Origin of the sequence: Pseudomonas corrugata (assembly GCF_050920615.1) — a bacterium.
GTDB lineage: Bacteria > Pseudomonadota > Gammaproteobacteria > Pseudomonadales > Pseudomonadaceae > Aquipseudomonas > Aquipseudomonas corrugata.
Map to the genome: position 1 here is coordinate 2,693,625 of NZ_CP130434.1, position 57,671 is coordinate 2,751,295.

The 57,671-nt window shown below is 58.1% G+C and carries 48 protein-coding genes, 1 tRNA gene and 5 pseudogenes (2 of these 54 cut by a window edge); 25 read left to right on the forward strand and 29 right to left on the reverse strand.

The window, feature by feature from the left end; all coding sequences use genetic code 11:
• The 3 genes from QZH45_RS12400 to QZH45_RS12410 all read right to left on the reverse strand — a co-directional run.
• A protein-coding gene (locus tag QZH45_RS12400) for an extracellular solute-binding protein (RefSeq protein WP_024781222.1) crosses the window boundary here: on the reverse strand, positions 1-1,862 show its 5' portion. 7 nt of this gene lie to the left of the window's left edge; only the first 1,862 of its 1,869 coding nucleotides appear in the window; its start codon is at positions 1,860-1,862; the stop codon falls past the left edge of the window.
• 133 nt (positions 1,863-1,995) lie between these two features.
• Positions 1,996-2,277, reverse strand: coding sequence for a peptidylprolyl isomerase (locus QZH45_RS12405; protein ID WP_016774509.1), 282 nt, complete (start codon positions 2,275-2,277; stop codon positions 1,996-1,998).
• Between the two features lie 95 nt (positions 2,278-2,372).
• Positions 2,373-3,251: an esterase/lipase family protein gene (locus QZH45_RS12410; RefSeq protein ID WP_055135948.1), complete on the reverse strand. Its 879-nt coding sequence runs from the start codon at positions 3,249-3,251 to the stop codon at positions 2,373-2,375.
• Between the two features lie 325 nt (positions 3,252-3,576).
• On the opposite strand from QZH45_RS12410, the gene QZH45_RS12415 reads away from it, so the two are divergent.
• Complete coding sequence (locus QZH45_RS12415) at positions 3,577-4,680, forward strand: hypothetical protein (protein ID WP_237140475.1); 1,104 nt, start codon at positions 3,577-3,579, stop codon at positions 4,678-4,680.
• On the opposite strand, the gene QZH45_RS12420 is transcribed toward QZH45_RS12415, so the two are convergent.
• Both QZH45_RS12420 and QZH45_RS12425 read right to left on the reverse strand, forming a co-directional pair.
• Positions 4,659-5,729, reverse strand: a complete 1,071-nt coding sequence (locus tag QZH45_RS12420) for a 3-deoxy-7-phosphoheptulonate synthase (RefSeq protein WP_069018527.1) — start codon at positions 5,727-5,729, stop codon at positions 4,659-4,661. The two genes, QZH45_RS12415 and QZH45_RS12420, sit on opposite strands and share 22 nt — an antisense overlap.
• Positions 5,730-6,055: 326 nt before the next feature.
• Positions 6,056-6,184 carry a hypothetical protein gene (locus QZH45_RS12425; protein WP_279631466.1) on the reverse strand — a complete coding sequence of 43 codons (129 nt, stop codon included), beginning with the start codon at positions 6,182-6,184 and terminating at the stop codon, positions 6,056-6,058.
• A gap of 149 nt (positions 6,185-6,333) precedes the next feature.
• Between QZH45_RS12425 and QZH45_RS12430 the strand changes: the two genes are divergently transcribed.
• The 5 genes from QZH45_RS12430 to QZH45_RS12450 all read left to right on the forward strand — a co-directional run bounded on the left by QZH45_RS12430 (position 6,334) and on the right by QZH45_RS12450 (position 10,096).
• On the forward strand, positions 6,334-6,768 hold the full coding sequence (locus QZH45_RS12430; protein WP_055136144.1) for a GNAT family N-acetyltransferase: 435 nt from the start codon (positions 6,334-6,336) through the stop codon (positions 6,766-6,768).
• 128 nt (positions 6,769-6,896) lie between these two features.
• Positions 6,897-7,538, forward strand: a complete 642-nt coding sequence (gacA, locus tag QZH45_RS12435) for a response regulator transcription factor GacA (RefSeq protein WP_024781217.1) — start codon at positions 6,897-6,899, stop codon at positions 7,536-7,538.
• Between the two features lie 2 nt (positions 7,539-7,540).
• Positions 7,541-9,364: an excinuclease ABC subunit UvrC gene (gene uvrC, locus QZH45_RS12440; protein WP_055136145.1), complete on the forward strand. Its 1,824-nt coding sequence runs from the start codon at positions 7,541-7,543 to the stop codon at positions 9,362-9,364.
• Positions 9,365-9,396: 32 nt separating this feature from the next.
• On the forward strand, positions 9,397-9,957 hold the full coding sequence (gene pgsA / locus QZH45_RS12445) for a CDP-diacylglycerol--glycerol-3-phosphate 3-phosphatidyltransferase (RefSeq protein ID WP_024781215.1): 561 nt from the start codon (positions 9,397-9,399) through the stop codon (positions 9,955-9,957).
• Between the two features lie 63 nt (positions 9,958-10,020).
• Positions 10,021-10,096, forward strand: a tRNA-Gly gene (locus tag QZH45_RS12450).
• Between the two features lie 45 nt (positions 10,097-10,141).
• On the opposite strand, the gene QZH45_RS12455 is transcribed toward QZH45_RS12450, so the two are convergent.
• Positions 10,142-11,347 (reverse strand): ISL3 family transposase, encoded by a 1,206-nt coding sequence (locus QZH45_RS12455; protein ID WP_069018529.1) that lies wholly within the window; start codon positions 11,345-11,347, stop codon positions 10,142-10,144.
• 267 nt (positions 11,348-11,614) lie between these two features.
• Between QZH45_RS12455 and QZH45_RS12460 the strand changes: the two are divergent.
• The 4 genes and pseudogenes from QZH45_RS12460 (at position 11,615) to QZH45_RS12475 (ending at position 19,494) form a co-directional block, all read left to right on the forward strand.
• Positions 11,615-12,882, forward strand: a pseudogene (locus QZH45_RS12460) (IS3 family transposase).
• A gap of 362 nt (positions 12,883-13,244) precedes the next feature.
• Entirely contained in the window at positions 13,245-14,234 is a 990-nt protein-coding gene (locus QZH45_RS12465; RefSeq protein WP_053193846.1) for a lipase family protein, read from the forward strand.
• A 203-nt stretch (positions 14,235-14,437) separates the two neighbouring features.
• On the forward strand, positions 14,438-16,252 hold the full coding sequence (locus QZH45_RS12470; protein WP_055136014.1) for a pentapeptide repeat-containing protein: 1,815 nt from the start codon (positions 14,438-14,440) through the stop codon (positions 16,250-16,252).
• Positions 16,253-16,317: 65 nt separating this feature from the next.
• Positions 16,318-19,494: a hypothetical protein gene (locus QZH45_RS12475; RefSeq protein ID WP_055136013.1), complete on the forward strand. Its 3,177-nt coding sequence runs from the start codon at positions 16,318-16,320 to the stop codon at positions 19,492-19,494.
• A 208-nt stretch (positions 19,495-19,702) separates the two neighbouring features.
• Here QZH45_RS12475 and rtcR read toward each other — a convergent pair whose 3' ends face one another.
• Positions 19,703-21,328: an RNA repair transcriptional activator RtcR gene (gene rtcR / locus QZH45_RS12480; protein WP_053193840.1), complete on the reverse strand. Its 1,626-nt coding sequence runs from the start codon at positions 21,326-21,328 to the stop codon at positions 19,703-19,705.
• A 207-nt stretch (positions 21,329-21,535) separates the two neighbouring features.
• Here rtcR and QZH45_RS12485 point away from each other — a divergent pair, with 207 nt between their 5' ends.
• Together QZH45_RS12485 and QZH45_RS12490 are read left to right on the forward strand one after the other, a co-directional pair.
• A complete protein-coding gene (locus QZH45_RS12485) occupies positions 21,536-22,762 on the forward strand; it encodes an RtcB family protein (RefSeq protein ID WP_024776538.1) in 1,227 nt (408 codons plus the stop codon).
• 4 nt (positions 22,763-22,766) lie between these two features.
• Positions 22,767-23,066 (forward strand): annotated as a pseudogene (locus QZH45_RS12490) (RNA 3'-terminal phosphate cyclase); the annotation flags it as partial.
• Here QZH45_RS12490 and QZH45_RS12495 read toward each other — a convergent pair.
• From QZH45_RS12495 to QZH45_RS12505, 3 genes and pseudogenes are all read right to left on the reverse strand, one after another.
• Positions 23,065-23,331: pseudogene (locus QZH45_RS12495) on the reverse strand (CoA transferase); the annotation flags it as partial. The pseudogenes QZH45_RS12490 and QZH45_RS12495 sit on opposite strands and share 2 nt — an antisense overlap.
• A gap of 110 nt (positions 23,332-23,441) precedes the next feature.
• Positions 23,442-23,939: pseudogene (locus tag QZH45_RS12500) on the reverse strand (LysR substrate-binding domain-containing protein); the annotation flags it as partial.
• On the reverse strand, positions 23,921-24,184 hold the full coding sequence (locus tag QZH45_RS12505) for an ester cyclase (protein ID WP_335719787.1): 264 nt from the start codon (positions 24,182-24,184) through the stop codon (positions 23,921-23,923). The pseudogene QZH45_RS12500 and the gene QZH45_RS12505, both read right to left, overlap by 19 nt.
• A 359-nt stretch (positions 24,185-24,543) precedes the next feature.
• On the opposite strand from QZH45_RS12505, the gene QZH45_RS12510 reads away from it, so the two are divergent.
• From QZH45_RS12510 to QZH45_RS12520, 3 genes are read left to right on the forward strand one after another with little or no spacing between them, the layout of a single operon-like run.
• Positions 24,544-25,083 (forward strand): kinase inhibitor, encoded by a 540-nt coding sequence (locus QZH45_RS12510; RefSeq protein WP_069018530.1) that lies wholly within the window; start codon positions 24,544-24,546, stop codon positions 25,081-25,083.
• 5 nt (positions 25,084-25,088) lie between these two features.
• Positions 25,089-25,907 carry a helix-turn-helix transcriptional regulator gene (locus QZH45_RS12515; RefSeq protein ID WP_024776542.1) on the forward strand — a complete coding sequence of 273 codons (819 nt, stop codon included), beginning with the start codon at positions 25,089-25,091 and terminating at the stop codon, positions 25,905-25,907.
• Between the two features lie 8 nt (positions 25,908-25,915).
• Positions 25,916-26,548: a VOC family protein gene (locus QZH45_RS12520; protein WP_024776543.1), complete on the forward strand. Its 633-nt coding sequence runs from the start codon at positions 25,916-25,918 to the stop codon at positions 26,546-26,548.
• 303 nt (positions 26,549-26,851) lie between these two features.
• Here the strand turns inward: QZH45_RS12520 and QZH45_RS12525 are convergent, their stop codons facing one another.
• A complete protein-coding gene (locus tag QZH45_RS12525; protein WP_053193833.1) occupies positions 26,852-27,232 on the reverse strand; it encodes a nuclear transport factor 2 family protein in 381 nt (126 codons plus the stop codon).
• Between the two features lie 202 nt (positions 27,233-27,434).
• Here QZH45_RS12525 and QZH45_RS12530 point away from each other — a divergent pair, with 202 nt between their 5' ends.
• Positions 27,435-28,376: a LysR substrate-binding domain-containing protein gene (locus QZH45_RS12530; RefSeq protein WP_024776545.1), complete on the forward strand. Its 942-nt coding sequence runs from the start codon at positions 27,435-27,437 to the stop codon at positions 28,374-28,376.
• Between the two features lie 62 nt (positions 28,377-28,438).
• Here the strand turns inward: QZH45_RS12530 and QZH45_RS12535 are convergent, their stop codons facing one another.
• The 6 genes from QZH45_RS12535 to choW all read right to left on the reverse strand — a co-directional run bounded on the left by QZH45_RS12535 (position 28,439) and on the right by choW (position 35,008).
• Positions 28,439-29,353 carry a LysR substrate-binding domain-containing protein gene (locus tag QZH45_RS12535; protein WP_024776546.1) on the reverse strand — a complete coding sequence of 305 codons (915 nt, stop codon included), beginning with the start codon at positions 29,351-29,353 and terminating at the stop codon, positions 28,439-28,441.
• Positions 29,354-29,440: 87 nt separating this feature from the next.
• Entirely contained in the window at positions 29,441-30,577 is a 1,137-nt protein-coding gene (locus QZH45_RS12540; protein ID WP_055136015.1) for a hybrid-cluster NAD(P)-dependent oxidoreductase, read from the reverse strand.
• 9 nt (positions 30,578-30,586) lie between these two features.
• Positions 30,587-31,843, reverse strand: coding sequence for an aromatic ring-hydroxylating oxygenase subunit alpha (locus QZH45_RS12545; RefSeq protein ID WP_055136012.1), 1,257 nt, complete (start codon positions 31,841-31,843; stop codon positions 30,587-30,589).
• A 128-nt stretch (positions 31,844-31,971) separates the two neighbouring features.
• Positions 31,972-32,910: a LysR substrate-binding domain-containing protein gene (locus QZH45_RS12550; RefSeq protein WP_024776549.1), complete on the reverse strand. Its 939-nt coding sequence runs from the start codon at positions 32,908-32,910 to the stop codon at positions 31,972-31,974.
• Between the two features lie 29 nt (positions 32,911-32,939).
• Positions 32,940-34,163, reverse strand: a complete 1,224-nt coding sequence (gene choV, locus QZH45_RS12555; protein ID WP_053193827.1) for a choline ABC transporter ATP-binding protein — start codon at positions 34,161-34,163, stop codon at positions 32,940-32,942.
• Positions 34,160-35,008, reverse strand: coding sequence for a choline ABC transporter permease subunit (gene choW, locus QZH45_RS12560; RefSeq protein WP_024778817.1), 849 nt, complete (start codon positions 35,006-35,008; stop codon positions 34,160-34,162). Before choW ends, choV begins: the two co-directional genes overlap by 4 nt.
• Positions 35,009-35,462: 454 nt before the next feature.
• Between choW and QZH45_RS12565 the strand changes: the two genes are divergently transcribed.
• Together QZH45_RS12565 and QZH45_RS12570 are read left to right on the forward strand one after the other, a co-directional pair.
• Entirely contained in the window at positions 35,463-36,164 is a 702-nt protein-coding gene (locus QZH45_RS12565) for a TetR/AcrR family transcriptional regulator (RefSeq protein WP_024778816.1), read from the forward strand.
• Positions 36,161-36,946 (forward strand): pyrroline-5-carboxylate reductase family protein, encoded by a 786-nt coding sequence (locus tag QZH45_RS12570; protein ID WP_024778815.1) that lies wholly within the window; start codon positions 36,161-36,163, stop codon positions 36,944-36,946. The genes QZH45_RS12565 and QZH45_RS12570 overlap by 4 nt, the downstream gene beginning before the upstream one ends.
• Before the next feature lie 44 nt (positions 36,947-36,990).
• On the opposite strand, the gene QZH45_RS12575 is transcribed toward QZH45_RS12570, so the two are convergent.
• From QZH45_RS12575 to QZH45_RS12585, 3 genes are read right to left on the reverse strand one after another with little or no spacing between them, the layout of a single operon-like run.
• Complete coding sequence (locus tag QZH45_RS12575) at positions 36,991-37,374, reverse strand: VOC family protein (RefSeq protein ID WP_055135263.1); 384 nt, start codon at positions 37,372-37,374, stop codon at positions 36,991-36,993.
• Between the two features lie 43 nt (positions 37,375-37,417).
• Positions 37,418-38,542, reverse strand: a complete 1,125-nt coding sequence (locus tag QZH45_RS12580) for an S-(hydroxymethyl)glutathione dehydrogenase/class III alcohol dehydrogenase (RefSeq protein WP_033034517.1) — start codon at positions 38,540-38,542, stop codon at positions 37,418-37,420.
• Positions 38,543-38,599: 57 nt separating this feature from the next.
• Positions 38,600-40,636 (reverse strand): NADH:flavin oxidoreductase, encoded by a 2,037-nt coding sequence (locus QZH45_RS12585; protein ID WP_055135264.1) that lies wholly within the window; start codon positions 40,634-40,636, stop codon positions 38,600-38,602.
• A 212-nt stretch (positions 40,637-40,848) separates the two neighbouring features.
• On the opposite strand from QZH45_RS12585, the gene QZH45_RS12590 reads away from it, so the two are divergent.
• The 7 genes from QZH45_RS12590 (at position 40,849) to QZH45_RS12620 (ending at position 46,948) form a co-directional block, all read left to right on the forward strand.
• Complete coding sequence (locus QZH45_RS12590; protein ID WP_024778811.1) at positions 40,849-41,598, forward strand: electron transfer flavoprotein subunit beta/FixA family protein; 750 nt, start codon at positions 40,849-40,851, stop codon at positions 41,596-41,598.
• Entirely contained in the window at positions 41,598-42,533 is a 936-nt protein-coding gene (locus tag QZH45_RS12595; RefSeq protein ID WP_055135262.1) for an electron transfer flavoprotein subunit alpha/FixB family protein, read from the forward strand. Before QZH45_RS12590 ends, QZH45_RS12595 begins: the two co-directional genes overlap by 1 nt.
• Positions 42,534-42,735: 202 nt before the next feature.
• Entirely contained in the window at positions 42,736-43,635 is a 900-nt protein-coding gene (locus QZH45_RS12600) for a glycine betaine ABC transporter substrate-binding protein (RefSeq protein WP_053193814.1), read from the forward strand.
• 88 nt (positions 43,636-43,723) lie between these two features.
• On the forward strand, positions 43,724-44,722 hold the full coding sequence (locus QZH45_RS12605; RefSeq protein WP_024778808.1) for an Ldh family oxidoreductase: 999 nt from the start codon (positions 43,724-43,726) through the stop codon (positions 44,720-44,722).
• 40 nt (positions 44,723-44,762) lie between these two features.
• Entirely contained in the window at positions 44,763-45,383 is a 621-nt protein-coding gene (locus QZH45_RS12610; protein ID WP_024778807.1) for a transcriptional regulator, read from the forward strand.
• A gap of 47 nt (positions 45,384-45,430) precedes the next feature.
• Positions 45,431-45,673 (forward strand): ribbon-helix-helix protein, CopG family, encoded by a 243-nt coding sequence (locus QZH45_RS12615; RefSeq protein WP_024778806.1) that lies wholly within the window; start codon positions 45,431-45,433, stop codon positions 45,671-45,673.
• A gap of 279 nt (positions 45,674-45,952) precedes the next feature.
• The gene (locus tag QZH45_RS12620; protein WP_053193808.1) at positions 45,953-46,948 is read left to right on the forward strand and encodes an isopenicillin N synthase family dioxygenase; all 996 of its coding nucleotides are present in this window, start codon (positions 45,953-45,955) and stop codon (positions 46,946-46,948) included.
• A 96-nt stretch (positions 46,949-47,044) separates the two neighbouring features.
• On the opposite strand, the pseudogene QZH45_RS12625 reads toward QZH45_RS12620, so the two are convergent.
• The 9 genes and pseudogenes from QZH45_RS12625 to proV all read right to left on the reverse strand — a co-directional run.
• Positions 47,045-48,013: pseudogene (locus QZH45_RS12625) on the reverse strand (GlxA family transcriptional regulator); the annotation flags it as partial.
• 38 nt (positions 48,014-48,051) lie between these two features.
• Positions 48,052-49,008: a GlxA family transcriptional regulator gene (locus tag QZH45_RS12630; RefSeq protein WP_122319433.1), complete on the reverse strand. Its 957-nt coding sequence runs from the start codon at positions 49,006-49,008 to the stop codon at positions 48,052-48,054.
• 10 nt (positions 49,009-49,018) lie between these two features.
• Positions 49,019-50,365, reverse strand: a complete 1,347-nt coding sequence (gene dddP, locus QZH45_RS12635; RefSeq protein WP_055135260.1) for a dimethylsulfonioproprionate lyase DddP — start codon at positions 50,363-50,365, stop codon at positions 49,019-49,021.
• Positions 50,366-50,509: 144 nt separating this feature from the next.
• The gene (locus tag QZH45_RS12640; RefSeq protein WP_055135259.1) at positions 50,510-52,000 is read right to left on the reverse strand and encodes an aldehyde dehydrogenase; all 1,491 of its coding nucleotides are present in this window, start codon (positions 51,998-52,000) and stop codon (positions 50,510-50,512) included.
• Position 52,001: 1 nt separating this feature from the next.
• The gene (locus QZH45_RS12645) at positions 52,002-52,904 is read right to left on the reverse strand and encodes a dihydrodipicolinate synthase family protein (protein ID WP_055135258.1); all 903 of its coding nucleotides are present in this window, start codon (positions 52,902-52,904) and stop codon (positions 52,002-52,004) included.
• A 138-nt stretch (positions 52,905-53,042) separates the two neighbouring features.
• Positions 53,043-54,362 carry an NAD(P)/FAD-dependent oxidoreductase gene (locus QZH45_RS12650; RefSeq protein WP_024778799.1) on the reverse strand — a complete coding sequence of 440 codons (1,320 nt, stop codon included), beginning with the start codon at positions 54,360-54,362 and terminating at the stop codon, positions 53,043-53,045.
• A gap of 313 nt (positions 54,363-54,675) precedes the next feature.
• Complete coding sequence (proX, locus tag QZH45_RS12655) at positions 54,676-55,704, reverse strand: glycine betaine/L-proline ABC transporter substrate-binding protein ProX (protein WP_024778798.1); 1,029 nt, start codon at positions 55,702-55,704, stop codon at positions 54,676-54,678.
• Positions 55,705-55,758: 54 nt separating this feature from the next.
• Positions 55,759-56,712: a glycine betaine/L-proline ABC transporter permease ProW gene (gene proW / locus QZH45_RS12660; RefSeq protein WP_024778797.1), complete on the reverse strand. Its 954-nt coding sequence runs from the start codon at positions 56,710-56,712 to the stop codon at positions 55,759-55,761.
• 96 nt (positions 56,713-56,808) lie between these two features.
• Positions 56,809-57,671 carry the 3' portion of a glycine betaine/L-proline ABC transporter ATP-binding protein ProV gene (gene proV / locus QZH45_RS12665; RefSeq protein WP_024778796.1) on the reverse strand. 298 nt of this gene lie beyond the right edge of the window, so only the last 863 of its 1,161 coding nucleotides appear in the window; its start codon lies beyond the right edge, outside the window; it ends in the stop codon at positions 56,809-56,811.

A 57,671-nucleotide genomic window follows, 5' to 3' on the forward strand; every position in this document is an offset into this window, starting at 1 on the left:
CGTCCTCCAGAGCTGCCACGCCTGATTCGCTCGGCGGTCATCTGCTCATTGGTCAACGGTGTGGTGCTGACTTCCCACCAGCTTTCGATTGCTTCGTCATTGGCGGCCTGCACCTTCGGCATGCCGAAGCGGTTCCACCACACGGTCGAGCTGCCCGGTGGGTAGTAGTTGGGAATCCAGTAGTAATTCCATTGCAACACCCGGTCCAGGGCGTGGGCGTGACGGAGCATGTCGTCCTGGGTGGTGGCCTTGACCAGCCCGTCGATCAGAGTGTCGACGGCGGGGTTCTGCAGGGCCATGTAGTTGTTGGCGCCCGGGTCGTTGGCCGCCGCCGAGCCGAAGTAATTGTAGAGTTCGATGCCGGGCGAGGTGCTGACCGGGTAGCCGGTGACAATCATGTCGTAGTCACGGCTCATCAGGCGATTGACGTACTGGGATGGGTCGATGCGACGGATGCTCATGTCAATGCCGATCTGCGCCAGGGTGCGCTTGTAGGGCAGCAGCAGGCGATCCATGCCGTTCTGGCTGTTGAGGAAGGTGAAGCTCAGCGGCTCGCCTTCGGCATTGACCAGGCGATCACCGTCGGGTTTCCAGCCGGCCTGCTCCAGCAGCGCCAGGGCTTGCAACTGCTTGTCGCGAATCACGCCGCTGCCGTCGGTCTTCGGGGCCTGGAACACCTGGGTGAAGACCTCTTCGGGGATTTTTCCGCGCAACGGTTCAAGGATCTCCAGCTCGCTGGCATCGGGCAGCTGTCGGGCGGCCAGGTCCGTGTTGGAGAAAAAGCTCTGCTGACGCACATAGAGGTTGCGCATCATCTGCCGGTTGCTCCATTCGAAATCCCAGAGCATCGCCAGGGCCTGGCGTACGCGGCGATCCTGGAACTGCGGTTTTTGCAGGTTGAACACGAAGCCCTGGGCGATCTGCGGGGCTTCGGTGGCCAGGTGGGCTTTCTGCAGGCGCCCGTCGCGCAGCGCCGGGCTGTCGTAGCCGATAGAGAAGCCTGTGGCAGAGAATTCGCGGTTGTAGTCGTAGGCGCCGCCGCGCAGCACCTGGCGCGCCACATCAGTGTCGCCGAAGTACTCGATGCTGAAATGGTCGAAGTTATAGAGCCCGCGGCTGACCGGCAGGTCCTTGCCCCACCAGTCGGCGTTGCGTTCGAAGGTAATGCTGCGTCCGGAATCCACCTTGCCGACCCGGTATGGCCCACTGCCCAGCGGCGCTTCATAACCGCCTCCGCTGGCAAAGTCGCGGGTTTTCCACCAGTGCTCGGGAAATACCGGCAGGGTGGCGATGTCCAGGGGCAAGGTGCGGCTTTCGTTGTTCTTGAAATCGAAGCGAACGGTGCGCTCGCCTTCGACTTCGACGCCTTTAACGGCCGCGAACTGGGTGCGATAGCGCAGGCTGCCCTGGGTCATCAGCAGGTCGAAGCTGTAGCGCACGTCCTCGGCTGTGATGGGCTTGCCGTCGGCGAATCGGGCCTTGGGATTCAGGTAGAAGCGCAGGGACAGGCCGTCGTCTGCGCGCTCCATGCCCTGGGCGACCAGGCCGTACACGGTGTAGGGCTCATCCAGGGAGCGCTGGGCCAGGGGGGAATACAGCAAACCGTCGATCTGGCTGACCCCGATGCCTTTGTCGATGTAGGGCAGCAGGTGGTCGAACTGGCCGATCTCGATGGCCGAGCGGCGCAGGGTGCCACCCTTGGGGGCCTGGGGGTTGGCGTAGGCGAAATGGCTGAAGCCCGCGGGGTATTTGGCCGGTTCGCCGTAGACAGTCAAGGCATGTTGCGGTGCGGCAGTCACGCCTGCGGCGCCTGTCAGCAGGAGCGCGGCAGTCAAGAACAGTGAGGAAAACGCCAGTCGCATTGTCAGCCTTAACGCCGGGTAGTCGATGACCACGATTTGTACGCGAGCGGCGCGCTGGTCGCCAGTCCTGTGGTCAGAGGTGTGGCGAGGAGATTGCTGTGGCGAGGGAGCAGCTCCCTCGCCACCGTTACCCTCAGTCCTGGCGGCTGGTCACTTCCAGCAGGTGATAGCCGAACTGGGTCTTGACCGGGCCCTGCACCACGTTGATCGGCGCGCTGAACACGACGGTGTCGAACTCCTTGACCATCTGGCCTGGGCCGAACGAACCCAGGTCGCCACCCTGACGGCTGGACGGGCACGACGAGTTGGCTTTCGCGACTTCGGCGAAATCGGCACCGGCTTCGATCTGAGCCTTGAGTTCGTTGCACTTGTCTTCGCTGGAAACCAGGATGTGGCGGGCAGTGGCTTTGGCCATGGGAAATTCCTTTCAATGGATTTAAAGGGAGTGAGCCTACCGGAATCATTAAAGGGTTTGTTGTCAAAAATGCGTCAAAACCTTGAACCTGCCGATCACAGGCCTGCTTTGCGCAGGCGTTCGGCGTGCCGCACATAAAGTTCCAGCGGGGTTGCCCCCTTGTGCGCGTACCCTGACGGTTGATTGATGGCCTGCATATGATCCATCGGATAGTCGGAGCGGATGACCTTGCCCAGATGCGAGCTGAAACGACCCACCAGGCCATCGTTCTGTCCGGCTTCAGTAATGAAGTACTCGGAAAACGCCCGACAGAATGCCTGGTAAGGGGGCCTTGCCTCGGGTCCTGCGCCGGGTATGTCTTGCAACGTGCCGCTCCAGGAGTAGTAACGCACGCCGTTGACCTGATCCGGTCCTTTGCTTCCCCAACTCCTGGGCAAGCCTTGCGGGTATTTGTCATTGAATGCGCCCACGCCTTCGGTGGTCAGTGCCGCCAATGCGGCGATGGCGTTGTGTGGTAGCTGTGCCTGGCCGCTCAACAATGAAATGAAGTCGACAAATAACGTGGCGACTCTGCTTGCGACATGCTCCGGCAGACGTCCGGGCGTGAGGGCCTTGCGCAGGAAGTCGGCCAGCTCGGAGCCGTGATTGGGGCCGCTGACCGATGTCACCGAGGCGACCTGCCCAGGTGTCAGCGCAGCGGCATAGCGGGACGCCAATGCGCCTTGGCCATGTCCGATCAGGTTGACCCTTGTGGCCCCGGTTCCGCTCAGGACCCGATCAATCTGGGCCAGTAACTCTTCACCCCGAGCCTCATTGGCGTAGGTTGCCGACAGGTAGGGAATGAATACCCGTGCACCGGCGCGGCGCAGTGCCTGCTTGATGCCTTGGAAAAGTTCGGAGCCTGCGACCCTGTCAAACCCGAACAAACCGTGTACCAACAGGATAGGAAATTGAGTGGTTGCATTCCGTTGCATGTTCGTACCTTTTTCGAAGAGGTTCATGTTGAATTTGCGACACCACTGTAATGCAGGCTCCTGCCCTGGGGTGTAGGAAGAAACCGCTGTGGCCGACCGAAAACGGACTAGAGAAGGCCGGAAGAATCAGAAAAGTGGCCGAATGATGTGTTTGGTTTCGGGATGCTTCTGATAGGCCCCGTTGCATGCAGCTACAGTCTCAAGAGCAAGGGGACCACCCACGCTGTCGTCTTGTCTGACTGCGAGCCTGCGAGGAGCGGGGTTTAATGGTTCTATCTGGCGCCGTCAGGAGAAGGCGTCTTCATCCAAGGACTGGAATCCATACATGACCACTGACCCATTTGGCCGGCGAGCCCGGCTTAGCGCTCGGACTAAACTCCGGGCCCCCATCCTGGCGGCAGCGAAGGGCGGGGTGATCAACCCGGCCTGGAGTAAGGTTGCCATCACCCTCAAACCCTATCCGATGATGACGTGCGGCGATGAAGTGCTGCTGTTCTGGCATGGGCTCAATTCGGACGGCGAGCCGTACCGGCATGAGGTCCGCCGGTCCGTCACGGAGCGACAGGTCGGCCGGGACGTCATCTTCGTCGTGCGCGAACCCCACATCGCCGAGCTGGACGGCGGCTCGCTGGAGATCTTTTATCAAGTCACCGGTAAACGACTTCCGGCGCCCATGCATTCGGAGACCCTGCAACTGGTGATCGGTGACGTAGCGCCGCAACTGTTGCCGGCCATTGCCACAGATGCGGTGGGCGGCAGTCTCGATCCGAAGCGTGTCCCCGAGGGCACCTGCGTGACCATTCGGCCCTATTCAAGAATGGCGGTCGGGGACCGGTTGATCCTGATCGGCAGCAGGGACTCCAGGGCACTCTGGCGTGACGTGCTGGACATCGAAGCCCATGCCGTCGGTCGCGAGGTCTCGTTCTGGATAGATCATGCGCTGATCGCCCCGCATCTGGGGCATCACCTGGACCTTTCTTACGTCGTCAGGCGCGGGCATTCCGTACGCCGTGCCGAGTCCTTGTCGCTGCATATCGGCCCTCTGGTCCGCCCGCCGCTGAAAGCGCCCCGGATCCTGGGTCTGAAGGAAGGAGGGCTGGATGTCGACGAACAGGAGAAAGGGGTGAGCGTGATCATCGAGACCGCCGGCTTCGAGATTGGCGAGTTGGTCTGGCTGCAATGCGATGGCAGCTATGCCTATGTCGGCGAGCGCGAAATCGTCCCGGCCAACGTCGGTCAGCCGATGACCTTCGTAGTCCCGGCGGACTATTGGCAGAGTCAACAAGGCAGATCGGTGCGCGTTCGCTATCAGGTCGAGCGCCTGGACGATGTGAGCCAGCCTTTCGCCGGGGTCGAGGTGCATGTGCGCTCCAGGAGCGCCCTCCCGAAGGAGGGCGCGCACGAAGCTCAGTTGGCCGATAGCAACTGACGATGGGCCTGGCGCAGCAGTTGCTCGGTGGATGCCCAGCCCAGACACCCGTCGGTCACCGATACGCCGTAGCGCATCGACGGGCTGATGGGCTGGCAGCCTTCGTACAGGTGGCTCTCGATCATCATGCCGATCAGCGAGCTATTCCCTTCCAGCCGCTGTGCCAACACGTCGTTGAATACCTCCGGCTGACGCGAGGGATCCTTGCCGCTGTTGGCATGACTGCAATCCACCATGATCCGGGCCGGTATTTTCAGACGGCTCAGGTCGCTTTGTATCTGCGCGACGCTCTGGCGGTCGTAGTTCGGGCCGCGGTGTCCCCCCCGCAGCACCAGGTGAGTGTCGGGGTTGCCCTGGGTCTGGATGATTGCAGGATGCCCCTGGCTGTCGACACCGAAATGCCGGTGAGGATGGGCGGCGGAGCGCATGGCGTCGCAGGCGATCCCGACGCCGCCGTCGGTGCCGTTCTTGAAGCCGACCGGCATGCCCAGGCCACTGGCCATTTCCCGGTGGATCTGCGATTCGGTGGTGCGTGCGCCAATGGCGACCCAACTGAGCAGGTCGTCGAAGTAGTTGGCGGCCATGGGTTGCAGCAGTTCGGTGGCGACGGGCAGGCCCAGCTGCAGCATTTCACGCATCAGATCCCGGGACAGGGTCAGGCCGGCGGCCATGTCATCGCTGCCATCCAGATCGGGGTCGTAGGCCAGGCCTTTCCAGCCCACCGTCGTGCGGGGCTTTTCCACATAGGCGCGCATCACCAGCAGCATGCTGTCGTTCACCTCATGGGCCAGGCGAGCCAGGTTGGCGGCGTATTCGAGGGCGGATTTCGGATCGTGGATGGAGCAGGGTCCAACAATGACCAGCAGGCGAGCGTCGTCACCATCCAGGATGGCACGAATGGCCTGGCGATGGGCGTCGACTTGTTGGCTCAACCCGTGGCTGAGGGGCAGTTGGTGTTTGAGCTGCAACGAGCTGGGCAGACGCAGGGTCAGGGCTTCATTGGCAGGGTTGAGCGTGGACAGCGGCAAAGCGGAGACGGACGAATTCATGATCTGGCTTCCTGGGCGAGCAGCGGGTTCGTTCCCGCACCGGCCCTAGTGGGGTGTTCGACAGTTGGCCGTACTGGCCTCAAGTGTTGACATGCCACCGATAGGTGACCGATCGGAGGCGGCAGGCTGTCCCGAGCGGAGGCTGGTAAATCGCCAGGCGCAAAAGTCGTAACGGTAATAAGTGGCGTAGTTCATGGCTTGATCCTCAAAGTTGTCGGTGTTGCAAAAAATACAGGGCTGAAAAAACAAAACCCCCGGTCGGGAGGCCGACCGGGGGTTTATGAACTCTGGAAGGCGACCCGTTTAAAGTGGGCGCCGGTTGGGTATCAGGCGCGCCAGTGGCTAAACCAATACCCAAAATAAAAATTGACCGGAGCAGCAACGCTGTTCGCCCGGACAGCCGCAACCGAGCGCAGGGCGCTGACGGGGCGAAGCGGTGAGAGGGCGTTGAACATGGTCTGTCTCCGATGAATGGTCCCGAGCTTACTCGACGCTGGGGCGCGGGTTCAATAAGAAGTTTCTATCGCCGAGGTGCAATTGTTCATGGTGTTGAGTCTGGCTGGCATTATGACAAACTCGGGTTTTGATCTTTGACGAGGTGGCCATGAGTTTCCAATGGCGTGCGGCCACGGCTACGGACATCGATTTCGTCCGGCAATTGACCTGCGCCAACATGCTGCCGTATTACCTGCGTCATGATTTGCTCTGGCAGGATGAGGCGTTCGACCTGGCGTGGATCATTCGCCAGAACTGGATTATCAGTCGCGAGGATCGGGTGCTGGGGTTTGTCAGTCTCAGCCGTGATGCCCGGGCGCTGTATATCCGGGAGTTGCAGATCGATCAGGCATTCCGCGGGCAGGGTGCCGGTACCTGGGCAATCGGACAGGTCTGGGACATGGTGACCCTGGAACGGCGTCCGGCATTGCGTCTGACGGTGTTCAAGGACAATCCGGCGAGGAAGCTCTATGAACGCATGGGACTATACGTCGCGGGCGAGGATGAGTGTTTCCTGAGGATGCAGCGAGACGCCGGTACTTGAGGCCTCGGATCACTTGTCCCAGGAAGATTCGCTGTAACTTTTTAATGCCTCTTGGCGCTAGGTCTGCCGGCAGCTTTTTGCTAAGGTGTAACGCAGTCCATATAAGACCAAAATGGTGAGGTGTCTGCTTGATTAGGGTGTTAGTGGTCGATGACCATGATCTCGTTCGTACGGGCATTACACGAATGCTGGCTGACATCGACGGTCTGCAGGTGGTTGGTCAGGCCGAATCCGGGGAAGAGTCCCTGATCAAGGCGCGTGAATTGAAACCCGATGTGGTCCTCATGGACGTGAAGATGCCTGGCATCGGCGGTCTTGAGGCCACGCGCAAACTGCTGCGCAGTCACCCGGACATCAAGGTGGTCGCGGTCACCGTCTGCGAAGAAGATCCGTTCCCGACCCGGTTGTTGCAAGCGGGGGCGGCGGGTTACCTCACCAAGGGCGCCGGCTTGAACGAGATGGTCCAGGCCATCCGCCTGGTCTTCGCCGGGCAGCGCTACATCAGTCCGCAGATTGCCCAGCAGTTGGCGATCAAATCGTTCCAACCGACCAACGAGTCTCCCTTCGACGCATTATCTGAGCGGGAAATCCAGATCGCCCTGATGATTGTCGGTTGTCAAAAAGTGCAGATCATCTCCGATAAACTGTGCCTGTCACCGAAAACCGTCAATACCTACCGTTACCGTATCTTCGAGAAGCTTTCGATCAGCAGTGATGTCGAGTTGACGCTGCTGGCAGTGCGTCACGGCATGGTCGATGCCAGCGCCTGATAATGACCGAACCGTTTGATCCCAGTGCTTTCCTGTCCACCTGCAGTGGCCGCCCTGGCGTGTACCGCATGTTCGACGGCGACGCACGCCTGCTGTACGTGGGCAAGGCCAAGAATCTCAAGAAGCGCCTGGCCAGTTACTTTCGCAAGACCGGCCTGGCGCCCAAGACCGCCGCATTGGTGGGGCGCATCGCGCAGATCGAAACCACCATCACCGCCAACGAAACCGAAGCGCTGCTGCTCGAACAGACGCTGATCAAGGAATGGCGGCCGCCATATAACATTCTGCTGCGCGACGACAAATCCTACCCCTACGTGTTCCTGTCCGATGGGGCGTTCCCGCGCCTGAGCATCCACCGAGGCGCGAAAAAGGCCAAGGGTCGTTATTTCGGTCCTTATCCCAGCGCCGGTGCGATTCGTGAAAGCCTGAGCCTGCTGCAGAAAACCTTTTTCGTGCGCCAGTGTGAAGACAGCTATTACAAGAACCGCACCCGGCCTTGCTTGCAATACCAGATCAAACGCTGCAAGGCGCCTTGCGTGGGCTTTGTCGAGCCGCAGGTCTATGCCGAGGACGTGCGCCACTCGGTGATGTTCCTGGAAGGTCGCAGCAATGCACTGACCGATGAGTTGTCGAGCGCGATGGAAGAGGCGGCGATCAACCTCGAATTTGAAAAAGCCGCCGAGCTGCGGGATCAGATCGGTTTGCTGCGCCGCGTGCAGGACCAGCAGAGCATGGAAGGCGGCAGTGGCGATGTCGATGTGATCGCCGCCTTCATCAACCCGGGCGGTGCGTGCGTGCATCTGATCAGCGTGCGTGGCGGTCGGGTGTTGGGTAGCAAGAACTTCTTCCCCCAGGTGGGTATCGAGGAAGACGTGGCCGAAGTCATGTCGGCTTTTCTCGGCCAGTACTACGTCAGCAGTCCGGAACGCGACCTGCCGAGCGAATTGATCGTCAACGTGGTCCACGAGGACTTTCCTAGCCTGATTGAAGCCATTCATACGCTTCGCGGTCGCGAGCTGACCATCAGCCACCGCGTGCGCGGCACCCGGGCGCGCTGGCAACAGCTGGCGGTCACCAATGCCGAGCAGGCCCTGGGTGCGCGCTTGGCTAACCGCCAGCACGTCGCGGCGCGGTTTGATGCCTTGGCTGATGTCCTCAATCTGGACGAGCCGCCGCAACGGCTGGAGTGCTACGACATCAGCCATTCCAGTGGCGAGGCCACCGTGGCGTCCTGCGTGGTGTTCGGCCCGGAAGGCCCGATCAAGTCCGATTACCGCCGCTATAACATCGAAGGCGTGACCGCCGGCGACGACTATGCAGCGATGCACCAGGCATTGATGCGACGCTTCGGCAAGTTGAAGGACGGGGAAGGCAAGCTCCCGGACATCCTGCTGGTGGACGGTGGCAAGGGCCAACTGTCCATGGCCCGCGATGTACTCAATGAGCTGATGGTTCCCGACCTGATCCTGCTGGGTGTGGCCAAGGGGGCCACACGCAAGGCCGGGTTCGAGACCCTGTACCTGAATGACGCGGCCCATGAGTTCACCCTGAAGGGGGACTCCCCGGCGCTGCACCTGATCCAGCAAATCCGTGACGAAGCCCACCGGTTCGCCATCACCGGTCACCGTGCCCGCCGTGGCAAGACTCGCCGCACGTCCACACTGGAAGGTGTGGCAGGGGTCGGCCCGACACGGCGGCGGGATCTGTTGAAACATTTCGGTGGATTGCAGGAGCTGTCTCGTGCCAGCATCGAAGAGATCGCCAAAGCCCCTGGTATCAGTAAAAAGCTCGCAGAGTCGATTTATGCAAACCTGCATAGCGAGTAGAATGCCCGTCAACCTCGCAGCCAGTTGTGCCGATGAATATCCCAAATCTGCTTACCGTTCTACGCGTCCTGCTCATTCCGATCTTCATATTGCTGTTCTATTTGCCGTACAACTGGAGCTACATGGCCTCCGCTTCGGTCTTTGCCGTCGCCGCCGCAACGGACTGGCTGGACGGTTACCTTGCTCGCCGCCTGGAGCAGAGCACACCGTTCGGAGCGTTCCTGGATCCGGTGGCCGACAAGCTGATGGTCGCGGTGGCCCTGGTGCTGCTGGTGCAGGAACACGGCAACCTCTGGCTGACCTTGCCGGCGGCAGTGATCATCGGTCGTGAGATCGTCGTCTCGGCACTCCGAGAGTGGATGGCCGAACTGGGCGCCCGCGCCCAGGTAGCCGTGTCGAACCTCGGCAAATGGAAAACCGCCGCGCAGATGCTCGCCCTGGTCATCCTCCTGGCCAACCCCTCGGACTTCAGCTTCTGGGTGCTGTTGGGCTACGCACTGCTGCTGATTTCCGCCGGCCTGACGCTGTGGTCGATGGTCCAGTACCTGCGCGCCGCCTGGCCGCATCTGCGGACGGATGTGGAGAAGAAATAAAACTTTTTTGAATCAAGGGGTTGACGGCGTAATCTGAATCTATAGAATGCGCCACACCAAGACGCGGGAATAGCTCAGTTGGTAGAGCACGACCTTGCCAAGGTCGGGGTCGCGAGTTCGAGTCTCGTTTCCCGCTCCAGATTCAGAAAAAAGCCACTCAGATGAGTGGCTTTTTTTTGGTTCTTCACGGATTACCGGGAAAGTCGCTCTTGATCTTCATGAAAAAGAATTCGCTGTCCCGGTAGCCGTAGGCCATCCGCTTAATCACCTTGATACGGTTGTTGATTCCCTCCAGTTGACCGGTGTGCATCGGCCACCGCACCCTGCTCAAAATGCCGCGCCAGTAGCCCTTCAGGCGTTTGGAAAACTGCTTTAGTGCCGGTATCGCGCTTTCATCAGCCAGACGCAGCCACTGTTTCCACGCTGATCGCCAGCCCCAAGCGGTAGTCGGTGACCACAGCGCTTTGAGCTCTGCTTTCATCAGGTAAACCGTCATCAACGACTGGTTGGCAGCCAGCAGGTCCTGCAAGTGCACTTGTTGATCTGCGCTCTTGAGATTCTCCGGATTGCGCAACAGCAGCCACCGCGCTTGTTTGATGACCTTGCGCGCAGGTTTGTCATGACGCAGGCGGTTAGCTTCATCGACCCGCACCCGATCAATCACTTCTCGGCCATATTTGGCCACCACATGAAACAGGTCGTAGACCACCCGTGCCTGAGGACAATGCTGACGCACCTCCAGGTCAAACGCGGTATTCATGTCCATCGCGACTGCCTCAATCCGCTTACAGCCCTCAGGTCCCAGTTCTTCGAAGAACGGCCGGACTGCGGCGCGGCTGCGTCCTTCGCCGATCCACAATACCCGGCGGGTATCGGCATCCAGTACGACGCTGGCGTATCGATGCCCTTTGAACAGGGCAAACTCGTCCATGATCAATCGTTTGGGACGGGCGACAGGCAGCTTATCCAGCTCGGCCTGTAGAGCCCGTCGCTCCAGTAATCGCACGCTATCCCAGTGCAATCCGAATAACTGAGCCACATGCAAAGTCGGTAACCGTCGGCAGGTCTGGATGACGGTTTCAGCCAAGCGACGTGTCATCCGGGAGTAGCGATCAAGCCAGCTGACAGCCACCATACGTTTTCCGCAGGCTCCACATCCAACTCGTCTGAGCTCGACGTTAAGCCTTACTGGCCGACCAAGGATAGGCAGGTCTCGGATTAACCGCTGAGAGTATTCATGAGTAGTTGTGCTGGGCTCGTTGCAGCCGCTGCAGGTGGGAAACCGGGTGGCCTGGGGGATGAGATCGATCAGCAGCGCATCACCATCAGGTTTGATGGCGACGACAGAAAAGCCCTCCCAAAACGGAAGGAACGTATTAATATCACGCATAAGAACGCCGGTTTGTTAGATGTGTTTGCTCGCACGAACATCATCAACCAAATCGGCGTTCTTGTTTCTGTGTTTCCCGGGATTTCGTGAAGAACCTTTTTTTGCCTGAAATTTGGGGGGCGCGCGATACCCCAGCAGCGTGGCGAGGTCCCCCCGGTGTCTGGATAGTTGTCGCCTCTCCGAATTTTCCTGAAAAAGCAGATCGGGGGCGGAAAGAGACTGTTCGTGCCGTACTATTCACCTGAACGCAAAGCCGCATTGCTCAAGATGCTGCTTCCTCCGCTCAACCTGTCGATGGCCGAGGTTTCCCGGCGCGAAGGGGTCAGCGAAATGTCTTTGTCGAACTGGCGCAAGCAGGTCGGTTCTGAAGGAAACGCAGTGCCCGATAACACCTCATCGACCCAGAACTGGACAGCCGAAATCAAGTTTGCTGTCGTCCTTGAAGCCGCCGGCCTGTCCGAGATTGAACTGGGTGAGTACTGCCGCCGTAAAGGCCTGTATCCCGAGCAAATCAGCGCCTGGAGGCAGGCCTTCATCAGTGGCCAGAAGACGGAAAAAGCCCAGCAAAAAGACGATCGCGAACAAGCCCGTAAGGACAAGAAACGCATCCAGGAACTTGAGCGTGAACTGCGCCGCAAAGACAAGGCGCTGGCTGAAACCGCCGCGTTGTTGGTGCTGCGAAAAAAGCTCAACGATTACTGGGGGATCGACAACGAGGACAGCTAACGGCTTTGCCAGAGCGGCAGTTACTCGTAACCTGGTTGAATGAAGCGCAAATGGCCGGAGCCCGGAAAATTTATCGGGTGCTGCGGGCTGCGGGTCAACAACAGCATCGAGGTCGTAGCCAGCGCCCGCGACGGCATGCGGCACCGACGACCCACACGGCCAAGGGGGCGAATCAGGTGTGGTCGTGGGACATCACCTACCTGCCGTCGCCGGTGCGTGGCAAGTATTACTACTTGTACCTGATCGAGGACATTTACAGCCGCAAGGCCGTGGGCTGGGAGGTTTACGAAGAGGAAAGCGGTGAGAAGGCGGCTGCGTTGCTGCAGCGTAGCGTGATCGGCGAGCAATGTTTGCATGAACCGCTGGTACTGCACTCGGACAATGGTGCCCCGATGAAATCACTGACGCTGTTGAGCAAGATGCATGACCTGGGCATCACACCGTCACGTGGCCGACCGCGTGTGAGCAATGACAATCCATACTCGGAATCGCTGTTTAGAACGTTGAAATACTGCCCGCAATGGCCGGCAGATGGCTTTGCCAGCCTGGACGCCGCACGCATCTGGGTCAGGGATTTCATGCGTTGGTACAACCACGAACACCGGCATAGCCGGATCCGCTTCGTGACCCCGGCGGAGCGGCATCGAGGGCAGGATCAACAGATCCTGGCTCAGCGTCATGAACTGTACGAGCAAGCCCGAAAGAAAAGCCCGGAACGCTGGTCTGGACGAACACGGAACTGGGAGCCGATAGGCACGGTGCTGCTGAATCCGGATCGAGAGCAGCAGGCCGAGAAAAGAGCAGCATAGTTAGACGGTGACGCGACAACTACCTTGAAAAACGCCGGCCGTCATGCAGACATCACTGGATCATCTTTGCGCTGCTCCAGGTCTCGGCGCAGTGCTCAATTTCCGCTGGCACAGTCTTCTGCAATTTGGCCAACCGGTCTCCTGCCACCAAAGCGCGTAGGCGAGTCTGTTGCGCCACGGCGGTGATGCGCTCCTGTCCACTGAGTTCGCCAAGACTTGTGGCTTGTGTTGCAGTAAACGGCATCAACCTCGCACTTGCAAAAACTGCGTCTACACTCGCTCTTGCTGGCCCAGAAGGATCGACGGCTGCCATAGGTTTTCGTTGGGTCCTTTGAAAACTTTCTTCGAGACAAGGAGCAGTCATGACTACCCCAGACACACTTGTGCAAAGACAAATCAGTCTTACGCATGCTTTCGTGGTCAATAATGCAGCGCTGTATTCACAGTCCTGGCAAAACATCAAGAACCCCAGGCCGGACCAGGTTAAAGACAATATTCTTTCGCGTCTCAATGGCTCGAAGGTAGGCGGCGGCTATGCCGTAGCCTGGGGCCCCGCGCTGGTAATGGATGGCGAGTATGCAGCGCACATCACCGCGGTGCTGATTGGCGGGAGAAGCGGGAACGACGTCGTCGTAGTGACGAGTGGGACACTCAAGGATTCCTTGAAGGATCAGGTGGACGATCTCGATATTTTTCCAATGGTGTCATTGCAGAGCATTATCCCGGGTTACCAGGGTTCGGCGCGCATTGCGCAGGGAACGTCGGATGGTGTGAGCGCGATACTGAACAAAGCCTCTGCTATCGGTTCTCAGGGCACACTGTGCGATTTTCTTGGGAAGCTACAAAGTGGAACGAGCATTCGTTTGGTGGGACATAGCCTCGGCGGTGCGCTCATGTCAGTGGTAGCGCTTTATCTGAAAGACAAATTTCCGGGCTTTAATTTCTTCTGTGAAACCTTTGCTGCGCCCACGGCGGGGGATGGTTATTTCGCCAGTTATTTCAATAAACAAATGGCCGGTAATGCGCTGCGCATTTACAACACCCTGGATGTCATTCCGATGGCGTGGTGCGCAACTTCTCTCGATTACTCCTTGACTCTTTATGATAATAATCCCGTTGATGAAAACACGAGAAAAATGGTCTGTTCTGCCATAGACAAGGTTGTTGATAACAATCTGAACTATACGCAATGGGGAATGGGCAGCGCAAACATGGAACTGCGGCTCTGTGGGAAGCCTCAATCCGACTGCACAAGCTATGATTCTCAATCCGGTTATCAACACATTTATGAGTACATGACACTGCTGGGCCTGCAGCCCACTGATATACCGATGCCTCCGTTCGGCAGCTAGTAGGGCACTCTCGCCGTCCAGATGTTGAGTTGCGGTTGCCGAGGGTTCCTTGGGGAAGTCGACGCAACTGCAATTCGTACATCAGCAAGTGCTGTGCCCGTAATAGTACTCAGGCAGACGCGATGTGGTGGGTGAGTTCATCTTTGCCAGGAACCGCAGTTTTTCGCGCTCATCGATCGGCTATTCAATCCCTGGAAGCCTCTATGACCAACCCGAATGCCATAAAGACTTACATCGGCTGCTATTACCTCACCATAATCGTCAATTATGGGGGGATAGGTTCCAATACCTGGTTCGCATACCGTAACGGTAATTCACTGGCCTGCGAATTATTGGACGATGACACCGAGAAAGACGCTACCTTGTTCGCCTTCTATCTGGGAGATACATTCACGCCCGACAACGCTATCAATCAGGACACCCACCGCTGGCTCCAGGTTCAATCGGTCCGTGACGGGGTTTGGTTGGACTGTGGAAGCCCGATGTCGGGCGGTGACTGTCACGATTTCGATGTCGCGCTCACCTCTCCAGACACACCAGCGACGCTCGCTCTGACGATCCATGATCCGTATGGCATTCCTCCGGCAGATAATGCCATCTGGATGGAGCTCATTCGAGGTCGGTCGGTTATATCCGTGCTCGATATCGATATCATCGCCAATACGGTCACTTGGAAAGATGTTGAGCTCGCCCTCATTTCTGCCAACCCATCCGTGCCTGTCATTACACAACAGTTGCTCCCCGGAGCGTCGGAGCTGAACAAGCAATCGTACGACAAGGCCGATTTCTGGTATCTGTTCCTGCACAACGTGGATTTCTCCGGTACTCGAGTGACGAACTGCAATCTGAGCAATGTCACTTTCTCGGGTATTGCGAATTTCTCGGGCACAGTGCTTGATGGCAGTAACCTGAGAGGTTGCACGTTGGACGGCGCGAACTTTCGCAATGCATCACTCAAGAACGCCGATTTCAGCGGTGCCAGTTTGAAAGAGTGCGACTTCACGGGGGCGGTGCTCGATAACTGCAACTTCGAAAGTGCAGACCTGGGAAGCGCCGACCTGTCCCTGGCGACCCTCTCGGACCTTACCAAGCCCATCCGCATCACCCGACACGTCAATAAACGCACCATTTTTTCGAATGCCCGGGTAAACAAGGTCCTTACGCACGCGCTCGACAGCGAGGATGATGACATCTACATCTGGAGTTACGCACAGATGGACGGTGTCAAGTTCATGATTGAAGACCCCGACCATCCAGGCACCGCGATCCTCGATGGGACGCTCGATAATCTGATCGCACAATATGCGGTTCTGACCGGCGTGCAGTTTGGCGCTGTGGACTCTCCAAGTATCAGCGCCGCGGACTTTTCCTATGCACAGCTCGGGGGCGCCAACCTCGTGAACGCGGACCTGTCATACACCAAGTTCGACCATGCCACCTTCTCGACGCCAGATGGCAAGCACCGCTGTAATCTGAGTGGGGCGTACCTGCTCGATGCCTCATTCAGCAACGCGGACCTGTCGTTTGCCATGATGCCGCTCTGCTATTTGTACGGTAACTCAGCGACCTTGGTTGGCGCGACCATCACCCAGGTGGACTTCGCGGGCGCGTACCTGGTTGCGACTAATTTCTCGGGGCTGGGAGGACAGAACGCCGCAGGTGTCACCTTCGACGGAGCGTGCCTCATCAACGCTCGATTCACCGGCGTCGATCTGTCGACTATCGATGATCAACGAGCATGCTCGTTTGCGAACGCGTGCCTTCAAGGTGTCGATTTTTCAGGTGCGAATACGGTTGGGGTGAATTTCATCGGAGCGGCCGTCAGCACGGACGAAGGTACATTGACCGTCCATGGTGGTCGGGAAGATATGACTCCGATTACCTATAACGTCACACGGATGCCAAAGGACACCACCGGTGCGACGTGCCCGAATGGCCAGACAGGGCCTTGCACCGGCACCATGTGGCACGCCAACGACGCTCCGATGAATACTTGGAATTACGGCGACCACAACTGACCGGGAGACACGGCACATCCCGCACGACATACGCACCCAAGTACCGTCAACACAGGGAAAGAACCATGAATCAAAGGAGTGATGGATCGGCTAACCGCCGCGCGGACAAACTGCCTGGGCCGACCGAGACGCGCACGCTGCACTTCAACCTCAAGCACTGCAAGGACCTGGACGATGTGGTCCTGCACGCAAATTTGAGGGAGTATCGGCTCGAACGTCACACGCCGCAGACCCTCTCACGGTCCAGCCAGGACACACCCTTCCTGGCGCTGCTCCCGCAAGAGCACGTCACGCATTACATCGAGGATCTTCCCGTGCCCTCGAAGCGTCCGGCATTGATCACCGTGTCCACGGCGACAACTATCGATAAATCGATCCGCAACACCATCGCTATGTACCTGCATGTCCCCAAGGCAGGCCGGGTGGCAGCGCGGGAAGAAATGAAGAAGCGCGGCAAGGATATATTGGCCACGTCATATGCCAAGCTCGCCAGGTACGGCGTCACCTCGGAGCATCTTGAACCACTGATCCTGGAGGGTGATTTTCCGGATAAGGTGGACAGTTACGTCGAGGCCATGGAGGCCGCGGTCGCCGTGCTTTTCCATCACCCGAGCTTGCTGAATCTCAGTGGCGATAATGGTGGTGCTATTCCTGCCTATATCAAGGAAAGTTGCATCAAGATCGCAATCGCGAATGACGGGAATACCCTGGTACATGCCATCGAGGGGGCCGGTGATGCGTGGCAGAAAAAAGTACCGCTGCTCGACTGGGATAACAAGCAGGTGTACGACGGCAACAAGCCGCTCTATACGTCCAGGCTCCACCAGAGCGTGAGATTGGCCGTATCGAGCACGCTGCCGCTGGCGATCCAGCTATCCCGCCAGGAAGAGTACCTTCGCGGCGCGCTGTGGAAGGTACTCGATGGCGTTGTGTCGAGTGAATATCAGGGCACGGCGGGCTCCCATTCAGTGCGCCGGCATGACCAGGACTCCCAGTGGAAACTGAAAAACCTCACCCCGGGCCTGGGCGTTGTGGTCGATCCTGCCAGCGTGAAGTACGACGGCACCAACATGTCCGTGACGGTGGAGAATCAGTGGCTCAGGCACCTGGGGGCCTACATCGAGTTCCTGGATGCCCGTGGCACTCCCGTCGCGTCGCCGGACTCGTGGCCGGCGGCTTCTATCCCCAGCGTATTCAGCGGCACTGCCACAACGAAGTACCTCGACCGGGTCGGGCCGATTGATGAGATCGCCGGCATTCCCATTGATGTCACCGACATGACGCTGACGTTCCCCGTGCCGGAGGCGGCCAACGCGGTGAACATCCATCTGGCGGGTCTCGGTGTTTTCGGTCCAGGGCGTACCGACCAGCATATCTGTATTCTAGGGATCTTCATGACGGCGACCTTCGAGTATGCGATCCCGGTTATCGCGCTCGTCGTCGGGGCCGCAGTGATGAACACCGAGTTCGTCACCAACCTGCTGAAGGATCAAGCGGTCTACGTTGGCATCCTGGGCGTCCTGGCGACGATCGACGCCACGATTATCGACTACGCATTGACAGGCGGAGTCAAGGAGGTGCTCCTCAAGCTGGCCAACATCATCGGGCCCTTGTTATGGAAGACGGGCCTGAAGGCGATGTTGCTGGAGTTTATCGCGCAGGGGGCGTTGGAGGAGGCGATTCCGTTCGTGGACATTGCGCTGGAAGCAGTCAATGCAGCGATCACCGCAGCGCAGCTTTGCCAGACGACGTTTGAGGTGCTGGAGGCAGCACCGATCTACACCTCAACAGTGACGAGGACGATCGATCTGGATATCACCGTCGCCCCGGATTCGCAGTTCCATTACTTCCCGATGCAGGCGACGCATTACGTGGTCACCGTGTCGTACGACAGCCAGGTGACGGTACCCACCAAGACGTTTTCGCTGTCGGAGGGGACGAACAACCAGTCCATCCCGGTCAGCTTCAAGGGCATCCCGGGAGGAGGGCAACTGAAGGTGACCGCAATCTTCTATGCCGACAATGGATGGGTTGCAGGTCGAGGGGCGACTGACTGGACACCTGCGCTGGGCACGGACGGCAGCACGCTGGTGATACCGAACCTGGAGATCAAGAACAGCCTGCCTCCGCTTACTAAAAGCTCGGTCTACGAGCATCTGGAGAAACTGGCCTACGAGGGCGGTGCGCACATTTGGAACAGGGGGGCATCACCTCCAACGGCCACGGCGACCACCGGATCTGATCTCATCAGCCTGACGAGCATTACCCTGGCGCAGGGCCCCGCGTCGATCGGGTACGCATGGCAGGCCACCCATCTGAACATTCCGGAAAACCTGGCGACAAACCCGCGGTCGGTCGACGCCATGTACACGGTGCAGAACGTATCACTCCTTGCCCCACCGGAGCAGGCCTGCCAGCCGCTCGACGTCGGCTATAACGACAAGTCGGGCATCAGCTACGATCTGGTAAGCCCGTCGGATGGCTCGGGGAGAAACTTTTTCCTCGACAGCTACCCGGTTGCAACCAGCAGCGATTATGACGCACCGTCGTACGTTCATCTTCGCAAGGTCACGCTGAGTTACGACAACGGGTCAAAATGCGCGCCCCTTCATGCTGGGGCGGGACAGAGTTATGGTCGGTTCCTCGCGGGTATCCCGCTGGATGATTTCGTTCTGCACCCGCAAGGCTACGTGTTTGCCATCAGTACCGGGCGAAGCAAATTGCTCCGATGCGAATTGTCGAATACACCTGTCGCCGATAGCGAAGCCCCCGACGCTTGCCTGCTTTCCGGCAAGGGTACCCGGGAAGGGCTGGTGTCGGAACCGGTAGCGATCGCTATAGGCCTGGACGGAGTCGTGATGGTGCTCGAATCCGGTAACGCACGGGTGCAGGCGTTCGACATCCATGGAAATCCGGTCAAGTACTTCAAGGGCAAGTCCTCGTCGGCGCTGGTGCTGAACGCTCGTGAGCATTCGACTTTCCTCGACCTGGACGTGGAAGCCAAGGGGTATGTCTATGTACTTTCTTATACCGGCGATGGCGGCTCGTCGGATGACTACTACATGGACATCTACACGCCGGAGGGCGACCTTCTGGTATCAACGCAGAGTGTTGCATCCGGCAAGCTCGCCGTGAGTCTGGACCGGAACGTATACGCCCTCAACTATGAGCTGATCCATGGTGCGGATGGGAGACCTGAGCCATCGATCAGCCATTGGATGCCGCCGGCGCCAACGGCGTAGGCGCCGCTTACCCTTTAGACGTATCGGATAAAAAATGCGTTTATCGCCAGATGCCCCCGTCCTACGGGGCGCGTCTGGGGGGTAAAGGCTCAACTTTACGGCAAAGCTGCCATCGGCTCGGACGATGGGGCGCAGCGAAGTATTCGCGGTGCAGGCAGGCGTCCTCCCAGCCTGGATCCAGGCGGTGTCCAGCACATGCAGCATCAACTCATTGGAGCTGACTGTGCGTGAGAAGCCCCGGGACTTGGCTCCAGGTGATGTCGAATCGCGCCAGAAATTTTCGGATTCGATCGGAATCATTACTCGATGCCTTGGCTGATCGGCTCTGTGAAAAGAGTTTGCGACCGGCATCCGCCTGGCTTGCCGCTGTGCTGCATACCTTCAGGACCGATTCCAGTTGAAGGCGATCAAACAGGTCGATCTCAAGGCCGGCTTTTGCCAAGTGCTCGGACAATGGGTCCAAGGCGGTCGGTATCCGCCAGTCCAGGCGCAGTCGTTCCAGCTCGTCCTCCACCAGCGTCATGTCGATGCGGCCGCTGTCGGCCAGTGTGGCCATGCGAGTGATCGACGCCGAGAGTTGCCGGAAGTTGCCTGGCCAGGCGGCATCCCTGGCGGTGGCGAAGGCCAGGTATCGACGCCGGGCTTCGGTGTTGAAGCGAACCATGTGGCCGTTATCCCGGGCATGGCGCTGCAATTCGAAATCGATGTTTGGCTCGATGTCCTCGCTCCGATTGGCCAGTCCGGGCAGCACAAAAGTCCAGATGTTGATCCTGGCCAGCAGGTCTTCGCGGAACAGACCTTCAACAACGCGCGCGTGCAGGTCCCGATTGGTGCCCGCGATCAGCGTGAAGTCAGACTCGACCTCCTTGTCGGAGCCCATCGGCAAGAACTTCTTTTCCTCGATCGCTTTCAGGAGCATCGCTTGCTCGTCGAGTGGTAGTTCTCCGATCTCGTCGAGGAACAGGACGCCCTTGTGGGCCGAGCGCAGCAAGCCGTCGCGCGCCTGTTGGGCGCCAGTGAAGGCGCCTTTCGTATGGCCGAACAACGTCGACATGGCGGTATCGCCGCGCAACGTGGCGCAGTTCGCCTCGACGAACGGACCTTCGACCTGATGACGACCCCGTTTCAGCTCGTAGATCTGCCGCGCGAGAAAGGACTTGCCCGCCCCGGTAGGGCCGCTGATCAGGATCGGTGCCCGGGATCGCACGGCGACCCGTTCGAGCTGTTCTATCGTCCGGTTGAACGCCGCGTTGCGGGTCGCAATACCGGACTTGAGCAGTTCGGTGCCTTCCAGGCGCTCGGCTTGGAATCGCTTGGCGATCTGGTCGTAGCGCTGGAGATCGAGGTCGGTGATGACGTGTTTGCCAGACGGGCCCGTATCAGCATCCCGCAAGCCAGTTGGCTGCGTCTGGATCAGCCTGGCAGGGATGTGCCGGGACTCGGCCAGCAGGAACCAGACGATCTGCTGGACATGGGTGCCCGTCGTGATGTGAACGAGATAATCCTCATCCTCCGTATCAAACCGGTAGTCAGCCGCGAAGTCATGCAGTGCGGCGTAGACCTCTTCGAAGTCCCAGGGGTTTCGCATCGCCATGGTATGCAGGCGAACCTCGGTCTCCGGCGAGACTTGGGCGATATCAGCCGCTATTTTCAGAGCGAGATCGATGTCCCAGCGCGCTTCACCGTGAATCAGCTCCAGGCGATCGATCACCAGGTCGGGCTGCTGGCACAGCGAGAGGGTAGGGCGCCATTTGTTCCAGCGCTGCTCCCCCTTGCCGACGCGGTCGAGCTTTGATCCAAGAATCCCGATGGCGACTGTCTTTTTGTCCTGCATTGCTGAATATCTCAAAAGATAGAGAACGATAATTGAGTATAGTTTTGAGGCCTGTCAGTGAACAGTGCCGACCTGTGAGGACTAACGGCATTACGATTAAAGTCCTTGAATATCAATTGGATAGTAAAAATATGATCCGCCAGCCGTAGAATTGGCATGCCGCTCGCTATAGAGCTCCCAAACAGAAATCACAGGAGCGAAAAAACAATGACCACTCAAACCTTCGAGCTGCTTGAAGTCGAAAACGGCAAGCCCATCAAGATGTGGACCCGAGGCGTCCCGGTTGAGCCCGAGGCTAGGCAGCAATTAATGAACACCGCGCAGATGCCGTTCGTGTTCAGGCACATGGCGGTCATGCCCGACGTTCATTTGGGAAAGGGCTCGACGATCGGGAGCGTGATTCCCACCAAGGGCGCGGTCATCCCCGCTGCTGTCGGGGTCGATCTCGGTTGCGGGATGTCGGCGGTCCGCACCTCGCTGCGCGCCAGCGATCTTCCTGACCATCTGTTCGGCCTGCGTTCTGCAATCGAGAAGGCTGTGCCGCACGGACGCACCTCGGGACGTAGCGGCCGGGACAAAGGGGCCTGGGACAGCGCACCGGCGATTGTCGACCAGGCCTGGTCAGCCCTCGAGGGGCGTTTCAACCTCATTACCCAGAAGCACCCGAGCCTTGAAAAGTCCAACAACCACAAACACCTCGGGACGCTGGGAACCGGTAACCATTTCGTCGAGGTGTGCCTGGACGAAGCCGACCATGTGTGGGTGATGTTGCATACCGGTTCCCGTGGCGTAGGCAACGCGATCGGTTCGTATTTTATCGAGAAGGCCCGTGAGGAAATGCGCAGGCACATGGTGAACCTGCCCGACCGGGACCTGGCCTACCTGCGGGAAGGAACGTCCAGCTTCGATGACTACGTCGAGGCTGTCGAGTGGGCCCAGGATTTCGCCAAGCAGAACCGCGCGGTCATGATGTTGGCGGTGCTGGATGCCGTACGATCGGTCATCACCAAGCCCTTTGAGTCGCAGCTGATCGCCGTCGACTGTCACCACAACTACGTGGAGCGAGGGACTTACTTCGGGGAGGATATCCTTCTCACCCGTAAAGGCGCCGTCTCTGCGCAGAAGGGTCAGATGGGGATTATTCCCGGGTCGATGGGCGCAAAGAGTTTCATCGTCCGGGGCCTGGGTAACGAGGAAGCCTTTTGCAGTTGTTCACACGGTGCGGGTCGTGTGATGAGCCGTACCAAGGCCAAGGCCATGTTTACGGTCGAGGACCAGGTGCGGGCGACTGCTCATGTCGAGTGCCGCAAGGATGCGGCGGTCATCGACGAGATCCCGATGGCCTACAAGGACATTGATGCGGTCATGGCGGCCCAGCACGATCTGGTTGAAGTGGTCCATACCCTGCGCCAAGTCGTCTGCGTGAAGGGGTGAGTGGATGGGCCAGGATCTGATTCTCATCGACGGCACCGAGGGAGGAGGGCAAGTGCTGCGTACTGCCCTCAGCCTCTCCATGATCACCGGCCAGGCGTTCCGGATGACAGGAATACGCGGCAAGCGCTCCCGGCCCGGCCTGTTGCGACAACACCTCACCGCAGTACGAGCAGCGGCTGAGATCTGCGGCGCCAAAGTCCTGGGAGCGGAACTCAATTCGACCGCTATCGGATTCCGTCCCGGGGCCGTAAAGGCCGGCGAGTATTCGTTCGCGATCGGCACGGCGGGCAGCACGATACTGGTTCGGCGCTTTCGACCAATTGCTTGACGATGTCGATGCCCTCAGGGGCTTTCAGATTGAGCGCAAGGGACTTCTTGTTTCGCGATTGCAAGTACCACCACAGCGACGTGCCTTCGTGCATCTTTCGCCATTTGCGTAGGGGGTCACCATGACCCATCGATTCGATCTTGATCACCTCCGCACCAAACTCACCGAGCAGGCGTGCTGCAAACGGCGCGGCGATTAAGGTACCGATTTCAATGACGCGAAGGCCGTTAAGGGCAGTCATGGGGATGTAGCCTCGTGTTCTTGGAATTTGATCCAAGCCTAAGAGAGGCCAACCACTCGCTACCAACCGTAAATTTGGAACGAGTCTTCGCGAAATACGAAGACCGCGATTCAGAGCCCTTGAAGATGCCTGTACAACAGCTTGCTAACCGGCGAAAGTGCGTCCTCGTTCCGGATCACCAGCAGCATGCTGCGAATGGCCCAGTCATCTTCCAGCGCCACCGCCTTCAGGCCCAGAGACCGGCCAATAAGCTCGAAAGCCTTTCGCGGCAGCACTCCGATGCCCAGGTCAGCCTGCACCATCCGGCACACTGCGTCGAACCCCGGCACGTGAATGCGAAGCCGCAGCGCTTTTGCGCAGCTGCGCGCGGCCGCGTGGGTGCGCAGATTGATGAAGCTGTCGGCGTGCAGGCCGACGTGATCGAAGTCGAGCGTCTCGGCAAAGGCGATCCGTTCTTTTACTGCCAAACGGTGTTCCGGGCGCATGACCACGACCAACTCATCCTGGCGGTACGGCACCGCGTGAAGCCCTTTGACTTCTGTATCCGCGGAGCAGATCCCGATATCGGCCACCCCATCCAGAATACCCTTCACCACCCCCGCACCAGGCGAGCCGCCAACTTAGGTGGGTCGATCACCAGGAATGCAATTGCAAAGCGCAAGTCGGGAATGGCCCGATAATCGGCTTCCAGCATGCTTCGATAGCCGTGCAACCCTAATGGTTTCGCGTTGTGAACCACATCCGGGTGCACAAAATGGCCCAGGTTTGCCCAGTCCTGTGCATTCAGGCAGGCGATGTAGTCGCTATAAAGATCGGCAAGGTTCGGGCTCATGGGGCTGGTTCTCCTCCTCATGTCTGTTCTTGCCTTTGCGATCCTAGGTCCTACTGTGATGTCTCATCAAGGCAGTGAGCAGAGTAGAAAGTCAGCGGTGTAGGTGAGTGGTCATCGCGTTGCTGAACGACCATGGCGGAGCGTCCGGCGGACACGGGGTCGCCGACGCAAAGGCGCCAATGCTGACTTTCAATGGGGTTGAACGGCGACATGCACGAAGAACATCAGCGTGAAGACCACGAAAATAATATTGAAGGCGTAACGGAAACTGGTGCCGGTGAAAACGAGCATTTCGGCACTCTTATCGAGCATTTCGGCACAGTAGCCACTCTTCGTTCAACCTAGAATCGAGCTTCACCTAAGACTCAGATGGAGCCGCGATGAACATCAGATCAGTCCTGCCTGCACTTTCCATGGCGGTAGCATTCAGTGGATATGCCGCCGACTTCTCACTCACCAGCCAGGATATTGCCGACAACCGTCCGCTGACCAAACGCGAAGTGTTCCAAGGCTTCGGTTGCGAAGGTGGCAACACTTCTCCCGAGCTTTCCTGGGCAAACGCTCCCGCAGGTACTAAAAGCTATGCGATCACGGTCTATGATCCCGATGCACCGACCGGTAGCGGTTGGTGGCATTGGACGGTGGTTAACCTGCCGACTTCCACCAATAGCTTGCCAAGAGGAGTGGGGGCGAACCTGCCTGCCGGTGCAGTACAAGGGCGAACCGATTTTGGCCAGCCGGGATTTGGCGGGGCTTGCCCACCTGTAGGTGATAAACCCCATCGATATCAATTCACCGTATGGGCGTTGAAAGTGGATAAGCTACCACTCGACAGTGAGGCCAGCGGTGCCTTGGTAGGGTACATGCTCAATGCCAACGCCCTTGCCAAAGCGACCATTACTTCAACTTACGGACGTTAAGAGCGATGCGCCCTTGTGACGGCATACAGCACCGGGAAAACATTATCGATGCGTGTGTCATACGGGCGCGACAGCCATTGACCCTGCCAAGGGTGCCGGTGTTCGTGACCACCTTGTGTCGAGTGCGACAAGGGGAGAAGCTGTTGCAATGGGATGATCGGGAGATGCGTGCCGGGCCGCAACATCTGATCCTGATGCCGGCCGGCCGCGAGCTGGGTATCTCGAACTTCCCCGGACTTCACGGTCACTACGTCGCCGATGCGGTAACCTTTCCCGTCTCGACATTGCGTAACTTCAGCACCCGATATAGCCAGCAGATCATGAGCCGTCATGGTGAACTGAAGACTGATCTATGCGTCCCTCTGGACAGGCACACAACACAGGCATGGGATCAATTGTTGGCCTCTATCCATGCGAACTCCCCGGACGCATTACGCGCGCTCTACGGGGAAGCGGTTCTTCTGAGTCTGTGCCTGGGTGGCCAGGTCGGACCTCTGCTGATGGGGCGCAACGATCCAATTCGCGAACGTGTGCAGCAGATCGTCATGGGCAGTCCGGAGAAAGACTGGACAGTTGCGACCATTGCACAACGCCTGAACCTGGGTGAGTCGACGTTGCGCCGCCAACTGGCGAATGAGGGGGACAGTTTCAGGAATATCCTGGAGAGTGTTCGACTGGCGACGGCGTTGCAAGGGTTGCAAACAACGTCTCGCCCTATCGGGGAAATTGCTGCGGCCTGCGGTTACGCCTCGGCTTCACGTTTTGCGGTGCGCTTTCGCTCACACTATGGTCTGTCGCCACGTGAATTGCGGGCAGGGATTTAGGAGCCGTCATGCAGACATCACTGGACCATTTAGTCGTCGTGGCGCCTACGTTGGAGGCGGGTGAGCGCTTTGTGAGTCAACGATTGGGTGTGGAGCTTCAACAAGGCGGCTGTCATTCGCTTATGGGAACCCACAACAAGCTGCTGCGACTGGGGACGAGTTTCTATCTGGAAGTGATCGCTATCAACCCGGCGGCCCCGCCTGTAGGGCGGCCTCGCTGGTTCGCCCTGGACGGGTTACCAGACAACGCGTCTCCTCGGCTGGCCCATTGGGTTGCTGGAACCGACAGCCTGAAATCGCTTGGCTCGATGTTCGCGGAAGTCGTCGGCCAGGTACAGCCGATGAGCCGAGGTGAGTTGTGCTGGGATATTACGATTTTGGCGGACGGTGGATTGCCTTTGGGGGGAGCCGCCCCCAGCCTGATTCAATGGGGACAGCCGGCGCACCCTGCAGCGATGCTTGAAGATAAAGGTTGCTCATTGCAGAGGCTCGATATTTTCCATCCTGCGCCAGAGAGGATCAGCCACCTGCTTGATGCCATGAATTTTTCCGGGCCAGTTCGGCTTCATCGATGCGATAGCATTGAAATGTCACGCTTGGTTTCCTGTATCGAAACACCAGCGGGGCTCAGGAATTTATAGGGTGTCGCGTCCTGAATAAGGTTTACACCTTCTGATCTGCAGGAGGAAATGATCGCGCGAATGGAAGAGGTTTCGACCGGTGGCTGCGTGGCTTGATATCCCCGTCCCTCACCAAACCCTGGTTCACATTCATCAAGGCATTGAAGAATTGGGACGGGTCTACCAACCGGGGTTGCCATCAACAGCACGCACCGGCTCGGCCCTGTAGCCGCTATGAAACCCGGTCGAGTCGACGCCAGACGTGCCCAAGCCACAGCCGCTCGTTGCGTCGCCCGGCCATCGGGACGGCCGCCGCACTGACTCTCAGTCCATGCTGAATGCCCGCGCTCCGGCAGCTGTGTCCAGCGCTTCCCTGAGCAGCTTGATCTTCCCGCCCTCTGCGATGAGCAAGCCTGCATAGGTTTGCCGATAGACCTTGCCCGTGCCGACGACCAGCGCCTCGACGGAGTATTCGCCGAAGACCTTGTCGGGCGTGTCGATCCAAACCTTGAAATCCTTGAACCGGAAGTCCGGAATCTTCACAAGCAGGTCGGCGACCAGTTGCTCAATGGCGGCAGGTCCCTGTGCGTGCACATGAACAGTCGGTATTTCCAGCGCGCCGTCTTCGGCAAACAAGGCCGCGGCTGACGTCGGCGCCTGGATGTTGTCTTGATAGGCTTGAAGCAATTGGAGAGCAGTTTTCATAGTGTCCTCTGGGGGGCTGGATCTCTGGTGTGGATTCGTCAGTCTTGCCCGGTATCGCTGTCTATGGGTGATCGAGGCTGGCGATGGATGAGAGCTTAGAGAGTTCACTTCGGTGAATAAATGTGCAAAAAGCTATTTGTTAATTCATGATGATGAATAATTCTCGCCCATATTTCCTAGACACCCCGGCCCCTTTTTAATCATGGATCAATTGCTTGCCTTACGCGTTTTCATCCGTATAGCCGAGTCAGGCGCGTTCTCAAAAGCCGCGGATTCGATGAACATTCCGCGCCCGACCGTTACCAAACTGATGCAAGACCTGGAGCGTCACCTCGGCACGAAGCTGCTACACCGAACGACGCGACGCGTCAGCGTGACTTCGGAGGGGGCGGCTTACTACGAGCGTGCGACGCGGCTTATCGGTGACCTTGATGACATGGACGAGAGTATGGTGCGTGCACAGGCCCAGCCGCGTGGCCGCATCCGCGTCGATATCGGGTCGGTGCTGGCGAACATGATCCTGATTCCGGCGCTTCCAAGTTTCCGCGCGCTATATCCCGAGCTCCATATCGACCTCGGTGTCAGTGACCGGCCAATCGATCTGATCGGCGAGGGTGTCGATTGCGTCATTCGCGGCGGAGAGTTGGCCGACACCTCACTTGTCGCGCGACGACTCGCAGACCTGGACTGGGTCACCTGTGCGAGTCCGTCGTATCTTGCCGTACACGGTGTTCCCATCCATCCTTCCGAGTTGATGCACCCTGGGCCAGCGGCAAAGAAGACGACTGGCGGGCCGGGACATGCAATCCTGGGCTACTTCTCATCACTCACCGGGAGGCCCTTCCCATTGGAGTTCTGCAAGGCAGCCGAGCAGGTTCTGGTCCAGGGGCAGGTGGTGGTCGGGGTCAACGACAGCTCCGCGTATTTGAGCACGCTGCTCAGTGGAGTGGGCCTTGGTCAGGCGTTCAGGTTCATGGTCGCCCCGCATCTTGATAGCGGAAAACTGTGCACCGTGCTCGACGATTGGAGTCGGCCGCGACATCGATTGAGCGTGATTTATCCGAGCAACAGGCATCTCAGCGCAAAGGTTCGGCTGTTCGTCGAATGGGTGGTGCATGTGTTTGCTCCGTTTGACGCCCGATAAATGCTGCCTGGACGCAGCCGAGTTCGCCCGCCAGCGTTTCAATGCCCACCCAAGACTGTCTCTCAGGTATCAATCGTCTTGGCAAGATGTGCCATCAGCCACTGACGGAAGCGGTTGACGCTTTGTCTGTTCTGGGCCCGGCCTTGGGGTTCCAGCAGGCAGAACTGCGCATCGGTGCGTAATATTGCTTGTGTCGGCCGCATCAGGTTGCCGGTCTGCAAGTGGTTACTCAGCAGGCCCGACCAAGCCAGGGCGATCCCCTGGCCCGCCAGCGCTGACTGGATCAGCATGGCGTAGCTGTTGATATTGATGCGGCGCCTGGGTTCTGGCGCCGGGTAGCCGAGGCGTTGAAACCATTCTCTCCAGCCAATCCAGTCCCGGTGCTGATCTTCCAGCCACAACCAGGTGCATCCCCCCAACTGTTCCAAGGTCTCGATCCCTGGGTGCTGCGCCAGATAGGTGGGGCTGCATACCGGGAAAATCTCTTCGTTGAACAGCGGTGTGACTTTCATGTTTTTCGGCGGCGTGCTGCAGTAATAAAGCGCCAGGTCACAGTCCAGCCGGGAAAAATCGCTGACTTGATCCGTCGCGATGATGCGTAGGTCAATCTCTTCATTCTGGCGCTGGAACTCCGATACAAGCGGCAGCAGCCACAACGACGCCATTGCCGTGCTGGTGACCACAGTGACTTGCTGGGCACCTTGCCAGTGACGTACGCCCGCCGTGGCTTGAGCGATTTGCTGCAAGGTGTCGCGCACACTTTCGTAATACTGGCTGCCGGTGGCGGTGAGGTTGATTTCCCGGGTTGTGCGGGTGAACAGCGCCGCGCCCAGGTAATCTTCGAGCAATCGTACCTGGCGGCTGATGGCGCCTTGTGTGACGTTCAGTTCGCGAGCCGCCACGGTGAAGCTCAAATGGCGGGCTGCGGACTCGAACGCCACCAGACTGTTGAGCGGCGGCAAAGGTTGCAGTTTCATCAGGCTGGTCACTGTTCTATAGGTGTTGGGAGCACAGATATTGTGCAGAAGCCCGTGTGCAGTGACTATCTAATTAGTGAGGCAAGTCTAGAGATCGAGGACCAGGTCAGAAGTGGGCTTGCTGCAGCACAGTAAACGCAGGCCTTTGTCGATTTCCCGCTGCCTGATACCGCCGTTGTGATTCATCTCGACCGTACCTTGTACCAAGGCGGTCTTGCAGGTACCACAGACGCCCTGGCTGCAGGAAGAGGGCACAATGGCACCGGCTTTCTTTGCGGCAGACAGCACCGTCTGGTTGCCCGGCATGCTGAAGGTCTTGCCCGAGCGAGCCAGGGTCACCGTGAATACCGCTTGCGGGTCGAGCGAAGTGGCCTGCTCGATCAATGGTTCTTCATTCAGTACGGCAATGTCGAAACTTTCCTGATGATAGTGGGCGAAATCGAACGCCGCTTCCCTGAGCAGCGATTTGACCGCTTCCATGTAACCCTGGGGGCCGCAGGTAAAGATTTCCCGTTCCTTGTAGTCCGGTACCAGTTGGCTCAACAACGGTAAATCGAGTCGGCCTATGGGTTGCTGCCATTGCGCTGTTTCGCCAAGTCCTTCGCAAATGCTGATCACTCGAAGTCCCGGCATGGCGGATTGCATGCGCGTCAGCTCCGCGTGGAAGATGATGTCGATCGGCGTACGGGCGCTGTGCACAAAGACGATATCGAGGTTGGCGGCCATGTCATAGGCGGCCCGAGTCATCGACATCAAGGGGGTCACGCCGGAGCCGGCCGACAGGTACAACAATTTACCTGCCGGATGGCCGATCGGCGTAAAGCTGCCGACGGGGCCGGACGCTTTCAGGCTATCACCTGGCTTGAGGTTGTCATGTAGCCAGTTCGACACCACGCCCCCCGGCACGCGCTTGACGGTGATGGAAAACGCAAAGGGCCGGGTCGGAGAGGACGACAGGGTGTAGCAACGGGCGGTGGTCTGCCCGCCAATGACCGGCGAGATCGTGATGAATTGACCGGGCTCGAAGCTCAGGGCGCTGAAGTCCGCACAACGAAAAATGAAGGTCTTGACGTCATGGGTTTCCTGGCGCACAGCGCAGCAGTGCAGGGTTTTCTGTTCTCCGCTGTGCCACTGCGCGCCAAACGTGCCCCAGGTGGTCGGGTCGGTAAAGTGCTGGGCTACGCCGACGTCTGCAGGGCGCGTCAGTTCTTCGTAAGTCGTCATGTTCATTCCTCACACGCCATGGGCGGCCAGACGCGCCGCGTACCAGCGAGAGAACTGGTCGACATAGGTTTCGGTAAAGGCCGAGAACGGTCCAGGCGTGTAGGATGGGTCCTGGGTGCCGCTGTGGGTAATACCAACGAGATTGGCGTCTTGCAGGTTGGTTGCGACCCAGACTTCAGTCAGCTTATCCACTTGATAATCGACGCCTTCGACCGCATCGGCATGGACCAGCCATTTAGTCCGGACCAGGGTTTTATCGGGTGCCAGCGGGATGATGTAGGAGACGACAGCGTGGTCGCTCATGACATGGGTCCACGAGTTATGTGTCCAAAGATGCATGTCGCCCAAGTCGCGGCGGGTGAGGTCTCCGAAGAGACGAGTGCATGCTACGCGGGTGTCCAGGGTCTGGGATTCGCCATTGCCGGCAATGGCCAGTCGCTGCGAGCGAAATTGGGTCACGGCGTCTTCGCCCAGGTGTTCGACGGCATCGCAGATATAGCCTTCGCTTTCCCAGTTGGCCTTAGTGTCTGCATTGCGTTGGTGATACTCCGCCAGCGCTTGAAGAGAATCCTCCCCCAGGCCGTCGGTACAGAATCCGAAATCTTCGGGCAGGAAAGAAGCAGTCAACTCCGGGTGAGTGGCAGCGCAGTGATAACACTCGCGGTTATTCTCGATGACCAGTTTCCAATTGCCGTTCTCGATGATTTCCGATTCGTAGGCGATCTTTGAGTGGGCAATGTCGTATTGGGCGAAACGCGGTGTCATGACCTGCTCAAGGTACATGATGTCTTCCGGTGGTTCGTCGCCCAGGCAGACGAAGACATGGGTGCCGATGACCCGGGTATGCACAGGTATCAGGCTTTTGCATTTGGAGTCGAAATCCTTGCCCATGTGCGCCGCATGTTTCAGGCTGCCATCCAGGTCGTAGCTCCATTGGTGGTAGGGGCAGACCAGCATGCCCACCGTCGACTTGCCAGCCTGCTTCAAGCGAGCCCCGCGGTGACGGCAGACATTGCGGAACGCCTGCACGTGCTCGTCATCGTCGCGCACCAGCAGGATGGAGGATTTGCCGATGTCGAGGGTGGAGACATCACCGGGTTCGGGAATGTCGCTGGTGACCCCCACCAGAATCCAATGTTTGGTGAAAAAGATATCGACGTCGGTTTCAAAAATATCCGGGCGACCAAATAAATCACCCGGCATGCCATGGCCGGGAGTGCGGTCGGTCAGAAGTTCACGATGGGTTTTCACGGCATTAATAGTCATTATGGGTCTCGCTCAAACTCAAAGTTGATCAGGCGGCAAGCACAGTTTGGAAAAGTGGAATAAGACCGTCAACGCGCTTTATTTTCACGCTCGCATAACTTTTCGTTATGCGTAAAAATTCTATTTAATCAGTGAGTTAAATAACTATCGTCGCGCAGCCAATCAATCAGCGCCTGGGTAATAGGCTCAACTTTTCGGCCGCTCGGAATAACCAGGTAATAGGCGTCCTTGGGCTTGACTCTATAGGGCGTAATTCTGATCAGCTCACCGCTATTGAGCCGGTGTGCGATCAGCCGACCCCATCCCAGTGCAATGCCATGGCCTTGTATGGCCGCCTGTATCGCGTCGTTATAGGAACTGCAGCGAAATGAGTAATTGAGCTTGGGGCGCATATCGCCGAGTTCCCGGCACCATCGGTTCCAGGTCATCCAGCCTTCCAGGGTTGGATCGGAGTCAATCAGCGCCGCGTCCAGAAAATCGGTGATGGATGAAGGGGGCGGATTGGCGGCGAGCCAGGCCGGCGAACAAACGGGAAACACTTCTTCATCGAACAGGAAAACCGAACTCCCACCCTCCCATTTCCCATCGCCAAAACGGATGGCCAGGTCAACGTCATCCCGGTATGTACTGGGTGAGACCTGGTGTGTCATCAAACGTAACTTCAACTTCGGTTGCAGGGTGCGTAGCGCGGTCAATCTGGGGAGTATTCTCAAGTGAGAAAACGCCTCGGTGCAGGCGATGGTGATCTCCTGTTCACCAATGCCCTCGGCAATTTTGTCGAAGACGCTGGCCATGCGATGAATGGACTCTGCGACGACCAGATGCAGTACATAGCCTTCGTGAGTCAGCTTGATCGACCGATGAAGGCGATGGAACAGCTTGGTTTCCAGGGCGTCCTCCAACAAGCGGATCTGTTTGCTGACGGCGGCCTGCGTCACGCCCAGCTCTTGGGCGGCCAGGGTGAAGCTGGTCAGCCGTGCCACGGCTTCGAATTCCAGCAAGGCCGTCATCGACGGTATCAACCGTCGGTAACCCTTGACCTTCTTATCGATATCGCTGGGTTGCATAGGTGTGTTCCAACGCCGTGCCAGGTGACTCACGCCACCGAAGATTCCCGTTCGGGTTCCGTAGGAACAGGTCGGGACATTTTGTGCCCCAGCAATGCCCGATACAGTTCACTGTCACCCAATATGCCCAAGATGACGCCAGCCTCGTCCTGCACAATCAGGGGGTGGCCGGTTTCGTAGCGAATCTGCAGCGCGTCGCGCATGGTGGTGGCGCAGGGGACGCACGTCGGTTGTCGAGCCAAGGTCTCGATTGCCTTGGTCGGATTCCAGGGTTGGACGTGTGCGGTGGTGGCGCCTTTTCGAACGCTGGTCAAATGACGCTGCGCACTCAGCGCCATCCACAGGTTCTGAGCCGTATCCAGGCAGTATTCGTCGCGGGCGAAAACGCATTGGTCCAGCGGTGTCATCAAGCTCTTCGCGCACAGCACATTCAACGGGTTGGTGTGGGCGACGAAGTTGCGCACATAGTCGTCGGCCGGGTTCAGCACGATTTCTTCGGGCTTGCTGTACTGGATGATCTTGCCGTCTTTCATGATGGCGATGCGTGTGCCCAGCTTCAGGGCTTCGTCCAGGTCATGGCTGACGAACACGATGGTCTTGTGCAGCTTGCGTTGCAGATCGAGCAATTCGTCCTGTAAGCCTTGGCGGATCAGCGGGTCGAGGGCCGAGAACGGTTCGTCCATCAGCAGGATGTCGGCGTCCATAGCCAGTGCACGGGCCAGGCCAACCCGCTGCTGCATGCCGCCGGACAGTTCGTTGGGCTTCTTGTTGCGCCACTGGGTCAGGCCCACCAGCTCAAGCTTCTCATCCACCAGCTTGCGCCGCTCCTTTTCCGGACGGCCCTGCATTTCCAGGCCGAAGCTGATGTTTTCGCGAACCGTCAGCCAGGGCATCAAGGCGAACTTCTGGAACACCATGGCGATGCGCTGGGTGCGCATCATTTTCAGCTCGGCGGGGGAGCAGGAAGCGATGTCGATCTGCCGGCCTTCGTGCTCCACGAAAAGCTTGCCGCGACTCACGGTGTTCAGGCCGTTGATGCAACGCAGCAGACTGGATTTGCCGGAGCCGGACAGGCCCATCAATACACAGATTTCGCCTTTGTTGATCTCCAGGTTGGCCTTTTCCACGCCGACGATCAGGCCGGTTTTCTGCAGAATTTCCGGACGTGAAAAGCCTTGGTCAAGCAAATCCAGGGCAGGCTTCGGGCGAGCGGAGAAGATCACGTCGACGTCTTCAAAACGGATGATGCTCATACGTCACCTCTTTTCGCGGTCTCGCGTTGCTTGCAGATGCGGTCGAGCGTGATCGCCAGCAGCACGATCGCCAGGCCCGCTTCGAAACCCATCGAGATATCGGCGGTGTTCAACGCATTGACCACGGGTTTGCCAAGCCCGTCGGCCCCCACCAAGGCGGCGATCACGACCATGGAAAGTGACAGCATGATGCATTGGGTAATTCCGGCGGCGATGCTGGGCATGGCGTGGGGCAGTTCGATGCGCATCAACAATTGGCGGCGCGAGCAGCCAAAGGCCTTGCCAGCATCCATCAGTTCTTCGGGAACATCACTGATGCCCAGATACGTCAGGCGAATAGGTGCGGCGATTGCAAATACCACTGTGGAGATCAGGCCCGGGACCACGCCCAGGCCGAAGAGGGTCAGGGTGGGAATGAGGTAAACGAAGGTCGGTACGGTCTGCATCAGGTCGAGGACCGGCCGCAAGGTCGCGTAGAACCAGGGTCGATGTGCCGCGACGATGCCTAGCGGTACACCGATGACCACGCAGACGAGTGTGGCGAAGGTGACTTGGGCGAGAGTCTCCAGGGTCTCTTGCCAATAACCGAGGTTGAATATCAGCAGGAAGGCGAGGGTGATGAACAGGGTGAGGCTCACCTTGCGCTGAATGTAATAGGCCAGCAGGGCAAATACAGCGATCAACGCCAAGGGGTTGAACCAAAGGAGCACACCGCTGAATGCGGTGATGACACCCGACAGCGACAGCGAGATGGCATCGAAAATACCTGCGCCGTGCTGAGTCAACCATTCGACATACCGGGCGATGTGTTCGCCCAGGGGAAGCTTCTCTTGTGTTATCCACATATCACTAATCCGACTGATAGAAAGAAATCGCACGCCAGCAACCGTCCGGGCAGCGCTTCGCGCGCCGGGTTAGCAGGCGCACAAAGCGACTGCGCAGGGCGTCGCTTCAGCAGTTATCGAAGTTTGGGCAGGGGATAAGTAACAGAAGTAGCGTGAGGCAATGCCAGTCGCCCCGGTATTCTTTGGCCGGACGTCGAAAGGCTTTCAAAGGTGTGCGCTGCAAGATTCATGATGGCGGCTCGTTGTTGTTTTGGTATGGAGTCCGTTGCCTGTGGGGTATGGTCAGTCAGGTGTCTTTTACCGACAAACCATTTTATGTCCGCGTCTCATGAGTTTTTATCATTAATGACTTCATTCACTCTCGAGCCGAAAAAGTCAACTAAATGTACTTGGGTGTACATTGGAGGGGCATCCGAGTACATTCGCGTTACGCATTATTAAGAAGGTGAGCAGAATGCCCCAGGTAGGGAAGGCACGTGGCAAGGCCCAGGACGCAGGCTGGCGGGGGTCGACGGAGGGCTGGCTGGAAGCGGCCTACGAGGCCTTGAAGGAGTCGGGCATCGATGCCGTTCGTGTCATGCCGCTGGCCAAGCGCCTGGGTTTGTCACGCACCAGCTTCTATTGGTTTTTCGAGGATCGCGAACAGCTGTTGGCCGCCTTGCTTTCCCGTTGGCGGGAGACCAACACGGGGGGCTTGATCCGGCAGTGCGAAAGCTATGCCGAAAGCATTTCCGAGGCGATCCTGAATGTGTTCGAGTGCTGGCTCAATCCGCAACTGTTCGACTCGCAATTCGAGTTTGCCGTGCGCAGTTGGGCGTTGCAGTCGGCTGAAGTGGCTCAAGAGGTCGCGACCGTGGACGAACAGCGGATGAGCGCCCTGGCAAACATGTTCAAGCGTTTTGGCTATGACAGTCAGGGTGCCGATACGCGCGCCCGGACGATCTACCTGACCCAGATCGGCTATATCAGCATGAACACCAGTGAGCTGATCACCACGCGTTTCCAGCGTATTCCTCATTACGTCAGCATTTTCACCGGCAAGGTCCCCAAGCAACGCGAGCTGGATCGCTTCTATGGGAAATTTGGCTACGCCGAGAAAGAGCCAGGGCTTTTCGTTCCCTTGGCGGACACTTTCGAAGAGGTCTCTGCAAAATGATCAGCGAAACGCTCGGTATCATCGGCGGAACAGGCTGGTTGGGTGGCGCGATTGCGAAAGCGCTCATGGCGAAGTCGCTGTTGCCGGCTGGCAATCTGATCATTTCCAATCGCACCGGCCGTCATCCGCTGGCACAACAAGGCGTTTGCCTGGTCACGGACAATCAGGCGCTGGTGACACGTAGCGACATGGTAATCATCGCGGTGCGCCCCGAGCATTTCGCCAGCCTGGACATTGACGCGACGGGCAAGACCGTCGTGTCCTTGATGGCTGGGGTTACGGCGCAGACGATTGCCGCACAAACCTCAGCGTCGGCAGTCGTGCGGGCGATGCCTAACGCGGCGGTTGAAATCGGGCAATCCTTTACCCCGTGGTTTTGCTGGGGGGAAGTGAACGCGGCCGCGAGGGAGCTGGTACAGCGGCTGTTCGAATCGGTAGGCACTGCAGCCGAGGTTCAGGAGGAGGGCTTCATCGACTACCTCTCGGCGCTCTCGGGTACCGGTCCGGCTTTTCCTGCGTTGCTGATGACCGCACTGGCCAATCAGGCGAAGGCTGCCGGCATTCCTTCCGATATCGCACAATTGGCTGCGAAGAACGTTGTGGTCAATGGCAGCCAGCTTTTGGAAAACCACGATGCGCAGGAGATGATCGAGGCCTTGGTCGCCTATCGAGGTGTCACGGCCGCGGCGTTGCAATCAATGATCGATAGTCGTTTCGAAGCGCACATCGGTAGGGCTCTGGAGGCCGGTGCTGCGGTTGCCCGCAAAGGGCTTCATGCCTGATAAACCGAAGCCCCCGGTCAAGGGGGCTTCGATAAGCGTCTTATTTACTCTGCCTTGAAGCAGTAGACCGCCAGCTTGTTCCCGTCCAGATCCCGAGCGTAGGCAGCATAGGCGTTTTCAGCCCAGCCACGCGTGCCTGGCAGGCCTTCGCAGACGCCGCCATTTGCCAGCGCCGCGGCGTGGACGGCGTGGACCGCAGCACGGCTCGGTGCCTCGAAGCTGACAGTACCGCCGTTACCGACAGTCGCCGGATTGCCGTTGGCCGGCTTGAGTACGAAGAACGAAGGCTTGTCGACGCCCCAGATGGAGCCATTCTCGCTGAGATCGGCGACGCGTTTGAGGCCGATTTCTTTCAGCGCTGCGTCATAGAACGCACGGGCTTTTGCCAGGTCATTGGTGCCGACGGTTACATGGGTAAAAACGGACATCGTTGCTTCCTTTTTGTGGGGGGGGAAATGAGGATCGGCCGAATCAATAATGAATGACGGTACGAATGCTTTGCCCGTCATGCATCAACTCGAATGCTTTGTTGATATCTTCCAGGGGCATGGTGTGGGTGATAAAGGTGTCCAGTGGGATCTCTCCTCGGCTGGCCTTCTCCACATAGCTGGGCAGCTCGGTGCGGCCCTTCACGCCACCAAACGCGCTGCCACGCCACACGCGACCGGTAACGAGCTGGAAAGGGCGGGTACTGATTTCCTGGCCCGCGCCGGCGACGCCGATGATAATCGACTCGCCCCAGCCCTTGTGGCAGCACTCCAGTGCCGCACGCATCAGTTGCACGTTGCCGACGCATTCGAACGAGTAGTCCACGCCGCCTTCGGTCAGCTCGACAATGACGTCCTGGATCGGCTTGTCGTATTCCTTGGGATTGATGAAGTCCGTCGCGCCCAACGACAGCGCGACTTCTCGCTTGGCAGGGTTGATGTCGATAGCGAGGATACGCCCGGCGTTGGCCATCTTTGCGCCGATGATGGCTGCCAGGCCAATGCCGCCCAGCCCGAACACCGCCACACTGGCGCCCGCTTCGACCTTGGCGGTGTTGAGGACTGCGCCGATTCCAGTGGTCACCCCGCAACCGAGCAGGCAGACCTGCTCCAACGGCGCCTCCTTGGGAATCTTCGCCAGGGAAATTTCCGGCAACACGGTGTATTCAGAAAATGTCGAGCAACCCATGTAGTGGAACAGCGGTTTGCCTTCATAGGAAAAGCGTGAAGTGCCGTCGGGCATCAGGCCTTTGCCTTGGGTCGCCCTGACGGCTTGGCAGAGGTTGGTCTTGCCGGAAAGGCAGAACTTGCACTGGCCGCATTCGGCGGTATAGAGCGGAATCACATGGTCGCCGACCTGCAGTGAAGTGACACCTTCGCCGACGGCTTCGACGATACCGCCACCTTCATGGCCCAGGACGCTAGGGAAGATACCTTCCGGGTCGCTTCCTGAAAGGGTAAACGCATCGGTGTGGCAGACGCCGGTGGCAACGATACGCACCCGGACCTCACCAGCCTTGGGCGGTGCGACATCGATGGTGACCAGTTGCAACGGTTCATTGGGCGCGAATGCGACCGCAGCCCTTGATTTCAAGGTCTGTGCTGACATGGTAGAGCCTCGTTTCGAATAGTGAATTGCCCCTGATCCAGGATCAGGGGCATGACTTCAGATGTCCTTGACCAGTCGCAACGCATCGTAGATGGCCGCGTGGGTATTGCGTGCCGACACCGCGTCGCCGATCCGGAACAGCTGGAAGCGGCCCTCGGGGTTGGTCACGATGTTCTGGGTTTTCCCGGCGATCAGATCATGCTGTTCAACCGCACCGTTGTTGCGCGAATGGGGGCGCAGTTCGAAGTACAGATCGTCGAGGGGCAGGGTGCCGTGGTTGATGACCACCTGATCGACCACTCGCTGTTTATGCACCTGGCCATAATCGCTGCCGAAGTTAGCCACCAATTGCCCGTCGCGTTTCTCCACCGAGTCGACCCGATAGGTGACGGTAAAGGTGACGTTCAGGTCTTGCAGGCTGCGCATGTAGGGCACCAGGTTCATCGCCATCACTTCGGGTGCGAACGAGCGGTCCGGTGTGACGATCTCCAGTTTCGCGCCGCTGTTGGCGATGACTTCGGCCGCTTGCAGGGCTGCATGGTCGCCCGCGTCGTCAAAGATCAGCACGTTCTGGCCCGGCTTGACGTCACCGGAAATTATGCCCCAGGTAGACACCACCAGTTCATTGCCGTGCTTGAGCACTTCGGTGTGCGGCAAGCCGCCGGTGGCGACGATCACCACGTCCGGATTTTCAGCCAGCACCGTCTCGGCTTCGGCCCAGGTATTGAAATGGAATTTCACGCCCAGCCGTTCGCATTGCGCCATGCGCCAGTCGATGATGCTGATCATCTCGCGGCGGCGCTCGCTCTGCGCTGTCAGGCGGATCTGGCCGCCGGGTTGATCGGCCACTTCAAACACCGTGACGTCGTGGCCGCGTTCGCCGGCTACCCGTGCCGCCTCAAGGCCCGCCGGGCCGGTGCCGATCACCACCACTTTGCGCTTGACCGACGCCTTGGGGATTTCGTGGGGCATGGTGGTTTCGCGCCCGGTGGCGGCGTTGTGAATGCAGTACGCGGCACCGCCCTGATAGATGCGGTCCAGGCAGTAGTTGGCGCCGACGCAGGGGCGGATCTCTTCTTCGCGCTTCTCGATGATCTTGCGCACGATGTGCGGGTCGGTCATGTGCGCCCGGGTCATGCCGATCATGTCCACCTTGCCCGAGGCGATGGCATGGCGGGCGGTGGCGACGTCGGGAATCTTCGCGGCATGGAAGGTGGGGAAGCCGGTGGCCGAGCGGATCTCGCCGGCAAAATCCAGGTGCGGGGAGTTGCGCATGCCCTGGATCGGAATCACGTCGGTGAGGCCGGCATCGGTATCGATGTGGCCGCGAACGACGTTGAGGAAGTCGACCAGGCCGCTGTCCTTGAGCATGTGCGAGATCTGGATGCCGTCCTTGGCACCGAAACCGCCGGGCAGATCTTCATCGCCGGTGTAGCGAACCCCCAACAGGAAGTCCTCGCCACAGCGCTGGCGAATGCCGCGCAGGATGTCGAAGGTAAAGCGCAACCGGTTCTCCAGCGAACCGCCGTAGGGGCCATCAAGGTCGTTGGTCAGTGGCGACCAGAACTGATCCATGAGGTGTCCGTAGGCCTGCAGTTCCAAGCCGTCCAGCCCGGCGGCCTTCATGCGTTCGGCGGCGTCCACATAGTCCTTGATGATGCGGTCGATGTCCCATTCTTCCATCTTTTTCGGGAAAGCCCGGTGGGACGCTTCGCGGCGATGGGAGGGTGAGACGACCGGCAGCCAGTCGGCCTTGTCCCAGCGTGTGCGCCGCCCCAAGTGAGTCAGTTGAATCATCACCGCCGTGCCGTGTTCGTGACATTCGTCGGTCAGATCCTTCATCCATCTGACCACTTCATCCTTGTACGCCAGCACGTTGTTGAACACTGGCGGGCTGTCACGGGAAACGGCGGCGGAGCCCGCCGTCATGGTCAGTGCCACGCCAGCCTTGGCGCGTTCGACATGATAGGCGCGGTACAGATCCTTCGGCATGCCGTCGACAGGATAAGCCGGCTCATGAGAGGTGGTCATGATCCGGTTCTTGAGGGTCAGGTGTTTGATCTTATAGGGCTGCAGCAGAGGATCGCTGGACATGGTGTTGCGCTCCGAGAACAGAACATCAGGCTTGGTTTTGACATAACGGTATGTTGAATGTTCATGTGTGTCAACGATTAAGACATAGGTGTACATTTTTCTTGCGTGGTGGAAAAACCGGGATTACCATCCAGTCGAAACAGGGGTGGTACGGCGCGTGCGTCCGGCCATCCCGCATCGATCCAAAGTGCCAGGGGGCAGTGCGAAGAACTATGAAAGTGCTCGTTGCGGTAAAGCGCGCCATCGACCCGAATGTGAAAGTCCGGGTGAAAGCCGACGGTTCAGACGTCGAGCTCGGTGGCGTGAAGATGGCCTTGAATCCGTTCTGCGAAATCGCGGTGGAGGAGGCGATACGCCTCAAGGAGAAGGGGGTGGCATCCGAAGTGGTGGTCGTCTCCGTGGGTACGTCGGCCGCTCAGGAACAACTGCGCACGGCATTGGCACTCGGCGCGGACCGGGCGCTGTTGGTCGAGACGAATGCAGTACTTGAGCCGCTCAACGTCGCCAAGTACCTGAGCAAAGTGATCGATCAGGAAAAGCCGCAATTGATCCTGTTCGGCAAGCAGGCGATCGACCAGGAGAACAACCAGGTCGGGCAAATGGTCGCGCAGTTGATCGGCAGCGGTCAGGCCACCTACGCCTCAGCCATCAATCAGGTGGATGGTCAATGGGTCGTCGAGCGAGAGGTCGACAGTGGCAGCCAGGTGCTCGCCCTCGCCATGCCTGCGGTGGTGACCTGCGACTTGCGGCTGAACCAACCGCGCTACGCCTCGTTGCCCAACATCATGAAAGCCAAGAAAAAGCCGCTTGAAATCATTGCCGCTGACACCTTGGGCGCAAGCGTGAAGGAACACGCTCGATTATTAGGAGTTGTCCCGCCTGCCGTGCGCAAAGCGGGAATCAACGTCGGTTCGGTGGCCGAACTGGTGGATAAATTGAAGAACGTTGCGGGGGTGATTTGATGCGTACATTGGTGATCGCCGAGCACAGCGCCGGTCAACTGACGGCAGGTACGTGGAGTGCCGTGACCGCCGCCACGGCCCTGGGCGCCAAAATGGATTTGCTGGTGATGGGTGGGGCTGACGCATCGGCAGTGGCGCAACAGGCGGCGCTGATCCAGGGTCTGGATCGGGTGCTCCTGGCGCAGGGGGGGATGTTCGAAAATGCCTTGGCCGAAAATATCCAGCCTCTGATCACGTCACTGGTGGCTGGCGGTTATACGCACGTCGTTGCCGACGCCAGCAGTATGGGCCGCAACGTGCTGCCCCGGGTCGCGGCCAGCCTGGATGTCGGCATGCTGTCCGACGTCACCCACATTGTCTCGGCGGACACTTTCCAGCGGCCCATTTACGCCGGTAACGCCATCGCCACCGTGCAGTCGCTCGATCCGATCAAGTTGCTCACGGTCCGCGCCTCGGCGTTCGCCCAGGCTTCGTCCCAGCAGCATCGCTGCGAAGTGGTGGCGGTAGAGGGCGGACAAAGCGCGAGCAACGTGCGCTTCGTGAGCGAGCAACTGACGGCCAGTGAAAGGCCTGATCTGTCGAGCGCCCGCGTCGTCGTGTCCGGTGGCCGCGGGATGCAGAGCAAAGAAAATTTCGCCTTGATCGAGCGAGTGGCGGACAAGCTTGGCGGTGCCGTCGGCGCATCGCGTGCCGCAGTGGATTCGGGTTTTGCCCCCAACGATTTGCAGGTCGGGCAGACGGGCAAGATCGTCGCGCCAGAGCTTTACATTGCGGCAGGTATCAGTGGCGCCATTCAGCATCTGGCCGGCATGAGTGGTTCAAAGGTCATCGTTGCGATCAACCAGGACCCTGAAGCGCCGATTGCTCAAGTGGCGGACTACATGTTGGTGGCGGATGTGTTCGAGGCGTTACCGGCACTGGAGAAAGCACTGTGAGTGCTTACATTGATAAGTTTCGCCTGAGGGCGGAGGAGGGCCGAGCGACCGAGAGACAGGAAGACTTCTCGCATAACTAAAACTTATTCATGCATAACATTAAATCCCTTGAGGAGCGTAATAACACTCTGCTCTGATGAGGGAGCGTTAATTCTTCTTCTGCCCTGCCAATAACTATTAATACAGTACGCGGAGATGCACCATGATGACGTTGTCCAGCAAAACTTGTATCGGCTGGTTTGCGGGCCTGGCGATGGCCGCCAGCAGCCTGATGGCTCACGCCGAGGAACCTACGCCCATTCGCATTGGATGGGTGAATTGGTCGGATACGGAAATCGCTGTAAAGTTGGCAGATACAGCATTGCGCGACCACTTGAAACAACCGGTCAAATTGATACTTGCCGATATTGGCATTCAGTTCCAGGCTCTGGCTAACGGCAACATCGACCTGATCCCGATGGTCTGGCTGCCGAGCACCCACAAGTCGTTCTACGACAAATACCAGGACAAACTCGAAGACCTCGGCGTGCTGTATGAAGGCCGGATCGGCATGGCCGTACCCACGTCCATTCCCACCAGCGAGATTGCCAGTGTCGCGGACCTCAACAAACCAGAGGTGCGGGAAAAACTCGGCGGCAAGATCCTGACATCGGAAGTGGGCAACGGTCAGTACAAACTGACGGAAAAGGCCATCAAGGAATACAAACTCGATGGCTACAAGATGGTTGCCTCTTCGGAGTCGGGCATGCTGAGCGAGCTGGATCGCAACCTCAAGCGTGACAAATGGGCGTTGATCAATGCCTGGAGTCCACATTGGATGTTCGCCAAGTGGCCACTGCGCTACCTGGACGATCCGAAGCAGATCTTTGGTGGTGCCGAGCAAATTCACGCGATTGCCCGCAAAGGCTTCAGCGCCGAACATCCCGATGTCGCCCGGTTCTTCGCCAACTTCAAGATTCCCAAGAGCGACCTCGAGAAGCTGATGGCGACCGCCCGTGACAGTTCGGCAGACAAGGTAGTTGCAGAGTACTACGCCGCCAACAAGCCCCGCTTCGACGCGATGTTCGGCAGCCAGACCGCCTCCGCAACACCAGCCCCATAATGGCTGCTGCCAGCCAATAGTTGTGTTGCAGTCCGGTGCCCTTTGCAAAGGGCACCGGATTCATCGAGCGAACATTCAGGCGATACCCTTGAATACCACAGCCTATCGTCGCTTTAGCCTTGATGAAGCGGTCGACTGGGTGAAGCATCTCTGCGAATCGAAGGGCTGCTCCCCAGCGGTGGCCAATTCATTGGCCCACGCCACCGTTGCGGCGCAAGCGCGTGGTAACCAGGCCGTGGGGTTTCGACACCTCGCCGACTATTTACCGGGCTTTTCCTCCGGACGTATTCATCCACGTGTCGAGCCACGCATCTGCCGCGCCGGCGCGATCATCTTCAAATCTGATGCCCAGGGCGGAATTGCCCAGCTCGGCGTCGATCGGTGTTTCGATTCGTTGTGTCATGCCGCGCATGTCAATGGCATGGCCACGTTGAGCCAGTGCAATAGTTTCACCAGCGGTGAACTCGGCGACTACACGCTGCGGTTTGCCCAGGCCGGACTGATCGCCTTGGCGGTCGCAAACGGGCCGGCCCTGGTTGCCGTTCCTGGTGCCAGGGGCAAGACCTACTCGACCAATCCGATCTCATTTGCCGCGCCCTCGGCCGATGGCGTCCCGCTATTGTTCGACCAGGCATGCAGTGCCACGGCATTCGTGAACATCGCCCATGCCGCCTCGACAGGCAGCGGTATTCCCGAGGGATGGGCGGTTGACCAGTATGGCAACGGAACACGTGACGCCCTGGCAGCGCTGAGTGGTGCGTTGCTGCCTTTTGGTGGTCATCGCGGGGCCAACCTGATGCTTATGGTCGAAGTACTGGCAGCGGGGCTCACGGGCGCCAACTGGTCGCTGGATGCGCCGGCGTTCAACCAGGGGGGCCAGTCGCCTGGCTGTGGTCTGTTGATATTGCTTTTGGCTCCGACGTATTTTTCAGAGGGATTCGAGCAGCGGCTTGCCAACCAAATGGCTCGCTTGACGCAAATGGGCGTTCACAGACCGGGATGGGAGCGGCAACAGGCAACGGTCAACGCCCAGAATGATGGGATCCGTATTTCTGTTGATCTGCTGGAACAGTTGAGCCGTTTGTAAGCTCGTTCGATACAACGCTTGGGAAAAGGGGGCGAAAACGATGATGAACAGCACTGAAAATATGGCGTGGGAGCGGGACATTATTTGCAGCGGCGAACGGCTGAAGCGTTCGCTGCAATACGTCCTGTCGGGCAGCCTTTGCGATGAGGCGCAGGCGCATGCCGCATCTCTGAATGCGGCCCAATGGACGATTCGCAAACCGGCGAAAACTTCAAGCGCGTTGCCAGGTTTTTTGGCGCCTCATTTAGCCGAGGCCCTTCATGCCGCGCCCAGGAGCGATGATGACCTGGTATCGATACGGGACGCGTTAGGCACGCTCTTGCCCCATGTCCCTTGGATAAACCGCCAGGCCCAGGCCGACCAGGACAGCGCTTTCGTGGAGCGACATCGCCACGGCATAATCGCCGGGCCGGGAGGATTGCTGGAGTGTTCCACCTTGACTTTGGGATTGGCGCTCATGATGCCGCAGACCTGCTATCCCTATCACCAGCACCCGCCTGCCGAGTTCTATCTCGTTCTGTCGCCGGGCGACTGGTATCGCGAGGATGTGGGGTGGTGGACGCCCGGGGCTGGGGGCGTCGTGTTCAACTTTCCATCCTGTGTCCATGCCATGAAATCGACAAACGTTCCGCTTCTGGCCCTGTGGAGCTTGATGCATTAGTGCCTCGTTATAAGAACGAACTCGGTTAATGATTGAGGAAAGAAAATATGGCAGTGACCACACAGGGCATCAAGTTGGACGAGGAAACGCGGGCCAGGCTGAAGTCCGCATCAGCCAAGCTGGATCGCACCTCCCACTGGTTCATGAGGAAGGCGATTCTGAGTTTTATCGAGAAAGTTGAAGCTGGAGCGGGTATCGAAGCGTTCATAGCGGTTGAGTTTTTGGAGAAAGATACGAGGCGCCACAGCCTTGCACGACGGCTTCGCAAAGATTGCAATACGGATGAATGAACCTGATAACGTGTCCTGAATCTGCCAAGTCTAACGATCAACGAAACCTGACTTAAACAAACCCTGAAATGACATGCATATAACATCAGGAGTTATAGGCTTGATTCAGTTTTCATGATTGATTTTTTCTCATGAGTATTGAATGAAAAATGGTTTGTTGGTGTCCGCTCAGTCCTGAACAATGATTTCAGCATAAGGATCAAGAACAACGCTCTTGATTTCGTACGCTGGAACTTTTTCAGAATAACTAAAACGCGGCGCTTTTGTTGAGGAATACCGATGATTCAGCTGACCGATGCCCGGCTTGCAAGCAAACAGACTACGTTTGAAGAAATCCCTTTTATTGATATCGCGCCATTACTGGACGGGAGCGATCCACTGAAAGTTTCGCGCCAGATCGGCGAAACTTGCGAGAAAGTCGGTTTTTTCTATATCAGGAATCACGGCGTTTCTCGCACCTTGATAGACGCGATGTACGCTCAGACAAAAAATTTCTTTGCCCTGCCTTTTGATAAAAAGAATGAGCTGAACGTGGTTCATTCAGGTCCCACGCTTCGCGGCTACATTCCCATGTACGCGGAAAACGTCGATCCGGAAAACACCCGCGATTTCAAGGAGTGCTTCGACTACGGCGCCCATGATGATGAAGTGTCTCCGTTCTTCGGGGCGAACCTGATGCCGTCAGAGCCCGCGCAATTTTCCGACGTCTGCGAGGCCTATCATCGTGCGATGCTTGACCTGGCTCGTAAGCTCATCAGCGCCATTGCCCTGAGCCTGGATCTGCCCGCGGACTACTTTGAAAAACTGCAACGCAAGCCGATTACCATTCAGCGATTGTTGCACTACCCCTCGCAGAGTGGCGAAATTTCACAAAAGGAAATCGGGATCGGAGCGCACACGGACTATGGTTTTCTGACGATTCTTTTCCAGGACAAGGTCGGCGGCTTGCAAGTACGCAATCGCGCTGGAGAATGGGTAAGCGCCCCACCGGTGGAGGACACATTCATTGTCAATATCGGTGATCTGGTGCAAACCCTGACGAATGATCGCTACACGTCGACCATGCACCGCGTGATCAATACCAGCGGCGTCGAACGGTATTCCATTCCCTTCTTCATTGACTTGGACTTCGACGCGCCGGTTGAGACCGTCGCCACGTGCATCAGTGCCGATAACCCGGCCAAGTACGCGCCTTACACCTGCGGTCAACATAAATACAGCCGCTTTGTCGCCAGCTATGCCCATCTGCAGCCTATCGAAGGCGCCAGCCACTAGTTGATCTACGTTCCGTTTATCTGAGCCCCATTAAAACCCGGTCACCGTCTACGTGGAGGCGGTGGCTGCCTGGGAATGTACAGGGGTTGTCCCATGGGTATTCGACGAAGTGCGTTCATGACGTGGCGTGACGCCGAAATACCCTCGATAGCTTCTGGTGAATTGGTCTGCTGAACCAAAGCCGCACAGCGTACCTATTTTCAGGATGGATAATGGGGAGTGCTTCAACAACTGCTGTGCCCGGACTAAGCGCAGCTTGAGGTAATAGCGCAACGGAGAAATGTCCAAGTACTTTTGAAACAACCGCTCCAGTTGGCGCCGTGAAATCCCGACCTTGTATGCCAGCACCTTGAGTTCGAGGGGCGCGTCCAGATGGGCCTCCATCAACAGGATGGCCGCTTGCAGTTTGGGCTGGTTGGCGCCCAGTGTATGCCTGAGCGGTATGCGCTGCTGATCCTGATCATCTCGCATACGTTCATACATGAACATGTCGGAAATTGCCGCGGCCAATTCACGGCCGTGCTCGCTTCTGATGATGTGCAACATCATGTCCATCGGTGCGGTGCCGCCCGATGAGGTCAAGTGGTTTCTATCGATGGAGAAGAGGTGTGGCGTGATATCTGCCACTGGAAACGCTTCGCGCATCAGCTCCAGGCATTGCCAATGAACACTGCATCGGTGTCCTTCCAACAGTCCGGCTTTGCCCAGCGCCCAGCTCCCTGTGCAGATGGCCCCCAACTTGCGACCCAGGCGGGCTTGGCTCTGCAGCCAAAGCACATGTTCATGGCTGACGCTGTCCTGGATATGCATTCCGCCGCACACAATCACGGTGGATAACGCAGGGGGTTCTTGCATGCTGGTGTCGGGTGTTATTTGCAAGCCGGCGCTGGCACGCACGGGCTTTGCGTCCTGGCCCAGGGTGAACCATCGGTACAACTCTCTACCGGAGAGCTGATTGGCCATGCGCAAGGGTTCTATCGCTGATGCCAGGGAAATGAAAGTGAAGCCATCCAACAGCAGGAATCCGACGGATTGTGGGACAGGGGACTGCGAAGTGGACACTATGTTGCGCTCCTTTTGGATGTTACGTACCCGTGCAGCTCTCACAGTTCGTGGCGACTTTCCCTCGACGGTGGATAACCAAAAAAAGAGCTGTAGCATTTGCTGAAATGGGGGGTCGAGGCAAAGCCGCAGGCGATTGAAACATCGATGATCGTAAGGCTTGAGTTCTGTATCAGGCGCTGGGCGCCTTTAAGGCGCAATGCCAGGTAGTAACGTTGTGGAGGAATTCCCAATTGTTCCTGGAAGAGGCGTTGCACTTGGCGTCTTGATAGCCGAACACACTCGGCGAGTTGATCCTGGCTCAACGGCTCTTCCAGGTTACATTCCATCAATGTGATGATTTCTCGTAGCGCGGCGCTGACCCTGCCATCTTGAACCGGCACTGATGTACGAAACCTGGACTGGTCATGATCCAGCAGCTCAAAAACCGCATTCACGACATCCTGATCAAGCGTTGCGTAAAGCCACTTGATCATCATTTGAAATGCCCCCGCGGGGCTGGCCGCCGTGAACCGGTCTCGATCAATTGCCATGGCGTCCAGAGTTACATTTGTGTTGGGTGAACATTCGGATAAAGCGATCCGTTGTTCTGCGTGAATGGCACAGCGGTAGCCATCCAACAACCCGGCTTTACCCAGATACCAGGCGCCATTCCACAACCCACCGAGCGCGATGGGCATGCTGGCGAGCTTGTTCAAGAGTTTCACCAGTCCGTCAGGCACGACTCTTGGCGTGCGCAACCCACCGCAGACAATCATCAGATCCAGGGCGGCGATTCTAATGTCGGTAAGCGGGGTATCCGGCCTGATAGGGATGGCCAGGTCGCTCGTGACTTCGGAGTCGTTGCAACTGAATGTATGAACTTTTACCGAGCCTGGCCGAATCAGATTGGCCGTCACGAGCACGTCCAGGCATTGCGTAAAGCACGTCAGGGAGAAGTTCTCAAGCAAGAGAAAGCCGATGCTTGATGTTTGATGACACACGGTTAACTGATTCATCGATCAAGTTTCATGCTTGCAGAAAACTGTCGTCGAAAGGGTAGTGCGTCAGCAGTTCATAGCCGGTTTCGGTGACCAACAACTGGTTCTCCAACTTGATGCCATCGCGGCCACCCACTTCACCCACGTACGCTTCGACGCAAAGGGCCATGCCTGGCTGCAGCTCGCCCTCGTATCCGTAAGATTCCAAGTCCTCCGGATAGCGGATACTGGGGTACTCGTCGCACAGGCCGACGCCATGGAACAGCACGCCGTATCGCTGGGCGCGGCAGAGTTCGGGCAGCCGATGCGACTGTTTGGTCAGCTCCGTGAAGCGCACGCCTGGCTTGATCAGCTCGATGTTGTGGGTGATATGGTCATGGGCAATTCGATACAGGCGTTTCTGTTCGGCCGTAGGCTCCAGCCCGCCGCAGATCCAACTGCGGGACATGTCCACGCACATGCCGTAGGTGCCGATCAGATCCGTGTCGAATGACAATAGGTCGCCGTCGCTCAACACCCGTGGGCCAGACTCCTGGAACCAGGGATTGGTGCGAGGGCCGGAGCTGAGAATTCGGGTCTCGATCCATTCGCCACCGCGGCGGATATTACCGGCATGCAGGGCGGCCCAGACATCGTTTTCAGTCACGCCGGCACGCATGGCCTGGTGCATTTCGGCTACCGAAGCTTCGCACGCGGCCACCGCACAGCGCATCGCCTTGACCTCATCAGGGCCCTTGATCATGCGGGAGAATTCAGTCACTTCCTGGCCGCTGCAAATTTCGATCGCCAATGCATCCAAGGCGCGCAGGCCGGCGACTTCGATTCGATCCACCGCAAGCCGACGATTGACACCGGCGTGTTGGCGCAGCAACTCGTCGATTTGCGCGGCGAAATGTCTGGCGTGTCGGTCGGTGTGCTCACCGGTCTCGAAAAAGAAAAAAGACGCGCCACTGCGCAACTCTGTCACCAGCGGCAAGTGGGCGGACAGGTGATCGCAGCCATGAAAGTCCCACAGGACAACATGTCCACTGGCGGCGACGAAGCATGCCCGTGCGGGATTATGGGTCGTCCATAACTGCATGTTGGTGGTATCGGTTGCGTAGCGGATATTCAGTGGATCGAATAACAGAATGCCGCCCAGCTCACGGGCTACCAACTGATCAACCAGTCGTTGCAATCGGTATGTACGCAGGGTGGGCAGATGGGGCGGTTCCAGGCCCAAACGTTCCCACTCCGCAAAAGCCAGCGGCGTGGGGCCTATTTCGACGCGGTCGTTGTCCTCGGCGGAGCCATCTTTTTTTAATGCAGTTGCACGTTGTCTGGCTGGGTCGATGCGTCGGGCGTTGGCTGGAATCGAAAAAGGTGAATGAGTCATGATGGCGTCCAGAGTTCAATCTGTGAAAGGTTCTGTCTGACCAGGCGACCAACAAGCCGAAGGGAGTCCATAGCCCGGTCACCGCTTGCGTGAGGCGGTGACCGGGCTACTGAGCGTCGTCAATACAGCACGTGCCTGATCAGGTTATGAAGCGTCAATCCAGATGGTTTTCAGCTCGGTGTATTGGTCATGCGCCCAGACGGATTTGTCGCGACCACCAAAGCCTGATTCCTTGTAGCCACCGAACGGTGTAGAGGCGTCGCCTTCCCCGAAACAGTTGACTGTGACCACGCCCGCACGAATCTCCCGCGACAGGCGCAAGGCATTACGCAGGCTGCCGGTATAGGCGGATGCCGCCAGGCCGTAGACGGTGTCGTTGGCAAGTTCTATGGCTTCGTCGAGAGTACTGAAGCTGGTGACACTCAGTACCGGCCCGAAGATCTCTTCGATAAACAGGCGACTTTCACGTTCGACTCCGTCGATGATCGTCGGCTGGACGAAGACGCCGGACTCAGTCCCGCCACCTTGCGTCACGTTGAGTTGCTGCTCGGCGGCCAATTCCAGATACGAGCGCACTTTATCGAAATGCGTTTTGCTGATCATGGCACCGAGGCGATTTTCAGGATCCAGGGGGTCGCCCATTTTCCAATCACGCAAATGCTTGCCGATCAGTTTCAGCAGTTCATCCTTGACGTCTTCATGGACAATCAGCCGTGAGGAGGCCGAGCAGTTTTCGCCCATGTTCCAGAAAGCGCCTGCGGTCACATACTGGGCAACCTGATCGAGGTCTTCGCAATCATTCATCACCACGGCGGGGTTCTTACCCCCCAGTTCGAGCACCACGCGCTTGAGGTTCGACTCGGACGCGTACTTGAGAAATAACCGGCCCGTGTCGGTAGAACCGGTGAAGCTGACCATTGCCACATCCATGTGCCGACCGATTGCTTCGCCAGCCTCCCGGCCGCCGCCAGGGGTAATATTGAATACGCCTGCCGGAATACCGGCCTGATGCGCCAACTCGGCAACACGCAATGCGGTCAGGGTGGTTTCCTTGGCCGGTTTGACCACGATGGAACAGCCAGCGGCCAAGGAAGGGCCAATCTTCCAGGCCAGCATCAGCAATGGGAAGTTCCAAGGCAGGACCAGGCCGACGACACCGATCGCTTCGCGCACCACCAGGGTTACCGCACCCTGGCCGGTCGGCGCGGTACTGTCGTACACCTTGTCGATCAGCTCCGCATGCCAGCGCAGGGTATGGATGGTATCGGGCACGTCGACGTTCTGGCACTCGCTGACTGGCTTGCCACTGTCCAGGCTTTCCAGCACCGCAAGCTCGTGTGCATTGTCTTCCAGCAATTGAGCGAAGCGCAGCAGCACTTGCTTGCGTGCGCCCGGTGACAGTTTATGCCAGCGTCCATCCTCGAACGCTTGCTTGGCGGCAGCCACGGCGACGTCGACGTCGCGGGTATCGCATGCCGCAACCTCTGCAAGCTTTTCACCCGTGGCCGGGTTCGTCGTGATGAACGTTTTTCCAGAGAGGGCATCCCGGAACTCGCCGTTGATGAATGCCTGGGTAGGAAACTCCAACTTGGCGGCGATGGCCGCGTACTGTTCCTTGGTCAGTAGATCAGCCATTTCAGGCACCTCCAGTGATCTGCGCGATGTTGCGCTTGAGCTCGGTGACGACGCCTTGCAGCGTCTGCTTTTCATCAACATCCAGGCCCTGCAGGGGGGCGCGCAGGCCACCGGTGCTCAAGCCATTCAGTTCACACCCGTACTTGATGGACTGGACAAATTTTCCGCCTTCCAGAGCGTCCATCAGCGGCATCATCGCCGCCATGATGCGACGGCCTTTGTCGAAATTTTTCTCGACGACGCAGGCCTCGTACAGGGCGACGTGCTCGCGAGGGATGAAGTTGGAACCGGCACACACCCAGCTGCGGGCGCCCCATGCGAAAAACTCAAGAGCTTGATCGTCCCATCCGCAGGACAGGGCGATGCGCGGGTATTTACAGGCCAAACGGTGCAACTGGGCCATGTCGCCGGAGCTTTCCTTGATGGCGACGATGTTTGTCACATCGCTGACCTCATCAAAGAATTCCTCGCCCATGCTTACGCTCATGCGGCCTGGATAGTTGTAAAGCATGATGGGCAGCGAGGCGGCGCGGTCCACCGCCTTGACATGCAATGCGATCTCTTTTTGCGTTGGCAGCGCATAGGGGGGCGAGCCAGCCAACAATGCATCGGCCTTGATGGCCTTCGCCGCTTCGGCGTAGGCGACCGAATCTTCAGTGCGAATGGCGCCGGTACCCACGATCAACGGTAGCCGACCGCGCAACACGTCCTTGGCCTGGGCGGCCAGGTCGAAACGCTCCTGAGGAGTGTGGGCATAATATTCGCCGGTTGAGCCGCCAATAATGACGCCGTGCACTTTGGAGTCGACCAGGTACTCGAGGACTTCGGCAAAGGCTTTCTTATCGATACTGCCGTCAGAGGTCAGGGGTGTAATGGCCGGTGTGTAGATGCCTTCAAATTTCATCAAAATTTGCTCCAGTTAGTGTCACTGTCTAGCAAGCGGCGCCGCTCGATAGGTCAGCGCAGCCAGTTTTTCAACCAAGGGAAGCCGTCTGCAGAAGAACGAACAGGCGGACTGAAACTTCTTAAAGTGTGGGGCGGGTCAACTTTCTTTACCGGCTCGGTATTGTCCCCATCGCAAACTTATATTGACCCCTGCTGAAACCAGTGGAGCCGGTGGGTTGGGGCATGGACCCGGTGATTTCAAGACGAAATCAATGAGCTCAGAGTGTTCCCCAGCCAGCCAATCCGCCAAGAGTTTGCCGGTCGCTGTCCCGCGGGTAACACCTAACCCGTTGCAGCACAGTGCCCCGTAGACATTGGGCGCCAGCTCGCCGAAATGGCCCATATGGTTACGTGAAAGCGCCAATGCGCCTCCCCAGGTATATTCGAACTTCATCTCAGGCAACATAGGAAACCGTTGCTCGAAAGAGGCCTGATGCCTGGCGACGAAGCGTTTCAGGTATTTTGAGTCACTGCGGCCGTCCGGGTTAAAGCTGAAACTGTTACGGATCAGAAGACGGTTGTCCGGTGTACGACGTACCGTAGTTCCGAATGGATCCGCAGGGATGACTCCCCAATAAGGTCGGCCGCCGAGGCGAGTTTGCTCTTGTTCGGTCATGGGGCGGGTCAGGCTGGCATAAGTGAACACCGGCAGCATTCGCCCTTTGAGAAAGCCGAAACTCATACCAAAGGCATTATTGGTCAGGATCAGTTTGTCCGCGGTGATTGAACCTGCGGCATGCTTGAGTACCGTCTTTGTGCCATATTCCACATGAGTGATTGCAGTGTTTTCATACAGCGTCACATTACTGGGAAGACTGTCGGCCAAGCCTTTGACAAGCGCCGAAGGCTGAAGCAAAGAAGTCCCTGGGGTAAATAACGCTTTGCGGTAGAAATGCGTGCCGATATGCTCGGGTAGTTCACCAGCCTCGATCATCTGGTAGGGCTGATCGAGTTTATCGAGTCCGCGGCGGTAGGCATCCAGAACGGCGATGCCTCTTGGTTCAACGGCGGCCTGATATTTGCCGCAATGCTTCATTTGGCAATCTATGCTGTGCTGTTCAACCAACTCTTTTAGATAATTCAGGCCACTCAGATTAAGTTTAAGTGTTGTTTTTGCCGTGGCGATATCACCTATGTAATCCTCTGCGGCGATGTCATGCGGCAAGTCGATAGCGAATCCGGCATTACGGCCGGAGGTACCAAAGCCCACTTCCTGAGCTTCGATCAACAGGATGGTGTCGTCAGGAAAATGAGCCGCGAGCTGACGGGCCGCGGCAAGCCCCGTGAAGCCGGCTCCGACGATGACCCAGCGTGCATTGCTATGGCCTTGATGGGCGGGCTTGATCTGGCGCCCCCTGCTCAAGTGATACCACCCGCAAGATTGGTCATCGGCAGGTAACGAAGATACTTTCAACATTTCAAGATCCTGTTCATTCAACCGATCCGACGCCAGTCATGCAAAACTATCGGGCGCCAAGAAATGCGGTCATCGTCCCATCAACAGTTGAACCACCGTATGCCGCCAGCGAAAGTTGGCAGTTCATGCGAGCGAGTGTTCAATAGACGTAACTGTTCAGCTTTTACAGTTTCAAACGACTATGTGGTCAGACGGCATTGAAGTGTTTTTGCAGTTGCCTGGGTTATCGAATCTATGCCGGCCTACATCCAAAACTTGGCTCAAATCTACAGGGTGGAGCCCGTCATCGACTTGCCCCACCGCTGTATTCATATCAATTGTTAGCTTGTGTCGCTGCAGCGCGAGCGGTTTGCAACCAATCGTCAAACTGCTGCCGGTGTGCGGCTACCCACTCTTTGGCGTGACGACGGATATCGGCAGGCTTTTTCTCGCCCTCTTGCATTTTCAAGTTCTGGGCACTTTCGTCTGCGGTGGTGATTTGCATCACTGAGAGGAACTTCAAGGCCGCCGGATTTTTTTGGGCGAAGTCTTTGTTCAACACGGCTTCGACTTTGTCTACTGCAAAGCCAAGGTTCTTGCCCTTGTACATCGTGTCGACATCATTCTTGCCATCCGGCAGGTCGGTTTTCGGTACTTCCAGCCAGACCACATCCTTGTCTTCTACCAAAACAGTGGCGATCCACTGGGGGACCCAGGTGAAGTAGAGAATCGGCTGCCCTTCTTTATAGCGAGTGATGGTGTCGGCCATCAGTGCAAAATAGGAACCCTGGTTCACGTTAATCGATTTCTCCAGGTCATAGGCCTTCATGTGATGGGCGATGACCAGCTCGCAGCCCCATCCAGGGTTGCATCCTGTCATGTCTGCTTTCCCGTCGCCGTTGGTGTCGAACAATTTGGCGATTTCAGGCTTTTTCAGGTCAGTGATGTATTTGATGCCATACGCGTCAGCGGTTTTTTTGTCGATCAAATAACCCTGGAGTACGCCGGGCATGATGTCGCCCGCCTTGACCATGACCTTGTCGCCCCCGGCCTGCTGATAGAACTTGTCGTGCAGCTTGTCCCACAAGTGCACCGTAAAGTCTGCATCGCCGTTAGCCAAGGCCATCATCATGACGCTGTACTCTGTCTCCTTGGGCTCTTGTACCTTGTAACCCAGCTCTCGAAGGCCCTCGACGGCCACTTCACCGCGAAATCGCTCTTCAGCAATAGAAGGGAAGATAGGGGTGATCTTTACACCGTCTCCCGGTTGGTTCGCCGAAGCGTTGGCACAAAGCGACATGGCCGCAATGGCGAGGGCTGTAGCGCAATTGAGCATGCTGCGTGAAAGCTTGAATTCAGACATCGTCGTGTACCTTTTTTGGGGTTTAACTTCACTGCGGCAGATCGAATAGAAGGGTCAGGCGGTCTTGCTCCGCCCCGCAGGCTGTCTCGCGCCGCACAGGCGTAGCAGAAGGCCTGCGGGACCGGTGTGATACCAGCGCAGGCTTGGGTCGGCTCCGGTGCGGGCGCCCATGGCTTGAGTCAAGCGGTCAAGGAAGATGGCAAGCAGCACCAGGCCTGTGCCGCCGACCGTGGCCAAGCCCATATCCAGGCGGCCGATGCCCCGCAGGACCATCTGGCCAAGACCGCCCACCGAGATCATCGAGGCGATGACCACCATCGACAGGGACAGCATCAGGGTCTGATTGAGTCCGGCCATAATGGTCGATGTCGCCAGTGGCAACTGAACGCGGGTCAGCATCTGCCGTGGAGTGCAGCCAAAAGCGCGGGCGGCTTCTATTTTGTCCTCAGGTACCTGGCGGATGCCCAGGTTCGTCAGGCGCACCAGGGGGGGAAGGGCGAACACAATGGTCACCAGGATGCCCGGCACGTTGCCGATGCCGAACAGCATGACGACGGGCACGAGATAAACGAACGCCGGCAGTGTCTGCATGGCATCGAGTACGGGCCGCAGGACCTTTTCCAGATTGTCACTGCGGGCGCAGAGAATACCCAGAGGTACACCTAGCAGGGCGCAAAAGAATACCGATGTCAGTACGAGCGCCAGGGTTGTCATCGACTCGGACCAGACACCGATAAGGCCCAGCAGCGTGAGTGTCACAAGGCACAGTGACGCCATGCGTTTCCCGGCCAGTTGCCATCCCAGCAAAGAAGACAGGAGGATCCCGATGCTGGGTGGAATGCTTTGCAGAATGTATTCGACGCCGTTTAGTACTTGGTCAATTGGCCAACGGATGGCGCGGAACACATCGCGAAAGTTATGCACCAGAAAATTGAGGATACTTTCAACCCAATCACCCAGTGGGATAGTGGCGACTTGAAACGGATCGAGAAAACTGAACTCGGACATCAGGGCTTACCTCTTCATATCACCGCAGCGGCGCTATAAGGGCCGCGGATACTTCAGGTCATCAGGGACGCGCCAGCGTAGCGGGGCGCGGCTGTATTAATGGCGGCTGAGCGTTTGCAGTAACTCGCTCTTTGACAGCGTCCCGGTGAGCGCGCCCGAACGGTCCAGTACTGGGACCGGATAGGGCAGGTGGGCTGCAATCTCCAGCACCTCGTGCAGGGGGGTATCGGTAAATACGGGCTGGTGTTTATGGAGGGTGTAATGCGTGCTGCCACCCGCGCCGCTCGTATCGATATCGACGACCCCGAGTAATTGCCCAAGTTCGTCGATCAAATAACCGAACGGTAGGCCGGCCTTGAACTGTGGTGCTTGGCCATTTGCCTTGCGAACCCATTCCGGATCAAGTCTGGCAACGTCGCCTGCCTTGAGAATCCGGGAGCTGTCGAATCCTTTGAAGAACGTGCGTACATAGTCATTGGCCGGTTGACTGATCAACTCTTGAGGTGTGCCAATCTGTACGACCTGTCCCCCCTCCATGATCGCTATGCGGTGGCCGATGCGAACGGCTTCCTCGATGTCGTGGGAAATGAAGATGATGGTCCGCTTTTGCTCGGCTTGCAGGCGAATGAGCTCCCCCTGCATCTCGCTACGGATAAGCGGATCCAGGGCGGAAAAGGCTTCATCCATCAGCAGGATGGTCGGGTCGTTGGCAAGCGCACGGGCCAGGCCTACGCGTTGCTGCATGCCGCCGGAAAGTTGATGCGGATAACTGTGTTCCTGTCCTGCAAGACCGACCTGGGCGAGGGCTTCCCTGGCGCGACCATGTCGTTCCTTTTCATTGATGCCGGAAATTTCCAGCCCAAAGGCGGTATTTTCCAAAACGCTCATATGGGGCATCAAAGCAAAAGACTGGAACACCATGCCCATCTCTTTGCGGCGGACATCGAGTAGAGCTTTGT

Coding starts and splice junctions, on each gene's coding strand:
- QZH45_RS12405 (WP_016774509.1), bottom strand. CDS start 2,277: ATGGCCAAAGCCACTGCCCGCCACATCCTGGTTTCCAGCGAAGACAAG.
- QZH45_RS12410 (WP_055135948.1), bottom strand. CDS start 3,251: ATGCAACGGAATGCAACCACTCAATTTCCTATCCTGTTGGTACACGGT.
- QZH45_RS12415 (WP_237140475.1), top strand. CDS start 3,577: ATGACCACTGACCCATTTGGCCGGCGAGCCCGGCTTAGCGCTCGGACT.
- QZH45_RS12420 (WP_069018527.1), bottom strand. CDS start 5,729: ATGAATTCGTCCGTCTCCGCTTTGCCGCTGTCCACGCTCAACCCTGCC.
- QZH45_RS12425 (WP_279631466.1), bottom strand. CDS start 6,184: ATGTTCAACGCCCTCTCACCGCTTCGCCCCGTCAGCGCCCTGCGCTCG.
- QZH45_RS12430 (WP_055136144.1), top strand. CDS start 6,334: ATGAGTTTCCAATGGCGTGCGGCCACGGCTACGGACATCGATTTCGTC.
- uvrC (WP_055136145.1), top strand. CDS start 7,541: ATGACCGAACCGTTTGATCCCAGTGCTTTCCTGTCCACCTGCAGTGGC.
- pgsA (WP_024781215.1), top strand. CDS start 9,397: ATGAATATCCCAAATCTGCTTACCGTTCTACGCGTCCTGCTCATTCCG.
- QZH45_RS12455 (WP_069018529.1), bottom strand. CDS start 11,347: ATGCGTGATATTAATACGTTCCTTCCGTTTTGGGAGGGCTTTTCTGTC.
- QZH45_RS12465 (WP_053193846.1), top strand. CDS start 13,245: ATGACTACCCCAGACACACTTGTGCAAAGACAAATCAGTCTTACGCAT.
- QZH45_RS12470 (WP_055136014.1), top strand. CDS start 14,438: ATGACCAACCCGAATGCCATAAAGACTTACATCGGCTGCTATTACCTC.
- QZH45_RS12475 (WP_055136013.1), top strand. CDS start 16,318: ATGAATCAAAGGAGTGATGGATCGGCTAACCGCCGCGCGGACAAACTG.
- rtcR (WP_053193840.1), bottom strand. CDS start 21,328: ATGCAGGACAAAAAGACAGTCGCCATCGGGATTCTTGGATCAAAGCTC.
- QZH45_RS12485 (WP_024776538.1), top strand. CDS start 21,536: ATGACCACTCAAACCTTCGAGCTGCTTGAAGTCGAAAACGGCAAGCCC.
- QZH45_RS12505 (WP_335719787.1), bottom strand. CDS start 24,184: ATGAGGAGGAGAACCAGCCCCATGAGCCCGAACCTTGCCGATCTTTAT.
- QZH45_RS12510 (WP_069018530.1), top strand. CDS start 24,544: ATGAACATCAGATCAGTCCTGCCTGCACTTTCCATGGCGGTAGCATTC.
- QZH45_RS12515 (WP_024776542.1), top strand. CDS start 25,089: ATGCGCCCTTGTGACGGCATACAGCACCGGGAAAACATTATCGATGCG.
- QZH45_RS12520 (WP_024776543.1), top strand. CDS start 25,916: ATGCAGACATCACTGGACCATTTAGTCGTCGTGGCGCCTACGTTGGAG.
- QZH45_RS12525 (WP_053193833.1), bottom strand. CDS start 27,232: ATGAAAACTGCTCTCCAATTGCTTCAAGCCTATCAAGACAACATCCAG.
- QZH45_RS12530 (WP_024776545.1), top strand. CDS start 27,435: ATGGATCAATTGCTTGCCTTACGCGTTTTCATCCGTATAGCCGAGTCA.
- QZH45_RS12535 (WP_024776546.1), bottom strand. CDS start 29,353: ATGAAACTGCAACCTTTGCCGCCGCTCAACAGTCTGGTGGCGTTCGAG.
- QZH45_RS12540 (WP_055136015.1), bottom strand. CDS start 30,577: ATGACGACTTACGAAGAACTGACGCGCCCTGCAGACGTCGGCGTAGCC.
- QZH45_RS12545 (WP_055136012.1), bottom strand. CDS start 31,843: ATGACTATTAATGCCGTGAAAACCCATCGTGAACTTCTGACCGACCGC.
- QZH45_RS12550 (WP_024776549.1), bottom strand. CDS start 32,910: ATGCAACCCAGCGATATCGATAAGAAGGTCAAGGGTTACCGACGGTTG.
- choV (WP_053193827.1), bottom strand. CDS start 34,163: ATGAGCATCATCCGTTTTGAAGACGTCGACGTGATCTTCTCCGCTCGC.
- choW (WP_024778817.1), bottom strand. CDS start 35,008: ATGTGGATAACACAAGAGAAGCTTCCCCTGGGCGAACACATCGCCCGG.
- QZH45_RS12565 (WP_024778816.1), top strand. CDS start 35,463: ATGCCCCAGGTAGGGAAGGCACGTGGCAAGGCCCAGGACGCAGGCTGG.
- QZH45_RS12570 (WP_024778815.1), top strand. CDS start 36,161: ATGATCAGCGAAACGCTCGGTATCATCGGCGGAACAGGCTGGTTGGGT.
- QZH45_RS12575 (WP_055135263.1), bottom strand. CDS start 37,374: ATGTCCGTTTTTACCCATGTAACCGTCGGCACCAATGACCTGGCAAAA.
- QZH45_RS12580 (WP_033034517.1), bottom strand. CDS start 38,542: ATGTCAGCACAGACCTTGAAATCAAGGGCTGCGGTCGCATTCGCGCCC.
- QZH45_RS12585 (WP_055135264.1), bottom strand. CDS start 40,636: ATGTCCAGCGATCCTCTGCTGCAGCCCTATAAGATCAAACACCTGACC.
- QZH45_RS12590 (WP_024778811.1), top strand. CDS start 40,849: ATGAAAGTGCTCGTTGCGGTAAAGCGCGCCATCGACCCGAATGTGAAA.
- QZH45_RS12595 (WP_055135262.1), top strand. CDS start 41,598: ATGCGTACATTGGTGATCGCCGAGCACAGCGCCGGTCAACTGACGGCA.
- QZH45_RS12600 (WP_053193814.1), top strand. CDS start 42,736: ATGATGACGTTGTCCAGCAAAACTTGTATCGGCTGGTTTGCGGGCCTG.
- QZH45_RS12610 (WP_024778807.1), top strand. CDS start 44,763: ATGATGAACAGCACTGAAAATATGGCGTGGGAGCGGGACATTATTTGC.
- QZH45_RS12615 (WP_024778806.1), top strand. CDS start 45,431: ATGGCAGTGACCACACAGGGCATCAAGTTGGACGAGGAAACGCGGGCC.
- QZH45_RS12620 (WP_053193808.1), top strand. CDS start 45,953: ATGATTCAGCTGACCGATGCCCGGCTTGCAAGCAAACAGACTACGTTT.
- QZH45_RS12630 (WP_122319433.1), bottom strand. CDS start 49,008: ATGAATCAGTTAACCGTGTGTCATCAAACATCAAGCATCGGCTTTCTC.
- dddP (WP_055135260.1), bottom strand. CDS start 50,365: ATGACTCATTCACCTTTTTCGATTCCAGCCAACGCCCGACGCATCGAC.
- QZH45_RS12640 (WP_055135259.1), bottom strand. CDS start 52,000: ATGGCTGATCTACTGACCAAGGAACAGTACGCGGCCATCGCCGCCAAG.
- QZH45_RS12645 (WP_055135258.1), bottom strand. CDS start 52,904: ATGAAATTTGAAGGCATCTACACACCGGCCATTACACCCCTGACCTCT.
- QZH45_RS12650 (WP_024778799.1), bottom strand. CDS start 54,362: ATGTTGAAAGTATCTTCGTTACCTGCCGATGACCAATCTTGCGGGTGG.
- proX (WP_024778798.1), bottom strand. CDS start 55,704: ATGTCTGAATTCAAGCTTTCACGCAGCATGCTCAATTGCGCTACAGCC.
- proW (WP_024778797.1), bottom strand. CDS start 56,712: ATGTCCGAGTTCAGTTTTCTCGATCCGTTTCAAGTCGCCACTATCCCA.